Origin of the sequence: Streptomyces sp. NPDC001851, assembly GCF_040297165.1 — a bacterium.
Taxonomy (GTDB): Bacteria; Actinomycetota; Actinomycetes; order Streptomycetales; family Streptomycetaceae; genus Streptomyces.
This window is the reverse complement of the sequence record NZ_JBEOYR010000046.1, coordinates 1-40,662: the sequence shown is the minus strand read 5'-3', so window position 1 is coordinate 40,662 and position 40,662 is coordinate 1. Positions and strand designations below refer to the sequence as shown.

Annotated in this window: 39 protein-coding genes and 3 pseudogenes; 24 read left to right on the top strand and 18 right to left on the bottom strand. The window is 70.3% G+C overall.

The genetic code is table 11. The features are described 5' to 3' along the window. The first annotated feature begins 376 nt into the window (after positions 1–376). The 4 genes from ABT171_RS39990 to ABT171_RS39975 all read left to right on the top strand — a co-directional run bounded on the left by ABT171_RS39990 (position 377) and on the right by ABT171_RS39975 (position 3,380). Positions 377–1,354, top strand: coding sequence for a magnesium transporter CorA family protein (locus tag ABT171_RS39990; RefSeq protein ID WP_351251638.1), 978 nt, complete (start codon positions 377–379; stop codon positions 1,352–1,354). Between the two features lie 189 nt (positions 1,355–1,543). Beyond that, complete coding sequence (locus tag ABT171_RS39985) at positions 1,544–2,080, top strand: DUF5994 family protein (RefSeq protein ID WP_350834323.1); 537 nt, start codon at positions 1,544–1,546, stop codon at positions 2,078–2,080. A 6-nt stretch (positions 2,081–2,086) separates the two neighbouring features. Beyond that, complete coding sequence (locus tag ABT171_RS42075; protein WP_434975033.1) at positions 2,087–2,611, top strand: hypothetical protein; 525 nt, start codon at positions 2,087–2,089, stop codon at positions 2,609–2,611. Between the two features lie 283 nt (positions 2,612–2,894). Then, on the top strand, positions 2,895–3,380 hold the full coding sequence (locus ABT171_RS39975) for a DUF5994 family protein (protein ID WP_351251636.1): 486 nt from the start codon (positions 2,895–2,897) through the stop codon (positions 3,378–3,380). A gap of 39 nt (positions 3,381–3,419) precedes the next feature. Here the strand turns inward: ABT171_RS39975 and ABT171_RS39970 are convergent, their stop codons facing one another. The 3 genes from ABT171_RS39970 to ABT171_RS39960 all read right to left on the bottom strand — a co-directional run bounded on the left by ABT171_RS39970 (position 3,420) and on the right by ABT171_RS39960 (position 6,488). Next, the gene (locus tag ABT171_RS39970) at positions 3,420–4,688 is read right to left on the bottom strand and encodes an ATP-binding protein (RefSeq protein WP_351251634.1); all 1,269 of its coding nucleotides are present in this window, start codon (positions 4,686–4,688) and stop codon (positions 3,420–3,422) included. Between the two features lie 119 nt (positions 4,689–4,807). Further along, positions 4,808–5,671, bottom strand: coding sequence for a slipin family protein (locus tag ABT171_RS39965; RefSeq protein WP_069777874.1), 864 nt, complete (start codon positions 5,669–5,671; stop codon positions 4,808–4,810). Positions 5,672–5,795: 124 nt separating this feature from the next. After that, entirely contained in the window at positions 5,796–6,488 is a 693-nt protein-coding gene (locus ABT171_RS39960; protein ID WP_200418068.1) for a DUF5994 family protein, read from the bottom strand. A 353-nt stretch (positions 6,489–6,841) separates the two neighbouring features. On the opposite strand from ABT171_RS39960, the gene ABT171_RS39955 reads away from it, so the two are divergent. Then, positions 6,842–7,471 (top strand): DUF5994 family protein, encoded by a 630-nt coding sequence (locus tag ABT171_RS39955; protein WP_350834313.1) that lies wholly within the window; start codon positions 6,842–6,844, stop codon positions 7,469–7,471. After that, positions 7,456–7,617, top strand: coding sequence for a hypothetical protein (locus ABT171_RS39950; RefSeq protein WP_350834311.1), 162 nt, complete (start codon positions 7,456–7,458; stop codon positions 7,615–7,617). Before ABT171_RS39955 ends, ABT171_RS39950 begins: the two co-directional genes overlap by 16 nt. A gap of 113 nt (positions 7,618–7,730) precedes the next feature. On the opposite strand, the gene ABT171_RS39945 is transcribed toward ABT171_RS39950, so the two are convergent. From ABT171_RS39945 to ABT171_RS39920, 6 genes are all read right to left on the bottom strand, one after another. Further along, positions 7,731–8,972 (bottom strand): PP2C family protein-serine/threonine phosphatase, encoded by a 1,242-nt coding sequence (locus tag ABT171_RS39945; RefSeq protein ID WP_351251631.1) that lies wholly within the window; start codon positions 8,970–8,972, stop codon positions 7,731–7,733. Between the two features lie 352 nt (positions 8,973–9,324). After that, the gene (locus ABT171_RS39940) at positions 9,325–9,480 is read right to left on the bottom strand and encodes a DUF6131 family protein (protein WP_099054839.1); all 156 of its coding nucleotides are present in this window, start codon (positions 9,478–9,480) and stop codon (positions 9,325–9,327) included. 85 nt (positions 9,481–9,565) lie between these two features. Next, positions 9,566–10,174 carry an alkaline shock response membrane anchor protein AmaP gene (locus ABT171_RS39935; RefSeq protein ID WP_351251629.1) on the bottom strand — a complete coding sequence of 203 codons (609 nt, stop codon included), beginning with the start codon at positions 10,172–10,174 and terminating at the stop codon, positions 9,566–9,568. Positions 10,175–10,202: 28 nt separating this feature from the next. Continuing rightward, entirely contained in the window at positions 10,203–11,348 is a 1,146-nt protein-coding gene (locus ABT171_RS39930) for a DUF6286 domain-containing protein (protein WP_351251627.1), read from the bottom strand. After that, complete coding sequence (locus ABT171_RS39925; protein ID WP_030645371.1) at positions 11,345–11,512, bottom strand: hypothetical protein; 168 nt, start codon at positions 11,510–11,512, stop codon at positions 11,345–11,347. Before ABT171_RS39925 ends, ABT171_RS39930 begins: the two co-directional genes overlap by 4 nt. A gap of 84 nt (positions 11,513–11,596) precedes the next feature. After that, positions 11,597–12,088, bottom strand: coding sequence for an Asp23/Gls24 family envelope stress response protein (locus ABT171_RS39920; protein ID WP_055495862.1), 492 nt, complete (start codon positions 12,086–12,088; stop codon positions 11,597–11,599). Between the two features lie 153 nt (positions 12,089–12,241). On the opposite strand from ABT171_RS39920, the gene ABT171_RS39915 reads away from it, so the two are divergent. From ABT171_RS39915 to ABT171_RS39900, 4 genes are all read left to right on the top strand, one after another. After that, entirely contained in the window at positions 12,242–12,817 is a 576-nt protein-coding gene (locus tag ABT171_RS39915) for an RNA polymerase sigma factor (RefSeq protein WP_351251625.1), read from the top strand. Continuing rightward, on the top strand, positions 12,808–13,479 hold the full coding sequence (locus ABT171_RS39910; protein WP_351251623.1) for an Asp23/Gls24 family envelope stress response protein: 672 nt from the start codon (positions 12,808–12,810) through the stop codon (positions 13,477–13,479). Before ABT171_RS39915 ends, ABT171_RS39910 begins: the two co-directional genes overlap by 10 nt. Continuing rightward, positions 13,479–13,844 carry a hypothetical protein gene (locus ABT171_RS39905; protein ID WP_351251622.1) on the top strand — a complete coding sequence of 122 codons (366 nt, stop codon included), beginning with the start codon at positions 13,479–13,481 and terminating at the stop codon, positions 13,842–13,844. The genes ABT171_RS39910 and ABT171_RS39905 overlap by 1 nt, the downstream gene beginning before the upstream one ends. A 98-nt stretch (positions 13,845–13,942) precedes the next feature. Further along, entirely contained in the window at positions 13,943–14,164 is a 222-nt protein-coding gene (locus ABT171_RS39900; RefSeq protein ID WP_158926425.1) for a hypothetical protein, read from the top strand. A 398-nt stretch (positions 14,165–14,562) separates the two neighbouring features. Here ABT171_RS39900 and ABT171_RS39895 read toward each other — a convergent pair whose 3' ends face one another. Then, a complete protein-coding gene (locus ABT171_RS39895) occupies positions 14,563–14,910 on the bottom strand; it encodes an ANTAR domain-containing protein (protein ID WP_308437751.1) in 348 nt (115 codons plus the stop codon). A gap of 997 nt (positions 14,911–15,907) precedes the next feature. Beyond that, positions 15,908–16,294, bottom strand: coding sequence for a DNA ligase-like domain-containing protein (locus ABT171_RS39890; RefSeq protein WP_351251619.1), 387 nt, complete (start codon positions 16,292–16,294; stop codon positions 15,908–15,910). Positions 16,295–16,535: 241 nt separating this feature from the next. Here ABT171_RS39890 and ABT171_RS39885 point away from each other — a divergent pair, with 241 nt between their 5' ends. Then, positions 16,536–17,741 (top strand): PP2C family protein-serine/threonine phosphatase, encoded by a 1,206-nt coding sequence (locus tag ABT171_RS39885; RefSeq protein ID WP_351251617.1) that lies wholly within the window; start codon positions 16,536–16,538, stop codon positions 17,739–17,741. A 192-nt stretch (positions 17,742–17,933) separates the two neighbouring features. Here the strand turns inward: ABT171_RS39885 and ABT171_RS39880 are convergent. Beyond that, positions 17,934–18,059, bottom strand: a pseudogene (locus tag ABT171_RS39880) (DUF6233 domain-containing protein); the annotation flags it as partial. A gap of 508 nt (positions 18,060–18,567) precedes the next feature. On the opposite strand from ABT171_RS39880, the gene ABT171_RS39875 reads away from it, so the two are divergent. From ABT171_RS39875 to ABT171_RS39855, 5 genes are all read left to right on the top strand, one after another. Continuing rightward, positions 18,568–19,665, top strand: coding sequence for an IS110 family RNA-guided transposase (locus ABT171_RS39875; RefSeq protein WP_055495440.1), 1,098 nt, complete (start codon positions 18,568–18,570; stop codon positions 19,663–19,665). 299 nt (positions 19,666–19,964) lie between these two features. Further along, positions 19,965–20,537, top strand: coding sequence for a TetR/AcrR family transcriptional regulator (locus ABT171_RS39870; RefSeq protein ID WP_351251615.1), 573 nt, complete (start codon positions 19,965–19,967; stop codon positions 20,535–20,537). A 120-nt stretch (positions 20,538–20,657) separates the two neighbouring features. Next, entirely contained in the window at positions 20,658–21,590 is a 933-nt protein-coding gene (locus ABT171_RS39865; protein ID WP_351251613.1) for an MBL fold metallo-hydrolase, read from the top strand. A gap of 173 nt (positions 21,591–21,763) precedes the next feature. Next, on the top strand, positions 21,764–21,973 hold the full coding sequence (locus ABT171_RS39860) for a hypothetical protein (protein ID WP_351251611.1): 210 nt from the start codon (positions 21,764–21,766) through the stop codon (positions 21,971–21,973). Beyond that, positions 21,960–23,351 carry an amidase gene (locus tag ABT171_RS39855; protein WP_351251609.1) on the top strand — a complete coding sequence of 464 codons (1,392 nt, stop codon included), beginning with the start codon at positions 21,960–21,962 and terminating at the stop codon, positions 23,349–23,351. The genes ABT171_RS39860 and ABT171_RS39855 overlap by 14 nt, the downstream gene beginning before the upstream one ends. A 762-nt stretch (positions 23,352–24,113) precedes the next feature. On the opposite strand, the pseudogene ABT171_RS42070 reads toward ABT171_RS39855, so the two are convergent. The 4 genes and pseudogenes from ABT171_RS42070 to ABT171_RS39830 all read right to left on the bottom strand — a co-directional run. Further along, positions 24,114–24,416 (bottom strand): annotated as a pseudogene (locus ABT171_RS42070) (protein kinase domain-containing protein); the annotation flags it as partial. 262 nt (positions 24,417–24,678) lie between these two features. Next, complete coding sequence (locus ABT171_RS39845; protein WP_351251641.1) at positions 24,679–25,296, bottom strand: hypothetical protein; 618 nt, start codon at positions 25,294–25,296, stop codon at positions 24,679–24,681. Positions 25,297–25,439: 143 nt separating this feature from the next. After that, complete coding sequence (gene katG / locus ABT171_RS39835) at positions 25,440–27,632, bottom strand: catalase/peroxidase HPI (protein WP_351251607.1); 2,193 nt, start codon at positions 27,630–27,632, stop codon at positions 25,440–25,442. Further along, complete coding sequence (locus ABT171_RS39830) at positions 27,619–27,786, bottom strand: hypothetical protein (protein WP_351251605.1); 168 nt, start codon at positions 27,784–27,786, stop codon at positions 27,619–27,621. The genes katG and ABT171_RS39830 overlap by 14 nt, the downstream gene beginning before the upstream one ends. Positions 27,787–28,015: 229 nt before the next feature. Between ABT171_RS39830 and ABT171_RS39825 the strand changes: the two are divergent. Further along, a pseudogene (locus tag ABT171_RS39825) lies at positions 28,016–29,115 on the top strand (DEAD/DEAH box helicase); the annotation flags it as partial. Positions 29,116–29,184: 69 nt separating this feature from the next. Here ABT171_RS39825 and ABT171_RS39820 read toward each other — a convergent pair. Continuing rightward, positions 29,185–29,637 (bottom strand): hypothetical protein, encoded by a 453-nt coding sequence (locus ABT171_RS39820; protein ID WP_351251603.1) that lies wholly within the window; start codon positions 29,635–29,637, stop codon positions 29,185–29,187. 727 nt (positions 29,638–30,364) lie between these two features. On the opposite strand from ABT171_RS39820, the gene ABT171_RS39815 reads away from it, so the two are divergent. The 5 genes from ABT171_RS39815 to ABT171_RS39795 all read left to right on the top strand — a co-directional run bounded on the left by ABT171_RS39815 (position 30,365) and on the right by ABT171_RS39795 (position 35,163). Beyond that, entirely contained in the window at positions 30,365–30,583 is a 219-nt protein-coding gene (locus ABT171_RS39815) for a ferredoxin (protein WP_351251601.1), read from the top strand. Next, entirely contained in the window at positions 30,580–31,983 is a 1,404-nt protein-coding gene (locus ABT171_RS39810; RefSeq protein WP_351251599.1) for an NAD(P)/FAD-dependent oxidoreductase, read from the top strand. The genes ABT171_RS39815 and ABT171_RS39810 overlap by 4 nt, the downstream gene beginning before the upstream one ends. Before the next feature lie 60 nt (positions 31,984–32,043). Next, complete coding sequence (locus tag ABT171_RS39805; RefSeq protein ID WP_351251597.1) at positions 32,044–33,312, top strand: cytochrome P450; 1,269 nt, start codon at positions 32,044–32,046, stop codon at positions 33,310–33,312. Positions 33,313–33,333: 21 nt separating this feature from the next. Continuing rightward, the gene (locus tag ABT171_RS39800) at positions 33,334–34,380 is read left to right on the top strand and encodes an NAD(P)-dependent alcohol dehydrogenase (protein WP_351251595.1); all 1,047 of its coding nucleotides are present in this window, start codon (positions 33,334–33,336) and stop codon (positions 34,378–34,380) included. A 105-nt stretch (positions 34,381–34,485) separates the two neighbouring features. Next, a complete protein-coding gene (locus ABT171_RS39795; RefSeq protein WP_351251593.1) occupies positions 34,486–35,163 on the top strand; it encodes an HdeD family acid-resistance protein in 678 nt (225 codons plus the stop codon). 28 nt (positions 35,164–35,191) lie between these two features. On the opposite strand, the gene ABT171_RS39790 is transcribed toward ABT171_RS39795, so the two are convergent. Then, a complete protein-coding gene (locus ABT171_RS39790) occupies positions 35,192–36,184 on the bottom strand; it encodes a diacylglycerol/lipid kinase family protein (protein WP_351251591.1) in 993 nt (330 codons plus the stop codon). 566 nt (positions 36,185–36,750) lie between these two features. On the opposite strand from ABT171_RS39790, the gene ABT171_RS39785 reads away from it, so the two are divergent. Both ABT171_RS39785 and ABT171_RS39780 read left to right on the top strand, forming a co-directional pair. Beyond that, entirely contained in the window at positions 36,751–37,854 is a 1,104-nt protein-coding gene (locus ABT171_RS39785; RefSeq protein ID WP_351251589.1) for an AI-2E family transporter, read from the top strand. A 235-nt stretch (positions 37,855–38,089) separates the two neighbouring features. Further along, complete coding sequence (locus ABT171_RS39780; protein WP_351251587.1) at positions 38,090–40,561, top strand: SpoIIE family protein phosphatase; 2,472 nt, start codon at positions 38,090–38,092, stop codon at positions 40,559–40,561. The last annotated feature ends 101 nt before the right edge of the window (positions 40,562–40,662 follow it).

Genomic DNA, 40,662 nt, shown 5'->3' with positions numbered 1-40,662 from the left:
CACCCCCCGGGTCATCCGTTCGACAGGGGGGAACAGTCATGCCGGGCCCGGAGGCCAGCGGTCCTCTTACAGGACCGCGGAAAACATAACGGGGGAGGCGGGCGACGGGGAGGGGTGTGCGCGGTCATGCGTGTCCTTCCCGGTTGACGGGCCGCATCCGGTCGGGCGGTGTACGCCGGATGCGATGCCGTAGCCGGGTACCCGCATTCCTGCCTTCGGACCGGCACCCTGGTGCTCGTCGGTCGGAGCCTGCGGATGTCGCCGGGCTTTGACGTCGTGAGATCCTCCCCGGAGGGTGGCCGCTGTCGATGAACCTGCCGCGCTGGCAATCGGGGCGAAGCGGCATGAAAGGGGTATAAGACACTAGCCTCGGGCCATGGTGACGCGTACCCGGCTGTATCACGACGGCACTCTGGTCCTGGAGGACTTCCCCGTCAGTGACGTCCCTGCGCATCTCGCTGATCCGGGGTCGGTCCTGTGGCTGGACCTGCACCGGCCCGGAGCCGCTGAACTCACCATGCTCGGTCAGGAGTTCGGCATCCACGAACTGGCTCTGGAGGATGCCGCCCAGCGTGGACAGCGGCCGAAACTCGACCGCTATCGCACCCACGAGTTCCTCAGCGCCTATGCCGTGGCCGTCAGCCCGGACGGTGCGCAGCTGACGTACAGCGAGATCGCCGTATTCCTCACCGGCCAGGCCATGATCACCGTCCGCAAGGACGACGGCCTCGACATCGAGGACGTCGTCGCCCGCTGGGACGAGAGCCCGGATCTGGCCGGCCACGGCGTCGGATTCCTGCTGCACGGCCTGCTCGACCATCTCGTGGACGGACACTTCGCCGCCGTCCAGCAACTGGACGACAGCATCGAGGAGCTGGAGGGCCTGCTCTTCGCGGCCGGGCGCCGTGAGATCGAAGCCGTGCAGCGCCGGGTCTTCGCACTGCGCAAATCGCTCGTCCGGCTGCGCCGCGTCGTGCTTCCGATGCGCGAGGTGGTCAACGGGCTCATGCGCCCCGGCCTGCACCTGATCACCGACCCTCTCGTCCCGTACTACCAGGACGTCTACGACCACGTGCTGCGTGCGACCGAGTGGACGGAATCACTGCGGGACCTGGTGGCCTCGGTCATGGAGACGAACCTCTCGGTCCAGGCCAACAGCATGAATCTGATCATGAAGAAGGTGACGAGCTGGGCCGCGATCATCGCCGTTCCCACCGCGATCACCGGCTACTACGGCCAGAACCTCCCCTATCCCGGTTTCGGCCACGAGTCGGGCTTCATCACCTCCGCCGCCGTCATCGTGCTCCTGTCCGCATTGCTGTATCTGACGTTCAAGCGCAAGGACTGGCTCTGACCGGCATCGGCACCGGCGACCAGGTCCCGAAGGCAGGAAACTACCTGGTCATGGCGGGCTTTTCGGGCCGGTGAGCGGAGTAGTGTGAAGACACCGGGAGTTTTTCGCGCACCGGCTCCGCTGCGGGTGCCGTTTCCGGTGATCGACAGCACCGGGCCGCACCCACGAGCCCGGGGACAGGTCCGCGCCATGGCCGTGACCATTGACCGTACGACATCGAGCAGGCGCACGCCGTCGCCGGCGGCCCGGCTGTCCCTGAGACCCGCGCCGGGCGGGCTGGACGGCATGTGGTGGCCTCGCTCCCGTGCCCTCACCCGTGAGCTGCCCACCCTGACGGCCGCACTGGGCGATCTCTGGGGTCGTATCACGGGTGTCACCGTGCACCCGGCCTACTGGCCCGTCCTGCCGCACTGGGTGTCCGACGCCGGGCGCACCGTGCGGGTGGACTGGTCCACCGAGGAGCAGGATCCGCACAGACTCACTCTCTTCTCCGCTGACGGCCACCGGGACGTGCTGGTGATTCCGCCGGAAACCGGTGCTGACGCCGCCGCGCAGCTGATGGCCGGCGACGGCATCGATGTCCCGGCCCGGGAGCAAGCGGCAGACAGGATCGATGCACGAAACAGGGAGGAAGCCTGGGAGACCGACGGCGGAGCAGGTCGCCCGTCGTCCCTGCCCCGGCCCATCGGCTCGGCGGGGCCTTCGCCCGCCGGTCGGCGGAGGTGAGATCCCGTGCTCGTCATCGCCGTGGCCGTGCTGGTCGTCCTGATCGCCGTCGGAGTCGTTCTGATCCACCGGCTCAACGGCCAGCACGCCGAACGGATCGCTGCCTTCCACTACAGCGATGTTCTGCCGGGGATCGGGCGTCGGCCCCGGAGACACCGTCGGTCGGTGGACGCGACCGTTCCGACGCGCCCCACCGCGACGGCGACCGCGGATGACATCGGCTTCGGCCCGACCGTGGGCAGTAGAGGAAGGCGCGTCATGGCGATGTTGCGCGACCGGAAGACGTACCGCGAGAGGATCATGCAGGCTCTGTACCAGGCCGCCGAGGGCAATCGCCTCCTGGGTGTCGATGGGGCGAAGCTCCGCACGGACCTGGGTATCCCTGAGCAGGACATGGCCGCTGCCTGCATGTACCTGGCAGGTGAAGGCTGGGTCGTCGTGGACTGGGAGAGGGGCAACACGCCCGGGATGATCACGCTGACGCACCAGGGGATCCGGCAGATGGAGACGGAAGAGGAAGGGCGTGGCTGAACCGCCGCGTCGGCTTCTCGGACCGAAGTGAACCCTCGCAAGGATTGCTTATGGCGGATTAGTCCCTTTGACGTAACCTGGAAAGCGGGTCGGCGCACGCTCACGTGCAATGACCCGGAAGGGCGGCTCCGGCGGGTATACGCCGGAGCCGTTGCCTGTTTCCGCAACCGCGCCTGCGGCGAAGCGCTCGCGGGAGCGTCGTGCGGAGTACCGTGAGGTAGCAGGGTCGTATCGTGGTCGCACGCCGTGCGGTCGCACTGCTCTCTGCGGACGGGCGGACACCATGGCAGGCTCAGACACCCCCGACTTCCCCAGGCTCCTGCCGGACGCCGTGCACCGGTCGGTGAATCCCGGAACGGCCCTGCTGCGACTGGAGACCACCCACGCACGCGAGGGAATCCTGGACGGCGCATGGTGGCCGCGGTCCCGGGACATCGGTGCCGAGCTTCCCTCGCTGATCTCCGCGTTGACCGAGCATCTCGGGCCTGTCACCCGGGTCGGTCTGGACGGCAGCGCCTGGGACGAACTGCCGACCCGGGTGATGGTCGACGACCGGGTCGTGCACATCGACTCCTTCCCGGTCGGTGACGACACCGTCCTCATCACCCGAGGCGAAGGGGACCTTTTCTCTCTGTTGCTGGTTCCTCCGGACACGTCGCCCGACGCGGCACGCGCCGCGATGGCCAGGGCCGTACGGGCCGAAAACGTCACCGAGGCCAGGCAGATCCTCATCGAAACGGGCAGCGACACGCCACCTACGCCGGCCTGACACGTCCGTCGCAGATCGACTCCCCACCCGGCCTGGACGCTAGATGCGGGCGAACTCCTCCGTCTGCTGGGCGAATTCCCGGGCCATGGCAGCGCTGACCGTGGGCTTGGTGTCGCAGATCGTGTCCAGGTAGTCGTCGGTGGTGGGGGTGGTCCGGGTTCCGGTGTCGAAGGTGCGCTCGAACTGGGCCTGGGAGACGGTACGTGCCGCGTGGGCGATGTCGGCGGGGGTGAACCCCTCACTGGCGGATGCGAGTACCGCGCTGTCGGCCCGCGCGCCCGCTCGGGCCAGGTAGCTCTCCCACAGTGCGGTCCTGGCGGTGTGGTCGGGAGGGCCGATCGGCAGCACGTAGTCGAAGCGGCCGTGCCGCAGGAACGCGGAGTCGAGCGTGGTCACGTTGTTCGTGGCGCAGACGAGCAGCCGTCCGTCCTGGCTTCGGAACCGGACGATCGCCTTGAGCAGTTCGTTGACGACGCCGACAGCGGTCGCGTCCGCGCCGCCGCGTTCGCCGGCGACCTCCTCGACCTCGTCGATGAAGACGAGGACGTGGTCGAGCCGGGCGATCTCGTCGAAGCGCCGGTTCAGCCCGGTCGCCAGGCCGTACTCGGCGGCCAGACGGGCGGGGAACAGTTCGAGGAAGGGCCATCCCAGGCGGCTGGCGATCGCGTGCGCGAACGTGCTCTTGCCGGTCCCGGGCGGGCCGAACAGCATCACCGCCCGTGGCGGTTCCACTCCGTGCTGGGCGGCCAGTTCGGGATGGGCCAGCGGCAGGACCAGGCGCCGCTCGATGAGCTGCTTCTCCCGTTGCATGCCCGCGACCTTCTGCCAGAGCCCCCCTGGCGGCAGCTCCGCTCCGAGCGAGGACAGCGTGCCGGCCGACTGCGGGGTCACCGGACCGCGTTTCTCGAAGAAGACCAGCCCGGGGCGGGCGCCGAAGTCGCAGTTGCGCAGGGCGGTGGCACCGGTCTCGCCCTCGGGCAGGGCGGCGTGCACCGCGCGGACGCCGGCGGCGAAGAGCCGTTGCTCAAGGGCGGTGATCAGGGCACTCCCCAGCCCGCGCTGCCGCCAGCCGGGCGCCATGCAGATGCGCAGGATCCATGCCCGTTCGCCCTCCACCCTGCTCACCGCGGCGCCGATCAGCACGTCGTCGGCCGTGGCCACCACGGCCGGGTGGCGGGTCTGGAGGGCCGTCACGGCGTCCGAGAGTGGGAAGAGCGGCGGCTCCTCGGTCGTGCCGCTCTGCATGTCGACACGGATCACCGCTTCGAGATCGTCCTGGGTGTAGTCCCTGACCCGCCAACCCGTCATGATCAGCTCCGCGTGTTCGGCCGTACCCCCATCATCAGCCGGTGCCCGGAGGACGCGCGCGACAGGCGACGGTCACGAATCCTCCCTGGTGCCACGGATCGCTCGGGCCGTGGTCGGCTTCACGCCGCGGTACCGGGCGCGCTGCCTGCCGGGCTGAGGGACGTGTCGGTGCGGCCGGTGCCGGCCGGGGGCGCTGCCGCGGCGGGTGCGGCGGCAGCGGTTTCCCGGGCGAGGAAGGAGCCGAGCTCGCCGATCGTGCTCATGAGGGGGGCCGGGAAGACGACGGTGGTGTTCTGGTCGACACCGATCTCCACCAGGCTCTGGAGATTGCGCAGTTGAAGCGCCAGGGGGTGGGCCATCATGGTGTCCGAGGCGTCGCCGAGCGCGGCTGCGGCCAGGGACTCGCCCTCCGCGTTGATGATCTTCGCTCGCTTCTCCCGCTCGGCCTCGGCCTGGCGGGCCATGGCGCGCTTCATGGTGTCGGGCAGCTGGATGTCCTTGAGCTCGACCAGCGTGACCTGCACACCCCAGTCGACGGTGGTGACGTCGAGGATCTGGCGGATGTCCAGGTTGATACGGTCCGTCTCCGACAGCGTCTCGTCGAGCGTGTGCCGGCCGACGACCTTCCGCAGGGTGGTCTGGGCGATCTGGTTGATCGCCGCGTTGACGTTCTCCACGGCGACGACCGACTTCACGGCGTCGACGACCCGGAAGTAGGCGACCGCCGACACGTCCACGCTCACGTTGTCCCGGGTGATGATGCCCTGGGACTGGATCGGCATGGTGACGACCCGCAGCGACACCCGGTGCAGGGCGTCGACGAACGGGATGATGAACCGCAGTCCCGGGGAGCGTGTTCCGACGAGTCGGCCGAAGCGGAACAGCACTCCCTTCTCGTACTGCTTGACGACCTTCACGGACAGGGCGAGGGCCAGGACGGCCAGAAGACCGATCACGACGATGAGAACGATCAGGGCTTGCATGTACTGCTCCTCGGGACGAGGACCACGTGGGGCGGAGACTCGCCGGTCGAGACCCCTGCATGTGCCTGCGCCGGCTCGTGAGGCAGGTCCGAAACCCGTGAAGGCACCGGTCGTGGCGGCCGTCTCACATGCCGATGACCAGGCGACTGGCGCGATCCGTCCGTGCCGGAACGGCCGCTGAGGCGGGGCCGTCCTCCTCGTGCTTCCCTGCCTCGTCCGGTTCGAGTGGCCGGTCGGCGGCGGAGACGGCGTGCCGGGTCTCGTCCGCGGCGATGAGAGCGCTTGCGGTCAGCGGTGGGCCGTCGTAGTCGGACGCGGCCGCCATCAGGCGGGCCGCCGACTCCGTCTCGGTCTCGGGCGGGATGACCAGCAGGTCCCAGCGGCCGGTGCCGTAGGAGAGCAGCAGCAGCTTGTGCGGGTCGATCTCCGGGGTGAACCATCCGGCCTTGACGACATGACCGCCCACGGGGATCTCGTGCGGGATGACCGGCCAGTACGTCGGGTTGACGGCGATGCGGGTGATGCGGCCCCACAGAGGGTCCAGCACATCGGTCAGCGCGGGCAGCTCGCTCAGCAGGTCCCGGGAGCGGGGCCACCAGGCACCGTCCAGGAGGCCGCGCGACGGGCCGTCGGTCTTCAGCGCGAGACGCGCGGCCGGGGCTGCGACGGGCTCGTGGTGTGGCAGGAGTTGGTGCAAGGTCGCCGACATGATGCGGACCCGTCTCCGGGCCGCCTTGGCGGCGCCCCGGGTTTCGTCTCTCGCCGAGAACGACCCGGCGTGGAAGCCGGTGTGCGAAATGCCCTCGGTGCTGTCCACGGTACTCCGCACACGCCGGGGCGGTTGTGGAGGCGCCGCCGGATCCGTGAAGCGGCTGTCGATACCGGCGGGCAGTGGGCTGAGGGCGCCGCGGCACGTCGTACGCCGGCTACCGGACCGGTCTCACGCCCGACGGCTCGCATGCCCTGGCCGGCACTCCTTGGCTGTATTGCGCGGGAGGTTTTCCTCGTGTTTTGTTCAACCCGTCGCTCCGCATCGGTCCGCCGGGCGCGGGCGGGGAGTATCCTGGTGATTACCGAGAGCATCTCGTACACCGGCTTCCACGCCGGGTCGTTCTCGGCGATTCATCACAACCGGGCCGGCCGTGACCGGCCCGGGGTTGGGTCCCCGCCATGACCGCGACCATTCCGTTCACACCCGCAGTCGGAGGCCGGGCTCCTTCTTCGTCACCGCTCCGACTCACGCTGGCGCCGGCCGGCGCCCCTCCGGCCCTCATCGACGGTGCCTGGTGGCCCCGTTCGCGCAACCTGACGGAGCAGCTCCCGGCGCTCGTCGAATGTCTCGACCGGCTGTGGGGGCGGATCACCCGGGTAGCGGTGAGCCGCACGTTCTGGCCGGTCATTCCGGGGGAAGTGCCCGCGCACGGCCACATGGTGCGCGTCGGCTGGTCCAACGCCGGGCAGGATCCGCACAAGCTGTTGCTGCTGTCCTACACCTTCGGCCGCTGGGACCTGCTGGTGATCCCACCGGAGACAGCCCCGGCCACCGCGGCCCGGCACATGGCCGCGGCCACCGACCCGTCACGGAGCCTCACGGCGACCGGCCTGATCCATGAGGCCGAACGTTTCCGGGCCGCGGCAGAGGCAGCGGCCGACTCGGACTCACTCGGGGAGGCGGTCTGGGACTCCGAAGGCGGACACGACGCCCCCCACCCCGCCTCACGCACTCCTGACGGACCGGTCACCGGTCACGGGCCCCCCACCACGGCAGCAGGAGCATGGGAGATATGGGCACCTTCGTGACGGTGAGCGTGCTGCTCGCGATGATCGTCTTCGGTGTGATCGTGATTCAGCTGTTCACCGCGAGCCACGATGATCGCATGGAGACCCTGACCTCCGGCCGTACCCGGCGGTGGCGGTTCTCGCCATGGCACCGCACGGGGAAGTGAACCCGCTCCAAGGAGGATCGCGGAGCCGCCCCCGCCGGTAGGACTTTCGCAAAGAGCGGCGGGAGAGGAACGTAGTGTGCCGTCGGCCATGTCCATGGTGGTGCGCTGCCGGCTCACTCCAGGAGGGCGAGGTCGTCGGTGGCGCTCCCGCGCCATTCGATCAGCAGGAGCGTCGCATCGTCCGTCGTGATCCCGCCCCGCGCCCGTTGCAGCGTGTGGGAGAGGGAGCGCGCCACCGTCCGGATCTGCTGGGCCGTGGGCTCAAGGCGGTTCACCCACCCGATGAGCTGCTCCTCACTGAATTCCTCACCGCCGACATCGCGCTCCTCTATCAGTCCGTCGGTGAAGCACAGGATCCGGTCGCCGGGGATGAGAGCCACTTCACTGATCCGGGGCTCGTGACCGCCGAAGCCGACGGGCAGCGTCGTCGGGCCCTGCAGCCGTCGTACGACACGGTGTCCACGGATCAACAGAGGAGCGGGATGTCCGGCGTTGACCCACTGAAGCCTGCCCGTTGCCGTGTTGAGCCGCATCATCTGAGCGGTCACGAAGTGGTCGGGGCCGAACTGATCGGCGACGGCCCGGTCCATGAACGTATAGATCTCCGACAGGCCGACGCTGATGCGCCGGGCATGCCGGTAGGCTCCGATGACCACCGTGGCCATCGTGGCGGCGTCCAGTCCGTGGCCCATCGCGTCGACCATGGCCACATGCAGGACATCGCCGTTGAGGGCGTAGTCGAAGCTGTCGCCGGCCACGTCGTAGGCGGGTTCCAGCATCCCGGCCAGCTCGACCCGGGGCGTGGACATCGCCAGCGGTGGCAGCAGCGACCACTGGATCTCCGCCGCCACACTCATCGGTTCTCTGCGGCGCAGCCGGAAGAACAGATCGGTGTAACCGTGCTTGGTCACCAGCATGTCGGCCACGAGTGAGGCGAGCCTGCGCAGCAGCCGTCGCTCGTCGTCCTGGAGACGGTCCAGGGTGACGGCCATGACGCCCACCTGGTCGCCACCGTCCAGCAGGGGCAGATAGACCCGCACACCGTCGGCCTGCGAAACCTCGACGGGACGCGCTTCCCGGAAGGCGCGTCCGGCGTCGGAGCCGTCGATCGGCTGCGGTTCCCCGGCCGCCAGCCCGTCGCCCGGCAGGGGGACGAGCCACACCTGGCCGTAGTCCTGCAGGAAGATAGAGGTCTCGCGGCCGTCGAGCCTGCTGATCTGCCGTGCGACGAGCGGACCGAGCTGGTGCGGCGGCAGCTCGTGCCCCTGGTCCAGCAGGATTCCCAGAAACTCCTCCCCGAAGCGCTCCGACCGGGTGGAGCCTTCCGCGGGTCCTTGCCCCTCACCGCCCGTCATCGCCGTGGCCCGGGGGGGACGTTCTGGCGGATCTTCACGAAGGTGCTGTGCATACGAACTCCCGACGGAGACTCACCGGTCGACGCGGTGGTGAACTCCCGCCCGGATCGTGGGGGTCGATCCACCGACTCCCCATCGAGTCGGCCGTGCGCTCGTGCGGCGAGGACCGGCACAACGGCCACCGGGCGCGCCCCGGCCGAGCCGCGGCGGCTGGTCAGCACCGGCGGCGGCCTCAGCCGGATCGACCTCTTCGCCGTCGTCGTCCGCCGCCGCGAACATCTTGGTGGGGTCCGCGCCGTCTGCCGGCCTGCCCGCAGCATGGATCACTGCCCTGCAGGGCAACCGACCCCGCCTACCAGTAGTGGCGTCGACCGGCGACGGCGTGTCCCATCGCGCCGAGGATCCACAGGATGGCTCCCACGACCAGCAGGATGATCCCGATGGTCCACAGGATGGACAGGCCGGTGAGGAAGCCGACGACGAGCAGAATGACGCCCAGGATGATCATGATCTCTCCTTCGGGGAGTGGTGCCGGCGCGCCCGCGAACTGCTATGGGCCGCAAGGGCGTCGGCGGGAACGGCCGATCTCCTCCTCAGTCCACGCGGTGTGGTCCGTGGCGGCTGACCTGTAGGCGGACCTCGGTTGGCATGTCGGTGAGGCCGGTGGACCGACGCGCGGTGCCGATCGGGCCTTCGCACAGGGCACCGAGAGTGGCGCCGGGCGTGCCCTCGGGGGTGAGGGTGAGCTTGATGCGGGTGCGGTGGCGGCCCGGTCGGCCGGTGATGACTACGGCCGCATGGCCTACCCCTGGCAGGGCACCGGCTTCGTTCGCGATCGCTTCGCTGAGTGCGCGGTCGCGCAGTTCGACGCCTTCCTGCGGGGGTATGCCGCCGACGGGCAGTGAGCCGGGGCGGTGTCGGCTCAGCTGGGCGAGCAGCCACCACAGGGCGAGGAGGGCGGTGAGGACGAGGGCGGCGATGACCGCGGGCCACCACCACCAGCCCTGGCTGCTCCAGCGGGCCCGGTCGGCGGAGCCGAGCAGGACGTCGGCCGGGGTGGTCAGGGGCCAGCCGGCGGGCGGGGCCAGATCGTGCCGCCTGTAGAGGTCGAGCCCGGCGAAGAGGATGAGCAGTCCGCCGCCGAGGAGGACCAGCCCGGCGAGGGCCAGCAGGGTGCGGTTGAGAGCGGATCGCGGCGTCATGGCGGGCTCCGGTGCTGCGGGTCTTGTGTCAGCGGGTGCGTCGCCGCGTCCGTACGGCGATGCGGGGAGGACGGGCGAGGGCGAGCCGGTCGCGCTCCTCGTCGAGGACGGCGGTGAGGTCGTCCTTCACCTGTCGGGGGTCTCGGAAGCGGACGTCCGCGCGGGCTTTGATGCGGTGGCGGCCCACCATGACGTGCGTCGCGCCGACTCCGGGGACCCGCATGGCGGCGTCGCGCAGCAGGACGGCGGCGCTGTTGCGGTCCACGAAGGCCCGCAATCGCGGGCAGCCGGCGGGTGAGCGCAGGGGCAGCCAGCGTCGCTGACCGGGAGTGAGGGCCAGGACGATCAGCCAGACGCCGACGGCGGCGGCCACGGCGGCCCCCGTCAGCATCCACACGTCGTCCACCGGGCGGGTCGCCAGTTCGTCGGCCAGGTGCCGCCGCCAGGCCGCCGCCGGACGTCCCACCCGTACGGCGACGACGTCGACGAGCGCCGCGACCGCGGCCACGAGGATCACCGCGGCGACCATCGCCGCCGTGATGCGGCGCGCGGACCACTTGCGATGTGTTCGGTGTCCTCCTTCGCGCTCACCGGCTGTGAGGTCGGAGGTGGACACGTCGCGTTCGGGAGGGTCGGGCTCCTTCGCCAGGGGCACCGCGGCAGGGTGCGTGGTCGACTCGGAGCCGCGGCCCGGGGGACGTGGACCGGATGTCATCGCGATCGCCCTTCCTGCACGGCGTGCCCAATGACCCGGGCCGCCCGGCCGCTCACCGGACCCCCCCCGGCTCGAGTCGGTGGCGGTCACCAGCCGCCGGACGGTGAGGAGGACCTCTCCCACTCGCAGCCCGGTCAGCTGGGCGACCCGTTCGGCGACGTCCCGCTGGATCCGCTCGCAGACACGGGGGATGTCGGTGGGGTAGGGCAGGTCCATGGTCAGATGCAGGCGCACCGATCCGGTACGGACGGCGGCGGAGGCGTGGGGTGCCGCCGGTCCGCCGCGGTCGGGTGGTACGGCGGCGCGCCGGGACTGGGCCGTGCGTGCGGCCTGGGCGGCGATACGGGCGACCACCCTGTCGGGGATGACGGTGGCGCCCCGCTCGGCCGGGGGCGGCAGCCCGGCGGCCGGCGCCGGCGGGCCCGACCCCTCGCCAGGGGAACCGGGCCGGGTCTTCACCGCTGCCTCCGTGTCCGGAGGTCCAGGTCGCCCTGTACGACGAGGCCGACGATCAGCCCCGCCGCGCCCAGGACCAGGACCAGCAAAAACGCCCAGAAGCCGCCGAAGTAGCCGGCGAAGCCGAGGGCCATGCCGGCCGCGAGTCCCGTCGTTGCTGTGTTCATCTCGCACTCACCCGTCTCGCGAGCGTCCCTCTCGCCGTGATCATCCGCTCGGGCCCGAGATCACGGCGGTGGTCCCGGCAGCGGTCATCTCACGCGGCCCTCGTCCGGTTCGGTCTGCTGCTCCTCGTCGTCGGGCAGGTGGACGTCGTCGACGGCGATGTTCACCTCCACGACCTCCAGGCCCGTCATCCGCTCCACGGCGCTGATGACATTGACGCGTACGCCGCCCGCGACGTCGACGATGGAGACGCCGTACTCGACGACGACGTCCAGGTCCACCGCGGCCTGCCGTTCCCCGACCTCGACCTTGACGCCGCGGGTGACCGCTCCGCCTCCGCCTGCGCCGGGGACGCGTTCCCGCATGGCTCCGAAGGCGCGGGCCATGCCCGCGCCCAGGCTGTGGATGCCCGGTACCTCGCGGGCGGCCATGCCCGCGATCTTGGCCACCACACCGTCCGCGATGGTGGTCCTGCCCCGTGTCTCGGCCGGAGCCCCGGCCCCGGTGCGGCCCTTGAGCGCGCTCACGCCCGCTTCGGGCCGGCTGCCCCCGCCGACGCTGGTGATGTTGTCCGTCATGGCGGTCGCCTCGATCGGTCGGCCGGACACCGGAATGGTGCCCGTCGAACGTTGGACATACCGGGCGGCACAATCCTCACGCGTCTGGCATGTGATGTGCGTCACAACTTGTATCGGGGGTACACGCTCGTTCCGAGCCTGCGTGGGAGCGTCATGATCGAACGCACTGCTTCCCCACGACTGGGGTGCGACCTGCCCGACCGCCTGCTGGCGGTACGGGCGGCCGAGGGAGACGAGGACTCCTTCGCCGTTCTCGTCCAGCGGCACAGCCGGTCCCTGCTGACCCTGGCCCGTTGCATGCTGGGCAACCCCCAGGACGCCGAGGAGGCCGTTCAGGACGCCTTCGTCAGCGCCTGGCGCCACCTGCCGGAATACCGCCACAGGGCGGAGTTCCACACCTGGATATACCGGATCACCGTCAACCGCTGCCAGACCATGTGCCACCGACGGCCGCCGCCTCTTTCCCTGGACACCGTCGCCGAACCCGCGGCGGGCGACGCGTGGAGCCAGCCCGCCCGGACCGCCGAGGAGGACGCGGCCATGGCCGCCCTGTTCCGCGCGCTCGCCGAGCTGGACGCCGGACAGCGGGTCTGCTGGATCCTGAGGGAGGTGCAGGGCCTGCCCTACAAGGAGATAGCGCACGTGACGCGTACCGACGAGCAGACGGTACGCGGCAGACTGTTCAGGGCACGCCGATCCCTGCAGGAGGCGATGGGCTCATGGCGCTAGACGACCCGCACACGCGGCCTCCCGAACCGCCCGGAGCCGACGGGCCCCGCAACGGCTGGGCCGCCGCCGACGTGCCCCCGATCGCAGGCGATGAGGTACTGCCCTGCGGCCGCCTGCTCAGCCGGGTCTGGGAACAGGCGCGGGACGCACCACCGGCCGCGGACCCGCACCCGGTGTCCTGTCCATACTGCCGAGAGGCGGTCGAGGGACTGGCCACGGTGAACGCGGCCGCCCGGACGCTGCGCGACGAGGACCCTCCGGGCCTGCACGCACTCGCCGACCGGGTCATGGACGTCGTCAGGGCAGAGGTCCGGTTCGGGCGGCTGCTGCCCCTGGCCGACCCCGACCGGGACCTGCGGATCGCCGAGAGCGCCGCGGCCAAGGTGCTGAGGCGGGCCGCGGACACGGTCCCCGGTGCCAGGGCCGCGACCTGCCGGCTCGTACACGAGGGCAACGGCACCGACGTGCGGGTGACCATGACCCTGGCCGCCGCCCTCGACCGCCCGCTGCCCGACCGGGTCCACCAGGTACGCCGATCGGTCCTCCACTCGGCCGGACAGGACCTGGGGCTCACGGTGACAGCCGTCGACATCACCGTGGCCGACGTACTGGAACCGGGACCGACTCTCGGTCCCCGCCTCCCGACGGGCGGTGGCGCATGATGACCGCCACCAGCACCACCGCGCTCCTCGGCGTCGCGGCCGAGGCAGCCATCGCGGTTCCTGGCGTGGCCGCCCTGCAACCCCGCCTCGCTCGGCGCCTCGCGGCAGCCGCCGCGCCCACCCGGGCGGACACCACGCCACCCGAGGCCGGCGTACGCGCCGACCGGGCGCCGGACGGGTCGGGATGGCACATCGAGGTGCGCTGCGTCCTGACGGAGGATCGGCGGGCGCTGGACATCGCCCGAAACGTCCACGACCGGGTGACAGACGCCCTCATCACCCACCTCGCCACCCACGCTGCGGCGGAGCCGGTCACCGTCGCGGTCACGGTGACCGGTATTGCCGCCTGGCACGACGCGGCATGAGCGGCGGCGCGGGCACAGGCCCCGCGAACCGTCGTTCGGCAAGCTGGTTTCCCAGGGCGGAAGCGGCCGCGGGGCCACCAGGCGGGCAGGTGGTCGCCATGGACGAGGATGACGCGGACGCGGCGCTGCGAGCGGCGCTCGACCAGCTGGCGTTCGCCACCCGGAGCGCGGCGGCGCTGTCGAGCACGCTGGACGCGGTCGAGGGGCTCAGACGGGTGTGCCGCGTGCTGGTGCCGGGACTGGCCGACTGGTCCGCGGCCGGTCTGGTGGACGAGGACGGCGCCGCCGAGCGGGTCTGTTTGACCCCGACGCGGCCCTGACCGGCCTGACGGGACCGTTGCCGCCGGTGCCGGAGACGGCGACGGGCCCGCTGTCCCGGGTGCTTCGCGGCGCCGGCCCGCTCCTGTTGTCGGCCGGGCGGCTGCCGGCCGCGCAGGAGGCGTCCGATCCGCTGCACACGGCAACCACGCAACCGTTCGCGCGACTCGGGGGAGACTCCGTGATCGTGGGGCCCTTGCGGGCACGCCGGCGAGTGCTCCGGAGCGTGCGTCATCAGCGACCGCCGGTAAGTCTGGCGTGCGACGTTTTGGTCAGATGGGTTCCGGGACGCGTTGAGCGGAGGTCGCGTCGCGTGCGGGTTCGGAAGTGAGCTGGCATTCAACTCGTCCGCCCGCCCTGCCGTCCGGCTCGGAACGCGGGCGGCAGAGCTGTGCTGCGTTCAGATGGACCGTGCGGTGGCCAGTGCCTTGTCCAGGGAGGTGCGGATCTCATCGGGCAGCTGTTCGCTGTGTACCCACTCCACGATCAGTTCGGAGACCTGCCGCAGTTTTGTATTGGTGTGCTGTGAGACCTCTCGTAGCAGTTGGAAGCCCTGCTCGGGACGCAGGCCACCGAGGGTGATGACCACACCGATCGCTTGGTCCACCACGGTGTGGGAGACGACGGCCTCCTGCAGCTGACCGATTTCCGTCTGCAACTCGCTGATCTTGTTCAGGAGCGGTGTCCGTGCCGGAACCAAGTGCCCCTCGAGCCGCATCGGGGTGCCGTTCGAAGAGTCTTCCATCATGGTCACATCCCAGACCTCGGGTTTCCCGTCCGGGTCGCCGGTGCCGTACGGAATTGCGAGGACGACAGTTCGACTATTACCCCAGGTTGCCGTTTTCGTGCATCCCGTTCCACGGCGCGCAGCGGCCGTTGGAGCGGAGCTCACTCAGGGTTCAACTCGGCCATGACGGTGGGCCCTGCCCTGCGACGATCAGTACCGCTCGGATCGAGGGATGTTCCGTCCATGGTCGCGGTGCCTGCGGGCGCGCCTGATCGGGCGAAGGACTGCTCGACCACCAGACGCCGGGGCAGGATCACGAGGCCGGGTGGTGTCGTCCTGGCTCGGCTGACCGTCTTCAGAGTCGGTTCGAGGCTCTCCGGTGCCGACGCGGACGGCCGTGCGTTCGGAGTGCATCAACCGCAGCCGGAAAAAGACGTCCTGATCGTGGCGTCCCAGAGCATCCCCTCCTCCCGGGGTTCTGCGCACGACCGGTCGCGGCTCCGATTGAGCGCCTGTCGGACATCGCGGCAGGCATTCGGGTGCGGGGGACTCGGGAGGGGGACCCGGAGGTGGGCCGCGTTCAGCAGCGCATCCATGGGGCCGGCTCGACTCAGGCTCCTCCGGTTCAGCCAACGAGCCGGGGGAGCCGCTGACGTGACCGCAGTGACGGCGCCCCGCGATGGCGCCCATGGCCCCGCCGTTGGTGTGGCGGGTGGCGACGGGGAGTTCCACGCACGATCTGTGCCATCGTGACCCGGGAGGTGCCCTCATCCCGCGGGAGCGCTGCCCGCTGTTGTGGGCGCTGGCCGAGAGGCGTGCGGCACGCGGGGACGACGACAGGTGCCTGCGTGGTGACGGACGGCTGGTCCCGACGTGACGTGCTCGGTCAGACTCTGGAGGTGGACGAGGCCCTCGCCCGGTTGAGCCGCAGCCTTGCTCCCCGCCTCACGGACCGGGCCGCGGTGGACCTGCGGGTCGGCTCCCGTCCGGCTCGGGCGACAAGTAGCCCTGGCCGCTTTCAGGGCCCTGTCCGCAGTTTCGTGAATCCCCAGGCCAGCGGGGGGAACGACGGGCACAGCGCCCACGGCGCGGTGAGGTTCTGTTCGGTAAAAAGGCGTTCCGGAGCAGCCACCCTGGCGCCCGCGTACGGCCATCTGGTCGTGTCGGTGCCCGCCAGGCGCAACAAGTCGAAGGCGACGTGGGCGGGCCACTGCTCGGCGAGCCGGGCAGCGCCGGCACCGCGCCGCTGGAGGCGACCCTGGTTCGCTTGAAGGCGAGCCTGCTGGATTTCCCGTACGACCAGCTCGCCGTCCAGGGCCGTCGCGTCGGCAGCTGGACCGTGCCCGGAACGAACCTCGGGGAAGGAGGGTGCGAGGTTCCTGTCCCTGCGCGAGCGCAACACCAAACGCCCGGCATCCAGAGAGAGCAGCGCTCTCCAGCGATCGTTCTCCAGACTCTGGCGTGTCTCCTAAGACATGGGCCCGTCGAGCCGCTTTTGTACAGAGCAGCCGTGGCGGCCCCGTCCGCGGGCGAACGCCGGAGCGTGACTGTTCACGGATTGACGCTCACTGCGGTTATTACCAAGCTGGTGGGGGGTTGCGGAAGGGACTGCGGTCGTGAGCGGTGGACAAAGTGGGCTCACCCGATTGCTGACAGCAGCGGAGACAGCGGCGCCGGCGGACGCCGTCGACGTGATCGCGGAGGACCTGCGGCGGCGTTTCGAGGCCACTAAGGTCTCTTTCCTCATCGTGGACCTGACAGGGAAGGCGGTGGCTCGGCTGTCCACCGCTCCCACTCAAGGTGGGCGGCAGGCCGAGCGGGTTCCCCTGTTCGGCAGTGTCTACGAGGAGGTGATCCGTACCCAGCGCCTGTATCAGGACGCGACCGGCGAGGGGCAGCGGGTGATCGTGCCCGTCACCAACCGCGGGGATGCGATCGGGCTGCTGGAACTGCTCCTGCCGACCGGCCCTGGCGAGGACGTGCTCGACGCAGTCGGGGAAGCCGCCCACATCCTGGCCTACATCGTGATCGCCAACGGCCGCTTCACCGATCTCTACACCTGGGGCAAACGCTCCAAGCCGGCCACCCTGGCAGCTGAAATCCAGTACCAGCTGCTGCCCCTGTCGCTGTCGTGCGAGGCCGCACAGTTCACCCTGTGCGGGAACCTGGAGCCCTCCGAGGACCTCAGCGGCGACACCTTCGACTACACCGTGGACCGCGACACCTTGCACGTGTCGGTGACCGATCCCATGGGCCACGACATGGATTCCGCCCTGGCCGCCACGGTCCTGGTGGGCGCCCTGCGCGGTGCCCGCCGGGCGGGCACCGGCCTGGGCGAACAGGCCCACCGGGCAGACCAGGCACTGATCGAACACGGCCACGGTCATGCCACCGGGCAGCTCCTGCGCATCAATCTCCATACCGGGCGGGCCCAATTCGTCAACGCCGGTCATCCCTGGCCGCTGCGCATGCGCGACGGGGCTGTGGAGAGGATCACCTGCGAGGTGGACCATCCCTTCGGGCTGTCTGAGCTGACTCCCCACCCGTACCGTGTGCAGGACCTCGACCTGCGGCCCGGTGACCGTCTGCTCATGTTCACCGACGGCATGCTCGAACGTCACGGAGAGAAGGTCGATCTGCCCGCCCTGCTGGGGTGCACCCGGAATCTGCACCCGAGGGAGACCGCGCTGGCGCTGACGTCCGCGGTCCGGGACGCCGCCGACGGCCGGCTCGAAGACGATGCCACCGCCGTCTGCCTGGACTGGCACGGCCCCCAGGAGACCCAGCGGCACGTCAGCAGCGGCGCAGACACCCGGCAAGCCTCAGCCGCACGCACGAAGGACCAGTCGTGACCTGGGTGAACGGTGCCAACGCGAATGAGACATCACGAGGTGTCTGGAGAACCGTCCCACTTCTCCTCGGCGGCCCACCCATCGGGCGGCGCCGGGTCGGAGACGGGGGCCGCGAGCATCGGGTCCGGCAGCGCCCACATGCGCCATGCCTTCCACGCGGGCGCCCCTTCGTGCGGTGCTGCTGGTTCCCCGTTACTCGAGTAGGCCGAGTTCCGTATCCGGTCCGCAGTGGATGCACGGCGCCACGTTCTGCCGCAGGGCATCCAGCGCCTGTTCCCGACTGACCGGCCGACACCGGCCGCTCTTGGCCGCCGCCCAGCACTCGCCGGTGCTCTTGCCGAGTTGCTAGGCCGTCTCTTTGGCAGCCCGCTCCATGACTTGCGGACAACCGTGCACCAGAATGAGGGCTCGAAGCCGTTCGTGCGATGGCTGATGGAGGGCGACCAGTAAGGCGGGTCACAGGCTGTCCGTCATTGCCGGTCGCGAGTGGGCGGGGAGTCAACTCATTCTCAGCCTGCTCCGGCCAGGTTGGGCATTGGTTCGGGCGAAGCCATCCGGCTGTGGTCGGTAGGTGCCGATACGCCGGGATCGATGGGACGGTTGCGCGATGCCGTCCCGGACGGGGGTCTGACTCTTGAGATCTTTGACCGAAGTGTCCAGTCACAGGCTTGTCGACCGTCGTTGCGGGCTGGCTTCTGCTGTCACCGAGCCACAGGGCGTGTCCCAATAGGGGCCTTGCCGAGTTCCAGGCGCCATCACGGTTCAGACCGCCCGAGCGGGCCGGTGCCATCCGCCCAGCAGGTCACCACGCGGGAGGCCAAACACCATGACGACCAGACAGCACAGCACCTCCTCCAGCGCGGATCCTCCTGTTCGGGGTGAGGTCGTCCTGGGCGTGGACACGCACGGCGAGGTCCATGTCGCCGCCGTGGTGTCCTCGCTGGGGAAGGTTCTGGGTACCGAGTCCTTTCCGGCGACGGCGGCCGGCTACCGCCGGCTGCTCGTCTGGGCCCGCAAGCGGGGGACGGTGCGTCGGGCCGGTGTGGAGGGCACCGGCACCTTCGGCGCGGGCCTGTCCCGCTACCTGCTAGCGCAGCAGGTCGAGGTGTACGAAGTGAACCGCCCCGACCGCTCGGCCCGCCGGCTGCTGGGGAAGTCGGATTCGCTCGACGCGCAGGCCGCCGCGCGGGCCGTGTTCAGTGGCCGCACCCGGGCCCGGGCCAAGTCCGGCGACGGTCCGGTGCACAGCGCCCGGATCTTCAAGCTCGCCAAGGACTCCGCGGTCAAGGCCCGTACCCAGGCGATCAACCAGCTCAAGGCCGTCCTGGTCATCGCCGATCCCGCCCTGCGGGAACGACTGTCCAGCCTGGGCAACCGCGAGCTGTTCCGCACCTGCGCACGCCTCGGCCCACCCGACGGTGGGGAAGACGAGGACGCGGTGACCCAAGCCACCCACCTGACGTTGCGCATGCTCGCCGAGCGCATCGAGCAGCTCACCGCTCAGATCGACGAGCTGAACCAGCGCCTGACCCGGCTCGTCGAACGCCACGCCCCGCAACTGCTCGCGCCAGTGGGCATCGGCCCGGACAGCGCCGTCACTCTCCTGATCACCATGGGAGACAATCCCGAGCGACTGAACACTGAGGCGTCCTTTGCTGCCCTTTGCGGAGTCAGCCCCATCGAGTACTCCTCCGGCCGGCGGAGCACGCGCCGGCTCAACCACGGCGGCGACCGCCGGGCGAACGCGGCCCTGCACCGCATCGTGTTCACCCGGCTGCGCCACGACCCCCGCACCCAGGCGTACTACGAACGCCGCACCCAGGAAGGCAAGACCCGACGCGAGATCATCCGATGCCTCAAGCGATATGCCGCCCGAGAGGTCTTCAACCTGGTCAGAGCGGTATCCATCGATCCCCCGTTATAGGGGCGTCTGTGACACGTGATGGCACTGAGGCCCCCGCCGGGCAAGTACTGGCAGGGGGCTCGGCGTTCCCCAGCGGCGAGGTCCGCTCCCGCACTTCGTGATCGCGCCGTTGGGGGGCGGGAATCAGAACGGCCACCGCGTGACTTTGGCGAGGTGCGCGGGCTCTTCAAGATCGGGCGATGGCCGCGAGCCGGTTCGTCCGGGTGGAACCGCGTGCCACGGCCGGCGGTGCGGGAGGGCCACTCCACGCCCGGCCGGCCGTTCCGGCAGACGCAATTTCTTCGCGTTAGGCTGTTCCCATGAGTGCCCGAGCGACCACACGCCCCGGTGGGCGCAGCGCCCGCGTCCAGCAGTCCGTGCACCAGGCGGTCCGTGATCTTGAGGCGGAGATGGGGCGGGACGCGCTGACCGTGCCGCTGATCGCGGCCCGCGCGGGGGTCACGCCGTCCACTGTCTACCGCCGCTGGGGAGACCTGCGGGAACTGCTGTCCGACGTGGCTGTCGAGCGGCTGCGCCCGGATGCCCCGCCGGCCGACCACGGTGGCCTGCGAGTGGACCTGGAGGCGTGGACCGTGCAGTTCGCCGAGGAGATGTCCTCGACGGCGGGTCGCACCTACATCCGCGATGCCCTGCTGGGTGACCCCGGGCACGGCAATGCGGCGCGCTGCTCCGACTACGCCGCCGAGCAATTGAAGGTCATCGGCGTACGCGCAGCCGGGCGCGGGGAGGCCGTGCCGGACGTGGAGACGCTGCTGGACGTCGTGGTCGCCCCGCTGATGTATCGGATCCTGTTCCGCCCCTCGGAGCTGTCCCACGAGTACGTCGGTCGCTTGGTGGCGGCGGCGCTCGGCCGCGGCGGGTCGGGCACCTAAAAGCTAAGCGGTTGCGTTTTGAGGTGGCGTCACCCTAGAGTGCTTAATGCAAAGCATTCGTCTTAAGGCTCCCGTGTCACGCGCCGTCCGCGCGCGGCCTGACCTGAAAGGGTCCCACCGATGAGCACCGCCACCCCCCGTCAGGCCACCCCCGCCACCAGCACGGGATGGAGCCTCGGCGACATCGTCGTACGCCGCGTCGACGAGATCGAGCTGCCTCGCGAGACCGGACCGTGGCTGCTGCCGGACGCCACCAGGGAGGTGCTGGACGAGGCGTCGTGGCTGCGGCCCGACTTCGCCGACGCCGATGTCCCGCGGCTGGCGAGCCACAGCTTCGCGGTGGAGGCCGGCGGACTGCGGATCGTCGTGGACACCGGCATCGGCAACGGCAAGACCCGTGCCAACCCGGCCTGGAACGGTCTCGACACCGACTTCCTGGAGCGGTTGGCGACGGCCGGCTTCCCGCCCGAGTCCGTGGACCTGGTGATCACCACGCACCTGCACACCGACCACGTCGGCTGGAACACCCGCCTCGCCGACGGGGACTGGGTCCCCGCCTTCCCCAACGCCCGCTACCTCACCAGCCGCACCGAATGGGACCACTGGGCCGCCACCGATCTGGACGAGGCCCGCGCCCAGATGTTCCGCGACTCCGTCCACCCGGTCCGGGAAGCCGGACAGTACGACCTCGTGGACGTTCCCGAGCAGGGACACGAGGTGGCGCCGGGCGTCCTCCTGGTCCCCGCCCCGGGCCACACTCCGGGGCAGGTCGCCGTCGAACTGCGCGGCAGCGACCGGCGGGCGCTGATCACCGGCGACAGCATCCACCACCCCGTGCAGCTGTCCCACCCCCACGTGCACAGCTGCGTCGACATCGACCCCGCCCAGGCGATCCGCACCCGCGCCCGGCTGCTCGACGGCGTGGCGGACACCGACGCGCTGCTCCTGGGCACCCACTTCCCGCGGCCCACGGCCGGCACCGTCCGCCGGGAGCACGGCCGCTACCGGCTGCTCGCCGAGCACGGCGGCGAGATCCCGGCCGCCGAGGCCTGACCACACGACCGGTGCCCCGCGCACCGCGGTGTTCGGTGGCCCACGCGCGGACCACCGAACAGCCGCGCCACCGAGCAGTCGTGGCACCTGCGGTCGCCTGACGCCAATCCTTGGCCTTTAGCGCCTTCGAGTACTCCGCCGCCCCACCACCTCGACCGGGAAAGAGAAGGTCCATGACCGCTGCCGAACTCACACCGCCGGAGGCCGCCCGCTGGGCCGCCCGCGCGGGGGTCGTGCTGCCCGCCGAACGCCACGCCGCGGTCGCCGCCGTCGCCAACCACATCCACGGCGTCGTCGCGGTCCTGCGCGAGCTGGACTTCGCGGACGTCCCGCCCGCCGCCGCCTACCGCGCCGGACAGGAGTCGCACGATGCAGCCGTATGAGCTGTCCCTCGCCGCCGCCGCGGACGCGATCCGTGTCCGGCGACTCTCCCCCGTCGAACTGGTCGACTCCGTCCTCGATCGCATCGAGAAAGTGGAACCGCACCTCGGTGCCTACGTCACGGTCACCGCGGAGCAGGCACGCCGGGCGGCGAGCGAGGCCGAACACGAAGCGGCGCACGGCCGTTACCGGGGACCGCTGCACGGCATCCCGATGGGACTCAAGGATCTGATCGACGTCGGCGGGATGGCCACCACGGCCAGCTCCCGGGTGCGCGCCGACCATCGCGCGACGGCGGACAGCACGGTCGCCGCGCGTCTGAACGCGGCCGGCGCGGTCCTGCTCGGCAAGACCCACACCCACGAGTTCGCGTTCGGCCTGACCACTCCACAGACCCGCAACGCCTGGGACCCCGGCCGGGTCGCCGGTGGTTCCAGCGGCGGCTCCGCGGTCGCCGTCGCATCGGGCACCGCGACCTTCGCCCTGGGCACCGACACCGGCGGGTCGATCCGGGTGCCCGCCGCGCTCAACGGGGTCGTCGGCCTCAAACCGACCTACGGTCTCGTCCCCCGCCACGGCGTCACCTCCCTGTCCTGGTCGCTGGACCACGTCGGTCCGATCACCCGCACCGTCGAGGACGCCGCCCTGGTCCTGACCGCACTGGCCGGACACGATCCGCGCGACCCCGCCTCGTTGTCCGTGCCCGCCACGGACTACCGGCCCGCTGCCGGCACGGACCTGACGGGGCTGCGCATCGGCCTGCCGCGCACCTACTACTTCGACAACGTCGACCCGCGCGTGGAGACCGCCGTTCGGCACGCCATCGGGCAGCTGGAAACCTTGGGAGCACGGCTCGTCGAGGTCGACATCCCGATGACCCGCTACATCCAGGCCACCCAGTGGGGTCTGATGGTGCCGGAGGCCGGGGCCTACCACGAGAACAGCCTGCGCACGGTCCCCGAGCTGTACCAGGAGGACGTCCGCATCCTCCTGGAGGCAAGCGAGTTGATGAGCGCCGGGGACTACGTACGCGCGCAACGCGCCCGCACGCTCATGCGCGCCGAGTGGACCCGGCTGCTGGATCAGGTCGACGTGATCGCCGCCCCGAGCGTGCCGATACCCGCGGTCGGCGCCGATGAGACGACGGTCAGCTGGCCCGACGGCACGGTCGAGGGCGTCTCCGACGCCTACGTGCGCCTCTCCGCCCCCGCCAACATCACCGGGGTGCCCGCCCTGACCGTTCCGGTCGGCCACGACTCGGTCGGCATGCCGATCGGCATGCAGCTGCTCGGCCGTCCCCTCGGCGAGCCCACGCTCCTGCGGGTCGGCCACGCCTACGAGCAGACGCAGCCGGCCCGGGAACTCGCCACGGTGGCCTGAGCGCGCTCGCCCCGACGCGGCCCGGTACCGGCAGCGCGATGCGCTGCCGGTACCGGAAGGGGAGCGGACATGTCCGCATCGGCCATGTCCAGTACGCCGCCTGCTCCGCAGAACCACCGTCGCCGCCCCGCGGGGGAGGCACACATCGTGTTCACGCCCGGGAGGTCTTCCACCTGGTCGGACAGCTACAGCCAGGACCCCGCTCGTAGGGGCTGCCGTGATGCGTGGGGGTCCCGTCGGCTTGCTCCGGCGGGGGTCCTGGGTGGACGGGGCCTGGGGAGGTCGAGCAGGTTCGCCCCTGCTGGTCGTGCTCATCCTTCCGGCCGGCGCGCGTCGGCCCCCTGTTGTCATGCCGGTCTATCCCTGTGGAGAGTCCGCGCGGCTCGGACATGGAGGTCGAACCCGGGTGCCCCACCGCGCTGCGGCGGCCTTCTCGGACCCGGGAACTCCGGTCAGTGCTTGCCCTTGCCGTGCTTGTCGGCCTGCTTGGGGTCCGGCTTCACGTCGGGAGTCCTCTCCGGCTTCTGCCTGGCAGGCTGTGCCGGGGCTGAGGGGACGGACTCGTATGACGTCGAGAGGGAGGACGGGGAGGATGTGGGACGGCTCGACGGCGTGGCCTGCGGCCCCTGTGCTGAGCCGGTGCCGGACGAGAACCACATCATGCCCACCAGCAATGCCAGGTGAAGAGGCCGGCGCCGCCCACCACGGCCACCAACCGGGAACGGCGGAGGAACGGCAGGGCGGCGACCGCTGAGCCGGTTACGGGCGGCCGGTGAGGAGCTGGTAGAGCACGCACCCCAGGGAATACACGTCGGATGCCGGGCCGGCGGTGCGGCCCAGGGCTCGCTCGGGTGCGAGGTAGAGGCTGGTGCCGACGATCTGCCCGGTGGCGGTGAGCGCGGCGCGGGGGTCGTCGAGGAAGCGGGCGACAACGAAGTCGCCGATCTTCAGGGTGCGGTCGGCGCCCAGCAGGAGGCTGGCCGGCTTGATGTCCCGGTGCACGATGCCCTGCCGGTGTGCGGCGGCCAGCCCAAGGGCTGCCTGCGCGGCGATATGGGCCACGCGCCGGTTGTGGCGTTCCTCGTCAGCGGAGGCAGGGCCGGAAGAGGGGGGATGGAACGGAGGTCTGCACGAGTGGATCTCCTGGGTGGGAGGGGGCGGGGCGCCCTTCGGGCATCTGCCGGAGGCCGCGAAGGGGGGAACGGCACAGCACCACGAGGGGCACCACGAGCAGGAAGGTGCCGACGATCAAGGTGGGGCGTACGCCGATCGTTGTTCCGAGGCCGCCGGCGGCCAACGCGGCCAACGGCCGCGCGCCCGACGTGAGTCAGGTGCTCACGGCCTGCAGGCGAGCCTGCATGCCGTCGGCGGTGACGACCTGACGAATGGAGCGTTGGGTGGTTCCTGCCGCCGCGGCACAGGCCAGTTGGAGGTACAGGGCGGCGCTGATGGCGATCTGCCAGGCCAGGCCGGGGGAGGTTAGCAGCAGGGGGATCTGGGTGAGCGGGGTGACCGCGAGCGCGACCAGCATCATCGGACCGGGCCCGTACCAACGCACGAGTGCCGGAGCCGTAAGCGCACCTGCTGCCGCCCCGAGGGCTCCGACTCCCAGAGTCACGCCGAAGGCCGTCGGGCCCATCGAGAGGGACCGGAGCAGGTACAGGGCCCACAGCGTATTGAGGAGCGCCGGCGCGGCCGGGGTAGTCGCGTTCACCAGGGTCAGTGTGCGCAGCCGGTGGTCCTGCTGGACGTGACCGCCGCGGTCGGCGACGCCTTCACCTCCGGTGTCCACGCCGGCCTGACCGTCATCGCCGCCGTGTTCCTGTGCGCGGCCCTCGCCTCGGCCCTTCTGGTGCACGACCGACCGCACCACACCGCCGCCACGACGAAGTGGCGCACGGCGTCCCGCCTTCGCGGCGATGCCGACGGTGCCGGAGCGCAGCAAGGCCGCAGTGGCGGGGCGCAGCGCCGTGGAAGAGCCGGCGGGCGTCCCCGTCGCGGTGAGCGGTCGCGGTAGGGCGTGCGCCGGGCTGTGGGCCGGCGAGCCACGTCCCGGGCGGCCGGTGAGGGCCGGCCGGGACGCCGGGCTCAGGCGAGGTCGAACCGGTCGAGATTCATCACCTTGTTCCACGCTGCCACGAAGTCGCGTACGAACTTCTCTTTCGCGTCCTGGGACGCGTAGACCTCCGAGAGGGCTCGGAGCTGGGAGTGCGCACCGAAGATCAGGTCGACGGCGGTGGCGGTCCACTTGACCTCGCCGGTGGCGCGATCCCGGCCTTCGAACACGTTCTCGTCCGTAGCCGACGCCTTCCACTCCGTGCCCATGTCGAGCAGGTTGACGAAGAAGTCGTTGGTCAGGGTTCCCGGCCGGTGGGTGAAGACCCCGTGCGGGGACCCCTTGAAGCCGGTGTTGAGCGCCCGCATGCCGCCGATCAGCACCGTCATCTCGGGAGCGGTCAGCGTCAGCAGGTTGGCGCGGTCCAGCATGAGGGTCTCCGGCGACAGCTTCTCGCCCTCCGGAAGGTAGTTGCGGAAGGCATCCGCCTTGGGCTCCAGCACGGCGAACGACGCCACGTCGGTCTGCTCCTGCGAGGCGTCCGTACGCCCCGGTGCGAACGGAACCGTGACGTCGTACCCGGCGTCCCGTGCGGCCTGCTCGACGGCCGCGCACCCGCCGAGGACGATCAGGTCGGCGAGGGAGACCCGCGTTCCGCCGGACCGGGAGACGTTGAAGTCCTGCTGGATCCGCTCGAGCGTGCGCAGTACCTCGGTCACCTCGGGAAGGTCGTTGAGCTCCCATTCCTTCTGCGGCGCGAGCCGGATGCGCGCCCCGTTCGCCCCGCCGCGCTTGTCGGTGCCGCGGAAGCTCGCCGCCGACGCCCAGGCGGTGGCGACCAGCTGGGGGACGGAAAGGCCCGAGCCGAGGATCCTGCCCTTGAGGGCAGCGATGTCCTCGTCCCCGACCAGTTCGTGATCGACCTCGGGAACGGGGTCCTGCCACAGCTGCGGCTCGGGGATCCACGGGCCGAGGTAACGGGAGACGGGTCCCATGTCGCGGTGCAGCAGTTTGTACCACGCCTTGGAGAACGCCACCGCGAGCTCGTCGGGGTTCTCGTGGAACCTCTTCGTGATCGGGCCGTAGACGGGGTCCACCTTCAGCGCGAGGTCCGTCGTCAGCATCATGGGCGCGTGCCGCTTCGACGGATCATGGGCGTCCGGGACGGTGTTCCTGGCCGAGGGATCCGTGGGAGTCCACTGGTGGGCGCCGGCGGGGCTGCTCGTCAGCTCCCACTCGTACCCGTAGAGATTGTCCAGGTACCCGTTGTCCCACGTCGTCGGCTCGGTGGTCCACGCGCCCTCCAGCCCACTGGTGAGCGCGTGGGGGCCCGCGCCGCTGTCGTACGTGTTCCGCCAGCCGAGGCCCTGCTGCTCGATGGGGGCCGCCTCGGGTTCCGGGCCGATGTAACTGGCGTCGACCGCGCCATGACACTTGCCGAAGGTGTGGCCGCCGACGATGAGCGCGACCGTCTCCTCGTCGTTCATCGCCATGCGCCCGAACGTCTCCCGGATGTCCCGGGCGGCAGCCATCGGGTCCGGGTTTCCGTTGGGCCCCTCCGGATTGACGTAGATCAGTCCCATCTGCACGGCGGCGAAAGGACCGGTGAGTTCCCTGTCGCCGCTGTAACGCTCGTCCCCGAGCCATGTGTCTTCGGGCCCCCAGAAGATCTCCTCGGGTTCCCAGATGTCCTCCCGCCCGAAACCGAACCCGAACGTCTTGAACCCCATGGATTCCATGGCGCAGTTTCCGGCGAATACCAGGAGGTCGGCCCAGGAGATTTTCCGGCCGTACTTCTGCTTGACCGGCCAGAGCAGACGGCGCGCCTTGTCCAGGCTCGCGTTGTCCGGCCAGCTGTTGAGAGGGGCGAAGCGCTGTGCGCCGCTGCCGCCACCGCCGCGGCCGTCCTCGATGCGGTACGTTCCCGCGGCATGCCAGCTCATCCGGATGAAGAGCGGCCCGTAGTGGCCGTAGTCGGCGGGCCACCAGTCCTGGGATGTCGTCATCACCTCGAAGACGTCACGCTTCAGCGCGTCGACGTCGAGGGTCGCGAACTCTTCCGCGTAGTCGAAGTCCTCGTCCATCGGGTTGGACCGGGGCGAGTGCTGATGGAGAACCTGGAGGTCGAGCTGATTCGGCCACCAGTCCCGGTTCGTCCTGGGCCGCCGAGTCGGTGTGGGCGTCGGTGAGGGGATTGCCGGATTCTCGCTTTCACTGCCGGACATGCCCGTCCTTCTTCCTGTCTCGGTGTTCTGCCGGCCTGCTGCCGCTCTGGACGTCGTCGGATTTGCTGGTGTCGAACGCGTCGACCCGTACAATCAGCGCCACGGCGTGCACCGGCTGGAAAATGTGCTGTACCGCGTCCGTATGGTCGCGCACCGCAGACCACACCTCTATGAAACACGCAGAGCACCCCCGCAAGATAGATGCGCCAGCAGGCGCGGCCTTTCTTCTCCCGTGCCGACTCCTGAGCGAGCCGAAAACGAATTCCACACTTCGTCCGCGCAGGAGGGAGGCCTGGCGGTGATTTCCGCACCCGGCTCAGCAAGCGGTCAGCAGCGGGCCCGACGGTGTCCCGGCCGGCCGACACGCACCCCTGCCCGGGTGGATTGCTGCGTGGCTCGCCAGGGCGCTGCCCGTGGAGGTGCCGCGGACACTGAGCGGGCTCGGGGTGCATGCACCCTTTCCCCTCCAGGTCGCCACACTGCCCGATGCCCTGCAGGGACGCGACGTCCTCGGACGCGGGCGCACCGGATGGGGCAAGACCCTCGCCTTCGGCCTGCCGCTGCTGACCCGTACGGCCGGGCGGCGCGCCGAACCGAAACAGCCCCTCGCCCTGATCCTTGTGCCCACCCGGGAACTGGCCCAACAGGTCACCGAGGCGCTGGCGCCGTGCGCCGAGGCGCTGCGGCTGCGGACGGCCACGGTCGTCGGCGGCATGCCGATCGGCCGGCAGGTCGCCGCGTTACGCCAGGGAGCCGAGGTGGTCGTCGCCACCCCCGGACGCCTGCACGACCTGATCGAGCGCAACGCCTGCCGCCTGGGACGGGTGAGGATCACCGTGCTGGACGGGTTCGACCAGATGTGCGACTTGGGATTCCTGCCGCAGGTGGTCGACGTGCTCGACCGGGTGCACTGCGACGGTCAGAGGATGCTGTTCTCGGCCACCCTCGATCGCGACGTCGACCAGCTGGTCCGCCGCTACCTCAACGGCCCCGTCGTCCACTCCGTCGACGCGGTCGCGGGCACGGTCCCGACCATGGAGCACCACGTCCTGGTCGTCCACGGCCCTGACCGCTACGCCGTCACCACGCAGATCGCCGTCCGCGACGGCCGCGTACTGCTGTTCCTCGACACCAAGCACGCCGTCGGCCGGCTCACCCGGCATCTGCGGGCCAGTGGGGTGCACGCCGGGGCCCTGCACAGCGGCAAGTCCCGCCACAGTGCACCCGGGCCCTGGCGCAGTTCAAGGACAGCGCGATCACCGTTCTGGTGGCGACCCATGTCGCGGCCCGTGGCCTGCACGTCGACGACCTCGATCTCGTGGTCAGCGTCGACCCGCCCACCGACGCCAAGGCCTATGTGCACGGGTCCGGCCGCACCGCCCGCGCCGGTGAGTCCGGCAGCGTGGTCACGCTCGTGCTGGCGGGCCGGCGCCGTGATACGTGCCGCATGACGGCCGCGGCCGGCATCGAGTCGACCGTCACGCCCTGACACAAAGTCCTGACGCCTCGTCAGGTGATCAGTCCCGGCCCATGGGCACAGGCAGAACCTGTCTCACCGGTCACCGTGGTTCCGGTCGAAGTGGTCCCAGCCGCCGTAGTTCCGGTCGCCGTAGTTCCGGCCGCCGTGGTTCCCGTCGTGGCGGTCCCAGTCCCGGCCGTCGTGCTCGTAGCGGTTCCAGCTGTGCCGGTACGACCTGTCGGACTTCCACCCGCGCCCCTCGTCGCTCCAGTAGCGGCGACCGTCGCGGCTGTGCCAGGACGAGTCGGTGACACGCTCGTCGTGGTGCCGGCCGCGGTTCTCGTCCCAGCGGTAGCCCTGCTCGATCAGGTAGCCGGTGCCGTGGTCCCCACGGTAGTCGGCGGGGTTGACGCCGACGGCCGGCCGCTGGACGTGGGCGGCGGAGGGAGTCGCGGCCGAAGCGGTGCCCCCGGCACCGATGACGGCGACACCCGCGATCGCCACGGAGGAAACAGCGACAGCGATCCGCTTCGTGAGCTTCTTCATGATCTCTCCTTCCGGTGGCGCGATCTGCACCAACGGCTTCTCGTGCAGGCGGTGTACAGCGCCTGGACCTTGTTCGATCAAGCTTTTCCATACGTTGTATGGAAGCGCCTCTCAAGGATTACCATACGGCGTACGGAAATGTCGCAGGAGCGGACGGTGACACGCACCACAGGCCGCGAGGTCACCGGGTCAGTCGTCCTGGCAATCCGGCCGAAGGGGCGCACCCTGTTCCCCGCCAGGTGTGATCAGCGGCTTGGGCCGGATCGGTTGGCCGAGGCCCGTGTTGTATCCGCAAACCATCGTGATCACGTGATCAGGTGGCATTTCGCTCGCGGGCCTGCTCTCCGGCAGCCCCTGACCCGCAGGCATCCGTCCATGACCAAGAGCTGCCCCGTCCTCGAGGCGTGCTGGGCCCCGAACGGCGGTTTGCGATCGTCGGAAGGCGGCGCGAGCATTTTTCTAGGGGCGCAACGGCCGGGCCAAGCATTGAGTGCCGGCGCCATGGGAGGAGGGGTGCGCCCTTCGCGCTGCGACACTCCGACGGACGTCACCCGTGAAGCGGCGGCGCAGCGAACAAGACCGGACCTGCTCAGCCGGTGTTCCGGGCCGACGGGTAGAACGCCCGCGGTCGGCTCACCTGGCAGACGGCCTGAACCCCGCCACAGCCGCATGACCGTGTCGGTGGTCGCCGCCGTGGGGCGGTCGGCAGAGCGGAAGGAGTCTGCCCATGCGGATCGTCGTGGACCTGAATCGCTGCCAGGGATACGCGCAGTGCGTGTATCTGGCGCACGAGGTCTTCAGATTGAACGGTCAGGAGGCGCTCACCTATGAGCCGAACCCCGACGACGAGCGGCGCCTGCAGGTCGAGCGAGCCGCTGCGGCGTGCCCGGTGCAGGCGATCGCGATCGACCGCTTGGACGGCGCGGAGCGGGGCGAGACGCCATGACCTTGCGGGCAACGGTCGCGGAGCTGGTGCGGGAGTTCCGGGCCAGCGGCCGGATCGTCATCGTGGGTGCCTCGCTGGCCGGGCTGCGGGCCGCGGAGACCCTGCGCGAGGAGGGCTTCACCGGTTCTCTGACCATCATCGGGGACGAGCCGTACGAGCCGTATGACCGTCCGCCGCTGTCCAAGCAGGTGCTCAAGGGCTGGGTGCCGGCCGACCACACCAAGCTGCCCCGCATGCGGGAAGTGGATGCCGACTGGCGACTCGGAGTGGCTGCCGTCGGGCTGGACCGGGCCGCCAAGCAGGTGCGCCTGGCCGACGGCGAGCAGGTCCCGTACGACCGGTTGCTGATCGCCACGGGCACCCGCGCGCGGCAGTGGCCCAACCCGGCCGAGGCCGCCCTGCACGGGGTCCACACGATTCGCTCGCGCGATGACGCGGAGCAGTTGCAGAAGGAGCTGGCCGAGCCGCCGTCGCGGGTGTTGGTCATCGGCGCCGGGTTCATCGGCTCGGAAGTGGCCTCTGTCTGCCGTGAACTGGACATCCCGGTGACCGTCGTCGAGCGGGGTTCGGCGCCGCTGGTCGGAGCGCTCGGCGGGGTGATCGGGGAGATCGCCGCGCAGCTGCAGCGCGATCACGGCGTGGACCTGCGCTGCGGGCTGGGCGTGTCGTCGCTGGAGGGCGACTCCGGCGGGCACGTGCGGCGTGCTCGGCTTTCGGACGGTTCGACCGTCGACGCCGATGTGGTGGTGGCTTCGCTGGGGTCGATCCGCAACGTGGAATGGTTGGAGGGCTCCGGACTGGCGGCCGGTTTCTGGGGTGTCGGATGCGACGCCGGCGGACGGGCCTTCGACATCAACGGCGTGGTCACCGACAGCATCTTCGTGGCAGGGGATGTGGCACGTGCGCCGCATGTGCTCTACGAGTACCAGTTCCTGGCGATGGAGCACTGGGACAACGCGGTGCTCGGCGCGGAGGCCGCGGCCCACAACATGGTGAACCTCGAACCCCACTACCGCCCGCATCTGCTGCTGCCCGGCTTCTGGTCCGGTCAGTTCGGCGTGAACATCAAGTCCGTCGGCGTGCCGCCTTTCGGCGACGAGATCGTCTTCACCCAGGGATCCGTCGAGGAACGCCACTTCGCCGCCGCCTACGGTCACCGGGGCCGCATCGTCGCGGCCGTCACCTTCGATCACGGCAAGTGGCTGGAGTACTACGGGAAGCTGATCGAGCAATCCGGCCCGTTCCCGCCTCCCCCTCCGGGATGGGACCAACCGCCCGACGCCAAGCCGATGCCGGCCGAGTTTCCGGACCCGAGGGTCCCGACGGCGATCCCCGACGTCGTCCTGACCGGCCACGCCCCGAGCGAGCGGAAGGCCGAGTTCCGGCCGCGGCATCCCTGACCCGACCGCCGACCGGGCGGATGTGCGGACAGCACCGACAGGAAGAAGGAGGGGAGCCTCGTGGTCGAGGAAACCCCCTGGCAGCAGGCCCTGCGCTACACCAACCGCGCCAACCCGTACCCCTTCTACGAGGAACTGCGCAAGACACCGGTGGCGCGGCAGCCGGACGGCACGTATGTCGTCAGCACCTACCGGGAGATCGTCACGCTGCTCCACGACCCCCGGGTCAGTTCGGACCCGAGGAAGTGTCCGGTCCCGGTCGCGGCCCGTACGGAGGACTCGGGGGAACCGGCGGCTGAGCCGATCAGAGAGGCGCTGACCGAGCCGAACATCATCACCTGCGATCCACCCGAGCACGACCGGGACCGCCGGACGATGATGCCGCACTTCGTCGGCCCGCCCCAGGCGCCTCACCTGATCTCCGACCTGGAACCCGACATCCGCCGCCTCGTCGACGGCCTCCTGGACGGCATGAGGGGCAAGACCCGGATCGACGCCGTCGACGACTTCGCCTACCCCCTGCCGGTGACGGTGATCTGCAAGGTCCTGGGCGTGCCACTGGAGGACGAGCCACGCTTCCACCACTGGATCGAAACGGCCCTGGACGCCCTGGACTTCGGCCCCGAAGCCGCCTCCGAAGAGATCCGGAGCCGACTGGCCGGGGCCCGGCAGGCCGTGCAGGACTTCGGGCAGTTCGCAGCCGACCTGCTCGACCGGTACGCCGACCAGCCCGGGCCCGGCATGCTCTCAGCCCTGGTGAACGAGGACGGCCCGGAAGGACGGATGTCCAAGGGCGTCCTCGCGAGCAACGCCCTGCTCCTGATCTTCGCGGGACACGAGACCACGGTCAACCTGATCGCCCACAGCGTGCTCACGCTGCTGCGGCACCCCGACGCGCTGGAGCAGCTGCGCCGCCGTCCGGAGCTGATCGTGCCCGCGGTGGAGGAGCTGCTGCGCTTCGAGTCGTCGGTGCAGTTCTGGCACACCCGTTCCGCCCTGGAGGACATCGACATCGCCGGCACCACCATCCCGAAGGGGGCACCGATCTTCCTGGTGTACGGCTCGGCGAACCGCGACCCGGAACGGTTCACCGACCCCGACGAACTCGACCTGGAACGCCCCGACAACCAGCACCTCGGCTTCAGCCAGGGCATCCACTTCTGCTTCGGCGCCCCGCTCGCCCGGCTCGAGGTCCAGGTGGCGGTCGGCGAGTTCGTCCGCCGGGTGGAGAACCCCCGGCTCGTCGAGGACCCGCCGCCGTACCGGCACAACCAGATCTTCCGCGGACCGCGGCACGTCCTGGTCGACATCGACGGCATCCGCGACTGACCAGGTGTGTGAGGGATTGCCATGCGGGCTTTTCAACTCGTCGGGTGGCGGCAACCGCCGGAGCTGCGCGAGGTGCCGGTACCCGAGCCCGGACCGGGGCAGGTCCTGGTGAAGGTCGCGGGTGCCGGTGCGTGCCACTCCGATCTGCACATCATGGAGGCACCCGGGCCACCACCCGGGCTCGCCACCGAACTGCCCTTCACCCTCGGCCACGAGAACGCGGGATGGGTGGAGAACCTGGGAGCGGGCGTCACCGGGTTCACACCCGGGGAGCCTGTGATCGTCTACGGCTGCTGGGGCTGCGGGGTGTGTGCCAACTGCCGCCAGGGACGGGAGAACTACTGCCAGACGCTCGGGGGGCAGGGTCCGGGCCTGGGAGGTGGTCACGACGGCGGAATGGCCGAGTACTTGCTCGTCCCGGCGCCGCGGTACCTGATTCCGCTGGGCACTCTCGACCCCCAGCAGGCCGCCCCGCTCAGCGACGCCGGACTGACCAGCTACCACGCCGTCAAACGGTCGCTGCACCTGCTGGGGCCGGGCTCGACCGCCGTCGTGATCGGGGCGGGCGGTCTCGGCCAGATGACCATCCAGATCCTGCGCGCGCTCACCACGGCGACCACCGTCGTCGCCGTGGACACCGACGCCGGCAAGCTGGAAACCGCCAAGCGCATGGGAGCCGACGAGGCGCTCGCCTCGGGGGACGAAGCGATCGCGCGCATCAAGGACCTGACGGGGCAGCAGGGCGCTGAGCTGGTGCTGGACATGGTCGGCATCGACCCGACGCTCCGGATGGCCGCTCAGGCGGCCAGGGTGCTCGGCCACCTGACCATCGTCGGCCTCGGCGGCGGAGCCCTGCCCGTCAACTTCACCAGCCCGCCGCACGAGTGCTCGGTCGCCTCGCCCTACTGGGGCACCCTCCCCGAACTGATGGAAGTGATCACCCTGGCGCAACAGGAAAAGATCAGGATGCTCGTCGAGCACTTCACTCTGGAGCGCGCCGACGAGGCGTACCAGCTCCTGCACGACGGCAAGATCCAAGGACGCGCCGTCATCACCCCCCACGCATGAGTACCGACGCCAACGCGACCGATACCCACATGCGGCGTGGCCGGGTGGTGACGGACATGCACTCCACTGACGCGACAACGCTGCACCAAGGAGGAGGCAGGCGTCATGACATCCCCCACCGATTCCCCGGGCCCCGTTCCCCGGCGCGACACCGAACCAGAAGACGGGCCCCTGGCCGAAGGTATGGCCGCCCTGGCGAACATGGGCTGGCAGATCCTGCTCACGATGGGCCTCGCCACCATCGCCCTCGGCGTCATCGCCCTGGTCTGGCCGGGCGCGACCCTACGCGTCATCGGCATCCTCTTCGGCGTCTACCTACTGGCCACCGGCGTCTTCCAACTCGCCGCCGCCTTCGGCACCCACGTCCCACGGCACCTTCGCGTGCTGCACTTCATCACCGGCGCGGCCTCCATCCTGCTGGGACTGATCTGCTTCCGGGGCACCCTTGAGTCGATCCTGCTGCTCGCCCTGTGGATCGGCTTCAGCTGGCTGCTGCGCGGCACCACGGAGACGGCCGCGGCGGCCTCAGCCCCGGCCATGCCGGGGCGCGGCTGGCACGTCGCCTTCGGGATCGTCGGAGCTCTGGCCGGCGTCGTGATGATCGTCATGCCGTTCGCCTCGATCGCGACACTCACCCTGGTGGTGGGCGTCATGGCCATCATCGTGGGCCTGACCGAGGTGGTCCGCGCCATCAGGACGCGCGTCGAGATCGGTCATCTCGCTTCGGGCACGGCCACCCAGCGGCGTCCTCTGTTCCACGTGCGTCCGCACCCTCAGCACTGACCGGCTGGAAGCGGTGAGCGGCTCCGGATCAGTCGGTGCGATGGCCATGAGACCGTCCGACGCGTGCGCCCGCCCGCCGGACGGCGGCCCATTCCGGCGGCCGCCATCCGGTGGGCACGGCGCCCGGTCGATGGCGGGGGACCCATACCCGTAGCGTCCGGGGACTGATCCGGCACCGTACGGGAGTGGGCAGGGTGACGGCTTCGCCGTCGAGCCCGACGGGGACGACCGGGGCGTCGGCGTGGATGACGACGTCGTCGGGTGTCGCGAGGCGGGTCAGGCCATGCGTCTGCCCGCTTCGCAGCCTGGCGGCCGTCTCCGCGGGCGTCTCCGCCCTGGCGGCCAGTACTCCCAGGAGCCCGGAGTCGAGCTGCGCCCGCCTGCCGAGTCCGGCCGGGTCGTCGACCTGGTAGGGGTTGTTGCTCACCAGCACGGCATCCGGCCGGTCCACCGTGCGCAGTCCTGCGCGTACCACCAGCTCCGGACCCTCGTGGCGGACCAGGAACTCCGGGAGGATCCTCACCATGGTGCCGATCTTGTCCTCCCGGTAGGCCGGGTCCTCCACCAGAGCGGCGTACGCTCCGAACGACACGTTGTCGACGAACGCCCGGTCGCCCGCGTACCCGAGGTCCACGCGCAGCTCGACGCCGTCCGTGAGGGCCTCCAGCGCGGCCGAAGGGTCCTCACGGTTCAGGCCGAGATCCATCGCGAAGTGGTTGCGGGTACCCGCCGGAACGACGACGAAGGGCAGGCCGCTCTCCGCGGCCACCGCGGCGACAAGCGCCTGCGTGCCGTCTCCGCCGGCCACCCCCAGCAGATCCGCACCGTCATCCACCGCGCGTCGGGCGACAGCCGCCAGGTCCTGGCGCAGGGAAGGATCGATCAGGAAGACCTGAGCTCCGAACGCATGGGCTCGTTCCACGATCCGGAAGCGGCCGGCCTTCCCTCCCCCCGAACGCGGATTCACGATCAGGTAGGGCCGCCGCGCGCCGGTCGCCGGCCGCGACGCGCTCTCGCTCATGGCACGTACCGCCAGGCCGCATGCATCGGCTCGCCGCGCATCACCGGCGACAACAGGACTGCAGCGATCACGCCTGCGGCTGACGGCGCCGTCTCCCACCGCGCCGACGGTCCTGCGGCCAGCGTCACCATGACACTTCCTTCGGTGGGTACGGCTTGCGGCACCAGCCTGCCGCTCAGTCCGGGCATCCGCACCTGGGACGGACGTGGCCCCGTCATCGCCGTGCAGGCCCACCGCCCCGCGGACCGGTCCACGCAGCGCCTCCGTCACCGCTTGGCCGACACCGTTCCCGGAACCTGCGTGCGCCGTGGTCGGAGAGGGGCGATGCCCAGGACGTGACCGTCGCCAGCCGCCGTAGGGGTAGGCGGCACAGCCGGCGGATGCCTCCACCGTCTGCATGGATCGCCGCGACGTGGCCGCGTACGGCCAGGGCGGCGCCGGCACCGGTCGCCGGGCCGCCGGCTTGCCGCCGCCGGTAGCAGAGGGGGCAGTGGCGAGAGGGCAGGACACCAGGGCTCACCGGGCGAGGCCCGTTTCTGGTGACTGGGGCCGGGCACCCAGTGCCCATGGCGTCGCGTCCGGTTCCGGTGCGAACCATCCTCGCCACAATCGGCCTGGTGCTCGCCACCTACGTCGTACTCGAGCTGGTGGTGCATGCTCGTCGGGTCTTGATCTGGGCGGTCATCGCGTTGTTCCTGTCCGTCTCCCTTCATCCGGCGGTCGAGACGCTGCAGCGACGGGTGCCGCGATGCCGACGGTCGGTGGCGACCTTGCTGGTCTTCCTGGCTGCGGCCGTGGCCGTCGGGGCGGTCGTCGCTCTGTTCGTCGTCCCCCTGGCTCAGGAGGGAAGCCGGCTCGCCGGTCGTCTGCCCGCCATGATCAGGGACGCCCAGGCCGGTCGCGGGCCAGTCGGTAACCTGCTTCAGCGGACGCACGCTCTGCAGTACGTCCAGCGGCATCATGCACAGATTCGCGCGTTCGCCACCGGACTGAGTACGCCCGCCCTGAAGTTCATCCGCGGTGCCGCGACCACAGCGACAGGCGCTCTCACCATTTTCGTCCTGGCCTATCTGATGGTCCTGGAGGGCCCCAAGGCCATAGACCGGTCCTTGGCCCTCGTGGACACGGCGCCCGCGGCCCGTATACGCCGCGTCGGAGCCGCGTGCGCCCGTACCGTCAACGGCTACCTGACCGGAAACCTGCTGATCAGCGTCATCTGCGGGCTCCTGACCTACGTCATGCTGCTCGTTTCCGGAGTGCCGTTCGCCGGCCTGCTGGCCCTCTTCGTCGCCGTGACCGACCTCATCCCCCTGGTGGGAGCCACCATGGGGGCTGTCGTCGCGTCCGCGGTGGCGTTCGTCCACTCCTTGCCGGCCGGCATCGGAGCCATCGTCTTCTTCATCGTCTATCAGCAGGCAGAGAACCACCTACTGCAACCGCTCATCCTGTCCCGGACGGTGAAACTCAACCCCCTCACCGTGCTGCTGGCCATCCTGATCGCCGCCGAGGTCGCCGGGATCCTCGGCGCATTGCTGGCCATTCCGGTCACCGGCGTCATCCAGGTCGTCCTCGGCGACTTCTGGGCCCACCGCAAGGGTCGGCCGCTTGGGTCGCCGATGAGCGCAGACAACAGCCCCGAGAACGCCGACGGGTCCGGCGACCCTGAATGACCGCTCCGTGACGCTCGGCCGCCGGTCAAGTGATCATTCCGTCAGTCTTGATGTGCTTGACGATGGCGCTGCTTTATCTGATGATTTCATCAGAAGTGGGCAGAATGCCGGATATGGCGCCATGCCCCCACGTGTGCCGCTCAACCGGACAACGCCGTTCACCACCGCTGCACACAGAGCCGCCGCGCCCCGCGCCGACGCTCTCCTCACCTCCGCAACGATGGGATGAACCGCGATGACCTACACCGAGCACACTCCCCCCGCCGAACCGGTGAGCCCCCGAGAGATGCCCGACGCAGCGATCGCGATGCTCGATGCGGAGGGAATCGTGGTGGGGTGGACGCAGGCCGCGCAGCAGCTTGTCGGCTACGCGGCCGGGGAGGTGGTGGGACGGTCCGCCGTGCACGTGCTGCCGCCATCCGTGGAGGTACGGAGGGCTCCGGCCTTCGCCGAGCAGTGCCGGGCGCGAGGTGGCTGGTCAGGGACCGCGGCGATACGCCACCGCGACGGCCACACGCTCAGCATGACGCTGCGAGTCTCGTCGTTGTGCGGGCAGGACGCCGACAGCCGGTGGCTGGTGTCCGTCACGGACATAGGTTCCCTGTCCTCGGGAACGGCCGGAGGACCGGTGCGCGAGTCGCTCCTCACCCGCGCTCCGATCGGCATCGTCGTCTATGACCCGCGGCTGCGCTGCGTCTATGTGAACGACGCCATGGAGCGTCACGACGGCGTGCCTCGGCACCGGCGCTTCGGGCGTGGCCTGAAGGACTCGCTGCCCGCCGTCGAGGCCGAAGCGCTCGAGGTGGTGATGCGGCAGGTGCTGGAGAGCGGGACAACGAGGGTGCACGAGTACCGGGCCTGGCCGCCGGCTGACCGGCGCCGTGAACATGCGTTCTCGGCCTCGTTCTTCTGCCTGCAGGGCGCGGACGGCACGCCCCTGGGCGTGTGCTCCATGACCGTGGACGTCACCGGAAACCGGCGGGCACGCGAGCGCCTCGCCATCCTCAGCGAGGCCAGCACGCACATCGGCAGCACCCTCGACGTGATGCGGACCGGGCAGGAACTGGCCGAGCTCGCCGTACCCCTGCTGGCCGACCATGCCCTCGTCGACCTGGTGGAGTCGGTTCCGTTCGGCGTCGAGCCGTCGGCTCGGATCGGCACGATGAGCGGCCGCCCGCCGCTGATGCGCCGCGCCGGTGTGGCCTCCGTCGACCTGGGCGTCCTGGAGTTGCCGTGGGTGCGCGAGGAAGTGGTCCACGCCCACCCGGACTCACCGTTCACCGCCGCCGTACGCACGGGCCGGTCCTACCTGGAGCCCGTGCTGGACACCCGCTCCGGCCCCTGGGTCGACCACGACCCGGTACGGGCGCAGAGGGTGCGCGACAGCGGCGTCCACTCCTTGATGGTCGTACCCATCCGTGCGCGGCGCTGCGTGCTGGGCCTGGCGCTGTTCGGCCGCTCCGCGGAGCAGACGCCCTTCCAGGAGGACGACCTGCTCCTCGCCGAGGAGTTGGTCACCCGGGCGGCCCTCTGCCTGGACAACGCGCTCCAGTACGCCCGTGAACGCACCGCCGCCCTCACGCTGCAACGCGACCTGCTGCCCCACCGGGTGCAGGGCGGTGCCGCCGTTGAGGTCGCCTCGCGCTATGTGCCGGCCGACACGGACCACGGCGTGGGGGGTGACTGGTTCGACGTGATCGAGTTGTCCGGGGCCCGGGTGGCCCTCGTCGTCGGCGATGTGGTCGGACACGGCATCAACGCCGCGGCGACCATGGGCAGGCTGCGCACCGCCGTGCGCACCCTCGCGGACCTGGACCTGCCCCCCGACGAACTGCTGGCACACCTCGACGACACGGTCCGGCGGCTGAACGACGAGGACGCCGATGACTCCGGCCAGACCCCGGCGGTGGTGGGCGCCACCTGTCTGTACGCCGTCTACGACCCGGTCACCCGGCGGTGCACCATGGCGCGCGCCGGGCATCCACCGCCCCTGATCGTCGGCGCACACGGCCGGGTCACCGTCCCCGAGTTGCCCGCCGGAGCCCCGCTCGGCCTCGGTCTCGGCCTGGTTCCCTTCGAGTCCGTGGAACTGGAACTGCCCGAGGGAAGTGTGATCGCCCTCTACTCCGACGGGCTGGTGGAGTCCCGGGACGAGGACATCGACGTCGGCCTGCGCCGCCTGGGCGCCGCCCTGGCACATCCGGGTGCGTCCCTGGAGGACATGTGCTCAAGAGCGATGGAGACCTCGCGGAATGACACACCGGCCGACGATGTCACCTTGCTCCTTGCCCGGACCCGCGCGCTCGAGCCCACCCAGGTCGCTTCCTGGGACCTGCGGAAGAAACCGGCCATCGTCACGACAGCCCGGCGCCTGGCCGCCCGTCAGCTCAGGGAATGGGGTCTGGAGTCGCTCGTGACGCCCGTGGAGTCGATCGTCAGCGAACTGGTCACCAACGCCATCCGTCACGGCGACGGCCCCAGCCGCCTGCGACTCATCCAGCACCGGGTGCTGACGTGCGAGGTCTCCGACAGCAACACCGGCCGGCCACGCGCCCGCCATCCCCACACGCTCGACGAGCACGGTCGCGGCCTCCACCTGGTCGCCCAGCTCTCGCGCAGGTGGGGTTCCCGCTGCGCAATCGACGGCAAGATCGTCTGGGCCGAACAGGACCTGCCCTCCACAACCGGCACAACCGGTGCACGGTGAGCCGTCGGGGGGTGCCTCTATGTCTTTCGTCAAGCGAGGCGTGGGGTTCTGGGTTCGTAGAAAGTGCCGTCGCGGAGGATCGCGAACAGCACGTTGATCCG

What these genes read in the sequence shown, in the direction of transcription:
- ABT171_RS39920 (WP_055495862.1), bottom strand. Translation starts at nt 12,088, where the DNA reads ATGACGGACAACATCACCAGCGTCGGCGGGGGCAGCCGGCCCGAAGCG.
- ABT171_RS39815 (WP_351251601.1), top strand. Translation starts at nt 30,365, where the DNA reads ATGCGGATCGTCGTGGACCTGAATCGCTGCCAGGGATACGCGCAGTGC.
- ABT171_RS39985 (WP_350834323.1), top strand. Translation starts at nt 1,544, where the DNA reads ATGGCCGTGACCATTGACCGTACGACATCGAGCAGGCGCACGCCGTCG.
- ABT171_RS39975 (WP_351251636.1), top strand. Translation starts at nt 2,895, where the DNA reads ATGGCAGGCTCAGACACCCCCGACTTCCCCAGGCTCCTGCCGGACGCC.
- ABT171_RS39950 (WP_350834311.1), top strand. Translation starts at nt 7,456, where the DNA reads ATGGGCACCTTCGTGACGGTGAGCGTGCTGCTCGCGATGATCGTCTTC.
- ABT171_RS39970 (WP_351251634.1), bottom strand. Translation starts at nt 4,688, where the DNA reads ATGACGGGTTGGCGGGTCAGGGACTACACCCAGGACGATCTCGAAGCG.
- ABT171_RS39990 (WP_351251638.1), top strand. Translation starts at nt 377, where the DNA reads ATGGTGACGCGTACCCGGCTGTATCACGACGGCACTCTGGTCCTGGAG.
- katG (WP_351251607.1), bottom strand. Translation starts at nt 27,632, where the DNA reads ATGTCCGGCAGTGAAAGCGAGAATCCGGCAATCCCCTCACCGACGCCC.
- ABT171_RS39910 (WP_351251623.1), top strand. Translation starts at nt 12,808, where the DNA reads ATGGCGCTAGACGACCCGCACACGCGGCCTCCCGAACCGCCCGGAGCC.
- ABT171_RS39870 (WP_351251615.1), top strand. Translation starts at nt 19,965, where the DNA reads ATGAGTGCCCGAGCGACCACACGCCCCGGTGGGCGCAGCGCCCGCGTC.
- ABT171_RS39945 (WP_351251631.1), bottom strand. Translation starts at nt 8,972, where the DNA reads ATGACGGGCGGTGAGGGGCAAGGACCCGCGGAAGGCTCCACCCGGTCG.
- ABT171_RS39860 (WP_351251611.1), top strand. Translation starts at nt 21,764, where the DNA reads ATGACCGCTGCCGAACTCACACCGCCGGAGGCCGCCCGCTGGGCCGCC.
- ABT171_RS39785 (WP_351251589.1), top strand. Translation starts at nt 36,751, where the DNA reads ATGGCGTCGCGTCCGGTTCCGGTGCGAACCATCCTCGCCACAATCGGC.
- ABT171_RS39820 (WP_351251603.1), bottom strand. Translation starts at nt 29,637, where the DNA reads ATGAAGAAGCTCACGAAGCGGATCGCTGTCGCTGTTTCCTCCGTGGCG.
- ABT171_RS39865 (WP_351251613.1), top strand. Translation starts at nt 20,658, where the DNA reads ATGAGCACCGCCACCCCCCGTCAGGCCACCCCCGCCACCAGCACGGGA.
- ABT171_RS39895 (WP_308437751.1), bottom strand. Translation starts at nt 14,910, where the DNA reads ATGATGGAAGACTCTTCGAACGGCACCCCGATGCGGCTCGAGGGGCAC.
- ABT171_RS39935 (WP_351251629.1), bottom strand. Translation starts at nt 10,174, where the DNA reads ATGACGCCGCGATCCGCTCTCAACCGCACCCTGCTGGCCCTCGCCGGG.
- ABT171_RS39965 (WP_069777874.1), bottom strand. Translation starts at nt 5,671, where the DNA reads ATGCAAGCCCTGATCGTTCTCATCGTCGTGATCGGTCTTCTGGCCGTC.
- ABT171_RS39900 (WP_158926425.1), top strand. Translation starts at nt 13,943, where the DNA reads ATGGACGAGGATGACGCGGACGCGGCGCTGCGAGCGGCGCTCGACCAG.
- ABT171_RS39780 (WP_351251587.1), top strand. Translation starts at nt 38,090, where the DNA reads ATGACCTACACCGAGCACACTCCCCCCGCCGAACCGGTGAGCCCCCGA.
- ABT171_RS39915 (WP_351251625.1), top strand. Translation starts at nt 12,242, where the DNA reads ATGATCGAACGCACTGCTTCCCCACGACTGGGGTGCGACCTGCCCGAC.
- ABT171_RS39875 (WP_055495440.1), top strand. Translation starts at nt 18,568, where the DNA reads ATGACGACCAGACAGCACAGCACCTCCTCCAGCGCGGATCCTCCTGTT.
- ABT171_RS39955 (WP_350834313.1), top strand. Translation starts at nt 6,842, where the DNA reads ATGACCGCGACCATTCCGTTCACACCCGCAGTCGGAGGCCGGGCTCCT.
- ABT171_RS39905 (WP_351251622.1), top strand. Translation starts at nt 13,479, where the DNA reads ATGACCGCCACCAGCACCACCGCGCTCCTCGGCGTCGCGGCCGAGGCA.
- ABT171_RS39855 (WP_351251609.1), top strand. Translation starts at nt 21,960, where the DNA reads ATGCAGCCGTATGAGCTGTCCCTCGCCGCCGCCGCGGACGCGATCCGT.
- ABT171_RS39800 (WP_351251595.1), top strand. Translation starts at nt 33,334, where the DNA reads ATGCGGGCTTTTCAACTCGTCGGGTGGCGGCAACCGCCGGAGCTGCGC.
- ABT171_RS39940 (WP_099054839.1), bottom strand. Translation starts at nt 9,480, where the DNA reads ATGATCATCCTGGGCGTCATTCTGCTCGTCGTCGGCTTCCTCACCGGC.
- ABT171_RS39810 (WP_351251599.1), top strand. Translation starts at nt 30,580, where the DNA reads ATGACCTTGCGGGCAACGGTCGCGGAGCTGGTGCGGGAGTTCCGGGCC.
- ABT171_RS39925 (WP_030645371.1), bottom strand. Translation starts at nt 11,512, where the DNA reads ATGAACACAGCAACGACGGGACTCGCGGCCGGCATGGCCCTCGGCTTC.
- ABT171_RS39795 (WP_351251593.1), top strand. Translation starts at nt 34,486, where the DNA reads ATGACATCCCCCACCGATTCCCCGGGCCCCGTTCCCCGGCGCGACACC.
- ABT171_RS39790 (WP_351251591.1), bottom strand. Translation starts at nt 36,184, where the DNA reads ATGAGCGAGAGCGCGTCGCGGCCGGCGACCGGCGCGCGGCGGCCCTAC.